Below are 57671 nucleotides of genomic sequence, written 5' to 3'. Positions count from 1 at the left end.
TCTCGAAGGCAAGGCCCACATGGCCACCCTCGCCGCGCCGCTGATCGACAAGGTCCCGGGCGCGAACCTGCGCATCCTGATGCGCCAACGCCTGACCGAAATTACCGGGCTTAGCGGCGAAGCCGTGAGCCATCTGGTGCAAAGCGCTCCTCAGGATGCGCCACCCGCCTACGACCCGGGCATCGATTACGACGCCATGCCGGATTACAGCGACTACCATCAGCCGCAGGCACAAGAGATGTATGTGCCGCAGCAGGAATGGACGCCGAAGAAACCCGGGGCCGGCGGCAAGAAATGGGACAAGAAGCCGTGGGACAAGAACGGCAAACGCGGTGGTGATCGCGACCAAAATAGCGCACCACGCACACCGATCGCTGTCGAAGCGCCAACGCTGATAGCTCTGCGCACTCTCATTCATCACCCGGAACTGGCGGGCAAGGTAGAAACCGCCGATCACTTCGCGAATGAGAGCAACACGTACGCGCAACTGCTGGTAGCCCTCATCGGGGCAGTGCAGAAAAATCCTAAGCTAAACTCTATTCAGTTGATGGCACGCTGGCACGGGACTGAACAGGGCCGATTGCTCAGGGCTTTGGCGGAAAAGGAATGGCTGATTGACGGCGACAACCTTGAACAACAGTTTTTAGACACCATTACTAGGTTATCGGCAAGTCAACACACGGATAGCCTGGAAGTACTTATCAGGAAAGCAAGGCAGCCAGGATTGACTGCGGAGGAAGCAAATCAGATCGCAAATCAGATGCGCGACCTATTAAAACGCAATATGGCTGTATCAACCCCGACCTCAACTGGCGCGTGAGGTCATAGCTCAGGTATAATCCTCGGCTTGTTTTTTGCCCGCCAAGACCTTCAGTGGATAGGGTGTTATGTCCGGAAAAGCGCAACAGCAGTCTCGTATCAAAGAGTTGATCACACTTGGTCGTGAGCAGGGTTACCTGACTTACGCGGAGGTCAACGACCACCTGCCGGAGGATATTTCAGATCCGGAACAGGTGGAAGACATCATCCGCATGATCAATGACATGGGGATCAACGTATTCGAGGTTGCGCCAGATAAGGATTCCCTTATGCTGGCCGACGCCGATACCGACGAAGCCGCGGCCGAAGAGGCAGCAGCAGCGTTGGCAGCGGTCGAGACCGACATTGGTCGCACCACCGACCCAGTGCGCATGTACATGCGTGAAATGGGTACGGTAGAGCTCCTCACGCGTGAAGGCGAAATCGAAATCGCCAAACGTATTGAAGAGGGTATCCGTGAAGTGATGGGCGCAATCGCGCACTTCCCTGGCACGGTTGACCACATTCTGTCCGAGTACACTCGCGTCACCACCGAAGGTGGCCGCCTGTCCGACGTCCTGAGCGGTTATATCGACCCGGACGACGGCATTGCGCCGCCTGCTGCAGAAGTGCCACCGCCTGTCGATCCGAAAGCCGTGAAAGCGGACGACGATACGGACGACGATGACGCCGAAGCGACGACTGATGACGAAGAAGAAGCCGAAAGCGGTCCGGATCCGGTCATCGCAGCTCAGCGCTTTGGCGCTGTCTCCGATCAGATGGAAATCACCCGCAAGGCGCTGAAAAAGCACGGTCGTGGCAACAAGCTGGCAATTGCCGAGCTGGTGCTTCTGGCTGAGCTGTTCATGCCGATCAAACTGGTTCCGAAGCAATTCGAAGGTCTGGTCGAGCGTGTTCGAAGTGCCTTGGATCGTCTGCGTCAGCAAGAGCGCGCGATCATGCAACTGTGCGTTCGTGATGCGCGTATGCCGCGTGCCGACTTCCTTCGCCAGTTCCCGGGCCATGAAGTCGACGAAAGCTGGACCGATGCACTGGCCAAAGGCAAAAGCAAATACGCTGAAGCCATTGGTCGCCTGCAACCGGACATCGTTCGTTGCCAGCAGAAGCTGACCGCACTGCAAACCGAAACCGGTTTGACGATCGCCGAGATCAAGGACATCAACCGTCGCATGTCGATCGGTGAGGCCAAGGCCCGCCGCGCGAAGAAAGAGATGGTAGAAGCGAACTTGCGTCTGGTGATCTCCATCGCCAAGAAGTACACCAACCGTGGTCTGCAATTCCTCGATCTGATCCAGGAAGGCAACATCGGTTTGATGAAAGCGGTAGACAAGTTCGAATACCGCCGCGGCTACAAATTCTCGACTTATGCCACCTGGTGGATCCGTCAGGCGATCACTCGCTCGATCGCCGACCAGGCCCGCACCATCCGTATTCCGGTGCACATGATCGAGACGATCAACAAGCTCAACCGCATTTCCCGCCAGATGCTGCAGGAAATGGGTCGCGAACCGACCCCGGAAGAGCTGGGCGAACGCATGGAAATGCCTGAGGACAAAATCCGCAAGGTATTGAAGATCGCTAAAGAGCCGATCTCCATGGAAACCCCGATCGGTGATGACGAAGACTCCCACCTGGGTGACTTCATCGAAGACTCGACCATGCAGTCGCCAATCGATGTCGCTACCGTTGAGAGCCTTAAAGAAGCGACTCGCGAAGTTCTGTCCGGCCTCACTGCCCGTGAAGCCAAGGTTCTGCGCATGCGCTTCGGTATCGACATGAATACCGACCACACCCTCGAGGAGGTTGGTAAGCAGTTCGACGTGACCCGTGAACGGATTCGTCAGATCGAAGCCAAGGCGTTGCGCAAGCTGCGCCACCCGACGAGAAGCGAGCATTTGCGCTCCTTCCTCGACGAGTAACAACTAAACCCCCGGCCCAGGCCGGGGGTTTTGCTTTATGCAGATAATATCCCCCCCCGCACTTCGCTCCCGCCGAATTGCCCGTCTACACTCGAAACATTCCCCGAGCCATAACGAGACCGTTATGCCCAGACTGCCGACCGTGCTTTTTTTGCTGTCGCTGATGACCTGGACCGCAACGGCTGGCGCGCTGACTCTGACCGACGAAGAACGTAGCTGGCTGGCGACTCACCCGGACTTGCGTCTGGGTGTCGACGCTTCCTGGCCGCCGTTTGAATTTCGTGATGATCAGGGTCGTTATCAGGGCCTGGCGGCGGACTATATCAACGTGATCCGTCAACGACTGGGCACCAAGCTGACGCCTATCGAACCGGTCAGTTGGACCGAAGTCCTGCAGCAGGCCAAGCAAGGCAAACTGGACATCCTGCCGGGCATCATGTCGACCCCGGAGCGCCAGTCGTACCTGTCGTTCACTCGTCCCTACCTGGACTTTCCGATTGTCATCCTCGCCCATGTCGGAGGCCCCCAGCCGCACAAAATCGAAGACCTCTACGGGCTGAAGATCGCCGTGGTGGAAAACTATGCGCCCCACGAACTGCTGCGCACGCACCACCCTGATCTGAATCTGGTGGCGATGCCCAATGTCAGCTCGGCCTTGCAGGCACTGGCCACCGATGAAGTGGACGCGGTCGTGGGCGATCTCGCCTCCAGCGTCTGGAGCCTGCGCCAGCTCAAGCTCGACGGCCTGTATGTCAGCGGTGAAACGCCCTACCGCTATCAATTGGCGATGGCAGTGCCCCCCAACAATAAGATGCTGGTCGGTATCCTGGACAAAGTCCTGGCGGACATGACCACAAGTGAGATCAACGCCATTCAGGAACACTGGGTCGGTAATGTCCTGGATCATCGAACCTTCTGGTCGGATTTGCTGTTTTACGGTCTGCCCGGTCTGCTGTTTCTGATGATCATGCTGGCGGTGGTCATCCGGATTAACCGCCGTTTGAGTTCGGAAATTGCCCGGCGAGTCGATCTGGAACAAGAGCTACGCAGCAGCGAATACCATTACCGCGGGCTGGTGGAGAGCCTTTCCGCGATTGCCTGGGAAGCGCGGATCAGCGATTTCACCTACAGCTATGTGTCACCGCATGCCGAAGAACTCCTTGGCTATCCCCTGTCCCACTGGCTGATTCCGGGCTTCTGGCGCAACATCATCCACCCTGCGGACCTGACCCGGGCACAGACTTTCTGCGACCACGAAGTACTGGCCGGGCGCGATCACAGCGTCGATTACCGGGTGATCACCGCCGATGGCCGCTGTCTGTGGGTGCGCGATATCGTCAGCCTGATTGAGCATGGTCATGAGCCGGTGATGCGCGGATTGATGATCGACATCAGCGATGCCAAGCGTACTGAAGAGGCGCTGAGCCTCTCCGAGCAGAAATTCGCCTCCGTGTTTCAGCAATGCCCGGACATCCTGGTGATCGCGCGGCTTTCCGACGGCTGCCTGATGGAAGTCAACAAGGCGTTCGAAGAACAAATTGGTCTCAAGGCCGAAGACGTCATTGGCCAGACCGCCACCGACCTGAACATCTGGGGTATCCCGGGCGTGGGGCCGGGTTTGCTGCAGCGCCTGCAGGCCGGCAGCATCCGCAACCTGGAGATGCCCTTTCGCCGCAACAATGGCCAAGTGTTTACCGGCCTGATTTCCGCCGAGCCCTTCGACCTCGATAAGACCCCTGCCCTGGTCGTCGTCGTGCGCGATATCAGCCAGCTCAAGGAAACCCAGCAACAACTGCAAACCTCCGAAGAAAAATTCGCCAAGGCCTTTCACGCCTCCCCGGACGGCTTGTTGCTGTCCCGGCAGAGCGACGGGTTGCTGCTGGAGGTCAACGAGGGTTTCAGCCGAATCACGGGCTTCAACAGCGCGATGTCCGTGGATCGTTCAGCCCTGGAACTGGGGATATGGGTCAATCTCAACGAACGTAAGCAAATGCTCGATTTGCTGCGCCGGGACGGGTTCGTTCGCGACTTCAGCTGCCACATCCGCCGCAGTGACGGGCAGATCCGTCTCTGCGAGGTTTCAAGCCGTCCGCTGCCCATCGGCGATGAGGACTGCATGCTGACCATTGCCCGGGACATTACTGAGCGGCACCTGATGCAGGAGAAACTGCAACAGGCCGCCACGGTGTTCGAGAGTACCGCCGAGGGGGTGTTGATCACCGACACCCAACAGCACATCAGCGCGGTCAACCGTGCGTTCACCGAGATCACCGGCTACAGCGAAAGCGAAGCACTGGGCCACACCCCTCGCCTACTCGCCTCGGGCCTCCACGACAGCGCGTTCTATGCGGCGATGTGGCATCAGCTGACGGACGAAGGTCACTGGCAAGGCGAGATTTCCAACCGACGCAAGAATGGCGAGCTCTACCCGAGTTGGCTGACCATCAGCGCCGTGCGTAACCGGGAGAAGTTCATCACACACTTCGTGGCGGTGTTCGCGGACATTTCCAGCCTCAAGCACGCGCAGGCCAAACTTGACTACCAGGCGCACCACGATCCGCTGACCGGCCTGCCAAACCGCACGCTGTTCGAGAGCCGACTGCAGACCGCGCTCAACACGCAACAGGAAAACGGTGGCCAGGGCGCGGTGCTGTTCCTCGACCTGGACCGCTTCAAACACATCAATGACAGCCTTGGCCACCCGGTGGGCGACCTGCTGCTCAAAGGCATCGCCGTGCGCCTCAAGGAGCAGTTGCGCGATATCGATACCGTTGCGCGCCTGGGCGGCGACGAATTCATCATCCTGCTGCCCGGCCTGCAACAATCCAGCGACGCGGACAACATTGCCACCAAGCTGCTCAATTGCTTCGCCGCACCCTTCCAGGCCGGCGAGCACGAGTTTTTCATCAGCGCCAGCATCGGCACCAGCCTGTATCCCAAGGACGGCTGCGACGTCGCCACGCTGGTCAAGAACGCCGATGCCGCGATGTATCGCTCCAAGGCCAAGGGCCGCAACCGGGTGGAAAGCTACACCCGCGACCTCACCGCTCAGGCCAGCGAGCGGGTTGCGCTGGAACATGAATTGCGGCGCGCCATCGAGCGCAATGAGTTGTTTCTCTACTACCAACCGAAAATCAGCCTCGCCGACCACCGACTGGTCGGCGCCGAAGCGCTCATTCGCTGGCATCACCCGACCTTCGGTGCGGTACCGCCGGAACACTTCATTCCCCTGGCAGAAGAAAACGGCATGATCCTGCAAATCGGCGACTGGGTGCTCGAGACCGCCTGCCGGCAGATGTACGAGTGGAATCAGGTCTACGAGTGCCTCGGCCCACTGTCGGTCAACCTCGCGGGCGCTCAACTGCGGCAGCCGAACCTGCTCGGACGGATCGAACAACTGCTCAAGGACAACGGCCTGGAACCCGGTTTTCTGCAACTGGAAATTACCGAAAACTTCATCATGAGCCAGGCGGAAGAAGCGTTGGCGGTGCTGCACCAACTCAAACACCTGGGCGTGCAATTGGCGATTGACGACTTCGGTACCGGCTACTCGTCCCTGAGTTACCTCAAGCGTCTGCCGCTGGATATCCTCAAGATCGACCAGTCTTTCGTCCGCGGCCTGCCTGACGATCCCCACGATGTGGCCATTGTTCGCGCCATCATCGCGTTGGGGAGCAGCATGCAATTCACCATTATTGCAGAGGGCGTCGAGACCCTGGCACAGCAGCAATTCCTTGCCGAAGAGGGCTGTGAACAGATCCAGGGCTACATCGTCAGCCTGCCTCTTCCCCCCGACGAATTCGCTGCGACGTTTCTTCGTATAGCCGTATCGGATTTTTCGGATAGCACAGCCGAGAAACCATCGCTATAATCCGCGGCCTACTGAGGGCCTATAGCTCAGTTGGTTAGAGCAGAGGACTCATAATCCTTTGGTCCACGGTTCAAATCCGTGTGGGCCCACCAAACAAGAAAGCCGCGCTGATGCGCGGCTTTCTTTAGATTTAACGATTGACGTAAATAGTGCTATCGAAGCCACTGACCGGATGAGATTGAGCGCTTCCCAGGGGCGAAAGCCGTAACCGCGCAAGGCGGTTCGCAAGTGGTGTCCGGATCTGCTTTACCAAATCGAAGAAGACGCCTATGGCGTCTTTTTTCCTTTCTGGCCTAGCAATACAGCCCTGCTCATAATCCTTTGGTCCACGATTCCTCCGTGTGGACCCACCAAACACGAAAGCCGCGCAAATGCGCGGCTTTTTTTCTGCGACTACCGTTTGGCCTAAGAGATCAGACCAGCCGAACCACCAAGGCAACAGCAACAATAGTCACGAGCGCCAGCGCGGCACCGAGTCCAAACGGCAGTAGGATTGCTCGGGTCGCGATGGGGGATGGGCTACGCATGTCTTCGGCCAAGGCGGCCATGTCACGGTGTAACTGTTCAATGCTGGCTTGAATCGTAGGAGGTGTCGACATACTGCGTCTTCCTGCAGGGATCACGGGTCACGCCTAATGCGCTAACCCTTGTTAGATAAGGTGGGCTGCTATGCGGTAAAACTCAAGCACCTCCGATCATTGGTCGCTTCCGTGTGTTAGGGATCTTAAAGCTTGGACCACAGTCCGACGGCGGCGACAACAGCAGTCACCAGACCGGCGCCCACCGCAAACGGATACCAAAAAGCCTCCTGTCTAAGCTTGCTTTCTTCGGCCATAAACTTGCGGGTTTCGGCAATGAATCTCCGGATTTCGACTTGAAGCTTGTCGAGTTCCAGATTATCGCGGTCATTTTGCAGCATTAGTCATCCTGTCGGGGCTCGGGGCGCGTCCTGTGCGCTGCTCCGCGGCGGGACATGCGTTTTTTTCCTGTCTGCTGTCTAGGTTATATTTTGCGCTGACGTCCGGTTATCGGATGACGTCCGTCAAGGTTGTAGGCAAACTCCGAGAATTACGTAATGGGTGCGTTTGGGCACTTTGCCGCCTTGTTGGCGTTCTCTTCGACGGGATACTCTCCGGACGTCGCTGCAAATGCAGCGATCGGGTGTGGTAACCCGGTGAAACCAGCGCAACAGTGCACTCATTCCGAAGATAGGCAGTTTTTTATGCCTGTAATCTCGATATGGCGGCTGTGCGTGGGACGCCTTCGGGCGTGCCGGTTTCCTTGGTTCCCGGTTTACCACCCTGCGTACAGCTGCCACCCTTTCGTGTGGTAACGAAAGTGGCAGCTCCTCGAACCCAGGAGTTTTATCTTGAACAAAACAAATCCATCCGCATTCTCAGACCTGAAAACCATCGGTTTCACCCCACTCATCTACTGCTCGGATCAGGCGTTGTTCAACGTCCGTGCCGGCGTTCCCATCGTTGATGCATTGTCACAAGCCTCCGATCTGCTGTTCCTCACCAAATCATTTGCCGAGGACGCAGCCTACGCAAGAGACACCGACCGACACGCCTGGGCCGCGCACTATCTGACGGCGATGGGTAAGGCGGTGATTGATGATGTGGTGAAGGTGTTGACGCCGAGACCGGTCGAACCGCAACGGAATCCGAAGAATAGCTCCGTACCATCCCTGATAGGCGCCTCGAGTTTTTGGAGCCTGCAAATCACGACTGGGATACCCACTAGAAAGCAAAAAGCCCCGATGCTTTCGTATCAGGGCTTTTTGTAAATCTGTGTGTTGGCGTTTCTACAAAAGCAAAACACAGCAGAGCCCGCAGCTCTCTCTCACCAGGCGGCTTATCGAATTAGTGTTTTTTGTCTTTCGTTGACGACGGATCATTGCCATAGCTATCGCTATCTCGGATTGTTCCGTCTTTTTTGTGAATAACGACTTCAACGTGATCGCGTTTTGCTTGTTCTCGGGCACGATTGATCGCTTGCTGCTGGGTGTCGGTAACAACTCCTGCGCGACCCGCACCCTCCTTCTTCGTAGCCCAGCCGTCTGGATGCGGAACAACATGAATATCTTTCTTGTCGCCCATTTAAATTTTGCTCCATAAAGGTTTTCAGTTACGTATCGATAATGTCGCAGATGAAATGTAGTCAAGATCTCGGAAACCGTTTTCTCGATCACCCTCTCCACTATCGCTGGCTGCGTGTTATGTCCTGTACTGAAGCATCACTACAACTGCCAGCCCAGACACTCAACGCCGGAATCGCCCGCACCAACCCCATCCGCTCAAGCACTTCCCTCGTCAACACCCCCTCATACGTATCCGCCGCGCTGCCCCATTGCTCGACGATACCCATGCCATCTACCAACGCCTCGCCCAATCCGGTAATCGTATCGGCCAATGCCTCCACGATTGTTTGGGTCCGGCCCCACAGGCAATCCGTAATCTCTTTCAGCTCGGCCGTTATGCGATCAAGCGAAGCCGGATCCGTATCGGGGTAGGTGATGTTGCGCAGCAAGTGCCGTAATTCCCTTATTTTTGCGTAGTCCTGTTCCGCCCCAAGCTCTCCCCTCAGGATGGCAGCCGCTTTCGGCTTATCGACGCGTTTGCCGGACGAACGCTTTGAAGCCAATGACTGCGCCATGGCGCCCGCAAAGAGGACCATCATTCGGGCTTGCAGATGCTCCTTCATTGCCTCAATCGTCGTAATTGAACGCGCCAAGGTAATGGAAGCGCCCGCTTGATGCCTCAAGTCCATGGTCACTGTCAGGCTCACATCACCCGTTTCAAACCCCAGGGCTCGGGCAACGACGTAGTGCCCCATTTCGTGATTGGCAATCTGCACTGCGTGATCCCGTACAGCGGGCGGCATCTTCTGCGTCATTTTTATCACCTCGCATCCCTCGATTTCTCATTCGACTACGACTGACTGCTGGTGTCCATCCTGTCTTCCGCGCGCCATCTGACGTTCTGAAAACAGATCAGACATCCGCGGTGCCAGCCGTGCTGTAACATGCCAAGCCACTGATTTGTGTTGCCGGAGACGACCCTTGCCTGACACCCGCCCACCCGTTCTTGACGAAATCGACCGCCAATTGATCGCGGCCTTGCAGATCAACGCCCGTGAAAGCGTGGCCATGCTTGCTCGGCAATTGGGGATCGCACGGACCACGGTGACTTCACGTCTGGCGCGACTGGAAAAAGCAAAAGTCATCACCGGTTACGGCGTGCGTTTGGGTCAACGGGTGGTGGACGGTGGATTGCAGGCGTATGTCGGGATCACGGTGCAACCACGATCGGGCAAGGAAGTGCTGCGTCGGCTCAGCGCCATGGCCCAGGTGCAGCAGTTGTGTGCGGTGAGTGGCGAATTTGATTATGTGGCGTGGTTGCGTACGGAATCGCCGGAGCAGCTGGATCAGTTGCTGGATCAGATTGGCAGTGTGGATGGGGTGGAGAAGACCACGACGTCGATCATCTTGAGTAGCAAGATTGATCGGGGGCAGCCGGTTTGATTGGCAGTGTTCTTGAGGGCCTCTTCGCGGGCAAGCCTCGCTCCTACACTGACGGTATGTAGCGCTAGCTCGTCATATTGATTGGTTAATTGGCAAAACGACGACACATTGCGTCTTATTAACGTGTTCTACGCTCTCTAGAATGGCTGCCATCTTTTCCTATACTCAGATGCGCATTCCGCGTCGGGTCGCCAGTAAGGTCAGCCATGAACAAGAACAATCGCCATCCTGCAGACGGTAAAAAACCAGTCACCATTTTCGGCCCGGACTTTCCTTTCGCTTTTGACGACTGGATCGAACACCCGGTCGGCCTGGGCAGCATTCCTGCGCACAATCATGGTGCCGAAGTGGCGATTGTCGGCGCGGGTATCGCCGGTCTGGTGGCGGCTTACGAGTTGATGAAACTGGGCCTCAAACCCGTCGTCTATGAAGCCTCGAAAATGGGTGGCCGTCTGCGCTCCCAGGCGTTCAACGGGACCGATGGCATCGTCGCCGAGCTGGGCGGCATGCGCTTCCCGGTGTCGTCCACAGCGTTTTACCACTATGTCGACAAGCTCGGTCTCGAGACCAAACCTTTTCCCAATCCGCTGACGCCGGCCTCTGGCAGCACCGTGATCGACCTGGAAGGCAAAACCCACTACGCACAAAAACTGGCGGATCTTCCTGCACTGTTCCAGGAAGTGGCTGACGCGTGGGCGGATGCGCTGGAGGCAGGCTCGCAGTTCTCCGATATCCAGCAAGCGATCCGCGACCGTGACGTGCCGCGTCTCAAAGAGCTCTGGAACACTCTGGTTCCGCTGTGGGACGACCGCACCTTCTACGACTTTGTCGCCACCTCCAAAGCATTCGCCAAGCTCTCGTTCCATCACCGCGAAGTGTTCGGCCAGGTCGGTTTCGGCACGGGCGGCTGGGACTCGGACTTCCCGAACTCGATGCTGGAAATCTTCCGCGTCGTGATGACCAACTGCGACGATCACCAACATCTGGTCGTCGGCGGCGTCGAACAAGTGCCGCAAGGCATCTGGCGCCATGTGCCGGAACGTTGCGTGCACTGGCCCGAAGGCACCAGCCTCAAGTCGCTGCACAGAGGCGCGCCACGCTCTGGGGTTAAAAAAATCGCTCACGCCCCTGACGGCCGTTTTGCGGTAACCGATAACAACGGCGATACCCGCGAGTACGCAGCAGTACTGACCACCTGCCAGAGCTGGCTGCTTACTACCCAGATCGAATGCGACGAAACCCTGTTCTCGCAAAAGATGTGGATGGCCCTGGACCGCACCCGCTACATGCAATCATCGAAAACCTTCGTGATGGTCGACCGGCCATTCTGGAAGGACAAGGACCCGGAAACCGGCCGCGACCTGATGAGCATGACCCTCACCGATCGCCTGACCCGTGGCACCTATCTGTTCGACAACGGCGACGACAAGCCGGGCGTGATTTGCCTGTCGTACTCGTGGATGAGCGATGCGTTGAAAATGCTTCCGCACCCTGTGGAAAAACGCGTAGAACTAGCGTTGAACGCGTTGAAAAAGATCTACCCGAAAGTCGACATCGCCGCGCGGATCATCGGCGATCCGATCACCGTATCGTGGGAAGCCGACCCGCATTTCCTCGGTGCTTTCAAAGGCGCCCTGCCCGGTCACTATCGCTACAACCAGCGCATGTATGCGCACTTCATGCAGGACGACATGCCGGCCGAGCAACGAGGGATCTTCATCGCCGGCGACGACGTTTCGTGGACGCCGGCGTGGGTTGAAGGCGCGGTACAGACCTCGCTCAACGCGGTGTGGGGCATCATGAAACACTTCGGCGGTGAAACTCACGCCGAGAACCCGGGTCCAGGTGATGTGTTCAACGAGATCGGTCCGATCGCCCTGCCCGAGTAAGAGGAATCCTAAATGCGCGTAGCCCTTTACCAATGTCCGCCGCTGCCCCTGGACGTCGCAGGTAACCTGCAACGCCTGCATCAATTGGCGCTGGAGGCCAAGGGCGCAGACTTGCTGGTGCTGCCTGAGATGTTCCTGACCGGCTACAACATCGGCATCGATGCCGTCAGCGTGCTGGCAGAGGTGCACAACGGTGAATCGGCGCAGCAGATCGCACGCATTGCCAAGACGGCGGGGATCGCCATTTTGTATGGCTACCCCGAGCGTACCGAGGACGGGCAGATCTACAACGCCGTGCAATTGATCGACGCCAACGGTGAGCGCCTGTGCAACTACCGCAAGACTCACCTGTTCGGCGACCTGGATCACTCGATGTTCAGCGCCGGGCAGGGTGAGTTTCCGTTGGTGGAACTCAATGGCTGGAAACTCGGCTTTTTGATCTGCTACGACTTGGAGTTCCCGGAAAACGCCCGGCGCCTGGCCCTGGCCGGTGCCGAGTTGATCCTGGTGCCGACGGCGAACATGATTCCCTTCGACTTCGTCGCCGACGTCACCGTCCGCGCCCGGGCCTTCGAAAACCAGTGTTACGTGGCTTACGCCAACTACTGCGGGCATGAAGGCGAGATCAATTACTGCGGCCAGAGCAGCATCGCCGCACCGGATGGCAGCCGCATCGCCCAGGCGGGCCTGGATGAAGCGCTGATTGTCGGCGAGCTGGATCGCCAGTTGATGGTCGATTCCCGCGCCGCCAACCGCTACTTGATTGATCGCCGCCCGGAGCTTTACGGCGACCTTAACAAGCGCTGATCCACCGTTATCCGCTAGCATTGGCGCTTCTCTGTTCTGGAAGTGCTCATGCCTGCGCTGAATCACCCTCGACCCCACACTGAAACCCTGGCCAACGGTCTGCGGGTGACGCTGCGTCATGCTCCCGGTTTGAAGCGCTGCGCTGCTGCGTTGCGGGTTTTCGCGGGCAGTCACGACGTGCCGCTGGCGTGGCCCGGCCTCGCGCATTTTCTTGAGCATTTGCTGTTCCTGGACACGGAGCGCTTTCCCGCAGGGCAAGGGCTGATGGCCTACGTGCAAGGTCACGGCGGCCAGGTCAATGCGCGCACCAGTGAACGCACGACCGACTTCTTTTTTGAACTGCCGCCCCAAGCATTCACCGATGGGTTGGCGCGTCTGTCAGACATGCTCGCTCATCCACGTATGAATCCGAACGATCAGCGGCGGGAACGGGAAGTGCTACACGCTGAATTTGTCACTTGGTCCCGGGATGCCAAGGCCCAGCAGCAGTTCGCGTTGTTCGATGGGCTTTCGGCCGCTCACCCGCTTCGGGCGTTTCATGCTGGCAACCGGTACAGCCTGCCGGTGCCGCAGCCGGAGTTTCAGCAAGCGTTGCAGGATTTCCATCAGCAGTTTTATCAGACCGGGCAGATGACCTTGAGCCTGGCCGGCCCGCAAAGTCTCGATGAGTTGAGGGCAATGGCCCAGCGTTTCGACGCTGCTATTAGCGTCGGGAAAAAGGTCCAGCAAGAAGCGCCTGCACCGCTGATGGATTCTTCCGACAAAAGTTATCAACAGGTTGGCGAGCGTCGGCTCGATCTTCTATTCGCGTTCGAAGCGTTACCCGACTCATCGCGCGAAGCATTAGCGTTTCTGTGCCATTGGCTGAACGCCGCGAAACCTGGCGGTCTGCTGGCTGAATTGCGCACACGCGGGCTGGCAGAAAGCCTGAAAGCTGCACCGTTGTATCAGTTCGCCGGGCAAGCCTTGCTACACATTGAATTCACCACGGCCCAACCGGCGCACGCGATCCGCGAGCGACTGGTGGATTGGCTGGGCTTTTTTGCTTCTCACCAAAACTGGACCGAGTTGCGCAAAGAATACGCCGCCCTGCTCGACCGTCAGGAACAAGTCAGCGGCGCCCTGCAACGGGCCCGCCAGGACAGCGAGCAGCTTGAAGCCGGCTTATCCGAACAGGGCGTCGTAGCGCTCATGGACATCCTCAAGAAAATCGGTGCTGTGGATAACTTCACCGGTGAATGGCAATTGCCGACGCCCAACCCGTTTTTACGTGCTGAAACACCTGCGGCCAATGCCGGGCTGATTCGCGGCCAGACCAGCAAACACCGGGGCCTGCGGACGTTTGCCCAGGATCGCTCGCGCAGCCGTCGCGAAAACTCCCCGATGCAGTTCAGCCAGGCGTTGCCGGACAACACGGATGAAGGTGCGATTTATCTGCGCTGGCGACTGTTATCCAAACCTCACCGCCGTCTTCAGTCGAGCCTGGAAAATCGCCTGCAGCTTCTGCGTGAAGACGCCCGTCAGGCGGGCGTCGACTTTTCCTTCAGCGCATCAGGCAATGAGTGGCTGCTGAAGATGACTGGACTGCAGGAGCCGATGCCGACCGTCCTCGAACATGCGCTGAAAGAACTGACAAAACCTGATGCAGGTTTCCCACAGGAAGAAACGACCAGCTTGCCGTTGATGCCGATAAAACAGCTGCTGAAGACGCTGCCCGAGCAATGTCTCGAGCGCACCGCTGACACCGATGACGTGCAGCAGTTGTGGGCGAGCGCGCGCTGGCAAGGTCTGGCGACGGGCTTGTCGGCGCAGACTCAAGCAGCGATGGGCCTGGCACTGAGCCGCGTGCCCGGAGTTGCGGACGATCAGCCGCCGCCGCCCACCTCGATAAACTCGCTGCATCTGTGGAGCGCTCTCGACACCGGCTCAAGCGAACACGCGCTGTTGCTGTTTTGTCCGACGGCCACGCGGGACATCACGGACGACGCCGCCTGGCGCTTGCTCGCCCACCTGGGCCAGACGCCGTTTTATCAGCGCCTGCGGGTTGAGTTGCAATTGGGTTATGCCGTGTTCAGCGGCCTGCGGCAGATCCATGGGCAGACCGGGCTGCTGTTCGGCGTTCAATCACCGAGCGTCGCCCCGCAGGATCTGCTGGAACACATAGAACGCTTCTTGAGCGAAATGCCTGCAATGATTGAAGGCATCGATGACGCGACCTTCATCGCCCAGCGCGAGGCCCTGGCCGATCAATTCCACAGCAACGCTCTGCCCCACGCACAGGCAGCGGAACTGCTTTGGCAGGGCAAAATGGCCGGCCACTTGTCGGATTATCTGGAGCGTCTGCCGCCAGCGATTCTGATGATCGACCGCAAAGCCTTGCTTGCCGCCGCCCACAGACTGAATCAAGCCGAAGGTGGCTGGCGCTGTCTGGCCAGCAGTGCTTGCACAAAGGCGCCTTGGCAAGTGGCAAAATGATCATTACCGACGCTGCAATTAGCTTTCTCAAAGATTCGCGGCCAATCGCTCGGAAATTTTGAGTAACATAGCCACCTAACTATCTGAACATCTCCGGCTGGAGGTGGACTATATGTATAGATCTCTACTGTCTCATCACCTGAAGGAGCGCTCCCATGTCCTGGTCCAAACCTGCTTACACCGACCTGCGTATCGGCTTTGAAGTCACCATGTACTTCGCAAGCCGCTAAGGTCTGCCGTTGTAATGATGTGCAACGCCTCGGTTTACCGGGGCGTTTTTATTTTCAGCGTTGAAATGATGGAGCGCCCATGTTTGTCCAGATTCTAGGTTCCGCCGCCGGCGGCGGTTTCCCCCAGTGGAACTGCAACTGCGTGAACTGCGCAGGTTTTCGCAACGGCAGCCTGAACGCCAAGGCGCGGACCCAGTCGTCCATCGCAATTTCCGATGATGGCGTGAACTGGATTCTGTGCAACGCGTCGCCGGACATCCGAACCCAACTCCAGAGCTACACCCCGATGCAACCGGGCCGCGCCCTGCGCGATACCGGCATCAGCGCGATCATCCTGATGGACAGCCAGATCGATCACACCACCGGCCTGCTCAGCCTGCGCGAAGGTTGCCCGCATCAGGTCTGGTGCACCGACATGGTCCACGAAGACCTGAGCACCGGTTTTCCGCTGTTCAAAATGCTGACCCACTGGAACGGCGGGCTGACCTGGAACCGCATTGAACTCGACCGCAGCTTCACCATCCCGGCCTGCCCGAGTCTGCGCTTCACCCCGCTGCCCCTGCGCAGCGCCGCGCCACCATACTCGCCGCACCGCTTCGACCCGCACCCGGGCGACAACATCGGCCTGATCGTCGAAGACCTGAACACGGGCGGCAAACTGTTCTACGCACCGGGCCTGGGCAAGGTCGACGCACCGCTGCTGGAGATCATGGCCGGCAGCGATTGCCTGCTGGTGGACGGCACGATGTGGGACGACGACGAAATGCAGCGCCGTGGCGTCGGCACCCGCACCGGTCGGGAAATGGGCCATCTGGCGCAAAACGGCCCCGGCGGCATGCTCGAAGTGCTGGAACAGTTGCCCAAGCAGCGCAAGGTGCTTATCCACATCAACAACACCAACCCGATTCTTGATGAGGATTCGCCGGAGCGTGCTGAGTTGGCTCGGCGCAATGTTGAAGTGGCTTATGACGGCATGAGTCTTGTGCTGTAGCGGATGGCCCCTTCGCGGGCAAGCCTCGCTCCTACAGGTTCGGCGCGTGCCCCTGTAGGAGCGAGGCTTGCCCGCGAAGGCGTCGGACCAGACACAACAGAATCCACCGGTCGTACCCGGAGAACCGCATGACTGACACCCCAATGTCCCCCGCCGAATTCGAAGCCGCCCTGCGCGCCAAGGGCGCCTATTACCACATCTACCACCCGTATCACGTGGCGATGTATGAAGGGAGGGCAACCCGTGAGCAGATCCAGGGTTGGGTCGCCAACCGTTTCTACTATCAGGTGAACATCCCCCTGAAAGACGCCGCCATCCTCGCCAATTGCCCGGACCGCGAGATCCGTCGCGAGTGGATTCAGCGCCTGCTGGATCACGACGGCGCCCCCGGCGAAGACGGCGGCATTGAAGCCTGGCTACGTCTGGGCCAGGCCGTCGGCCTCGACCCGGATCAGCTGCGCTCGCAGGAATTGGTACTGCCCGGCGTGCGTTTTGCCGTGGACGCCTACGTCAACTTCGCCCGTCGGGCCAGTTGGCAGGAAGCCGCCAGCAGCTCGCTGACCGAGTTGTTCGCGCCGCAGATCCACCAATCGCGCCTGGACAGCTGGCCGCAGCATTACCCGTGGATCGACCCCACCGGTTACGAGTATTTCCGCACGCGCCTCGGCCAGGCACGCCGGGATGTGGAGCACGGTCTGGCGATCACGTTGCAGCATTACACGACGCGTGAAGGCCAGGAGCGCATGCTGGAAATTCTCCAGTTCAAACTGGACATCCTTTGGAGCATGCTCGATGCCATGAGCATGGCCTACGAACTGAAACGCCCGCCCTATCACAGCGTGACCGAGCAGCGGGTCTGGCATAAAGGAATCACCTTATGAGTTTTGATCGCAGCAAGACCCCGACCTGGCGTCAGGGCTACCGCTACCAGTACGAACCGGCGCAGAAAGGCCATGTGCTGCTCTACCCGGAAGGCATGATCAAACTCAATGAAAGCGCCGCGCTGATCGGCGGTTTGATCGACGGAGAACGCGATGTCGCGGCGATCATCGCCGAACTGGACGCGCAGTTCCCCGGCGTGCCCGAGCTCGGTGAAGACATCGAGCAATTCATGGAGGTCGCCCGTGCTCAGCACTGGATCGAACTTGCCTGATTTCGCGTCAGACAAGTTACCGCCAAAACCGGAAATCGGCCTGCCCTTGTGGCTGCTGGCCGAGCTGACGTATCGCTGCCCGCTGCAATGCCCGTACTGCTCCAACCCGCTGGACTTTGCCGAGCAAGGTAAAGAACTGAGCACCGAACAGTGGATCAAGGTGTTCCGCGAAGCGCGGGAGATGGGCGCCGCCCAGCTGGGCTTTTCCGGTGGTGAACCGCTGGTGCGCCAGGACCTCGCCGAGCTGATCGCCGAGGCGCGCAAGCTGGGTTTCTACACCAACCTGATCACCTCGGGCATCGGCCTGACCGAGCAGAAAATCAGCGACTTCAAGAAGGCCGGCCTGGACCACATCCAAATCAGTTTTCAGGCCAGCGACGAGCAAGTGAATAACTTGCTGGCCGGCTCGAAAAAAGCCTTCGCGCAGAAGCTGGAAATGGCTCGTGCAGTGAAAGCCCACGGCTATCCGATGGTGCTGAATTTCGTGACCCATCGGCACAACATCGACAAGATCGACCGGATCATTGAGTTGTGCATCGCCCTTGAGGCGGACTTTGTGGAACTCGCCACTTGCCAGTTTTACGGTTGGGCGCAGCTCAATCGGGTCGGTCTGTTGCCGACCCAGGAACAACTGGTCCGCGCCGAACGCATCACCAACGAATACCGCGCCAAACTCGAAGCCGAAGGGCACCCGTGCAAACTGATTTTCGTCACCCCGGACTATTACGAAGAACGCCCGAAAGCCTGTATGAACGGCTGGGGCAGCATCTTTCTGACAGTGACGCCGGACGGAACCGCCCTGCCGTGTCACGGTGCCCGACAGATGCCGGTGCAGTTTCCCAACGTGCGCGACCACAGCATGCAGCACATCTGGTACGACTCGTTTGGCTTCAACCGTTTTCGCGGTTACGACTGGATGCCCGAGCCGTGCCGTTCCTGCGATGAGAAAGAAAAAGACTTCGGCGGCTGCCGTTGCCAGGCGTTCATGCTCACGGGTGACGCGAGCAATGCCGACCCGGTGTGCAGCAAGTCGGAACATCACGGCGTGATTCTCAAGGCCCGCGAAGAAGCCGAGCACGCGACCCAGACCATCGAACAACTGGCCTTTCGCAATGAACGAAATTCACGACTCATCGCTAAACGCTGAACCCTTCAGCGCCTCCCGGGCCGTCGCGGCCGGTATCGACTTCGCCGAATTGCTGGTCGGCAAGCATGGCCTGTTCTGGAACGAATACCGACCCGAGGATGCTGCCTGCAGGATCTGGCATTGGCGCGACGGCCAGACCCGCTGTCTGACGCCAACAGGCTTCAGCGTGCGCAGTCGAGTGTACGAATATGGCGGTGGCGCGTTTTGTCTGACCGATGACGGGATTGTTTTCGTCAACGAAGCAGATCAACAACTCTATCGGCAATCGCTGGCGGGCGAGACGCCTGAGGTGATGACTTCAGGGGAATGCCGCTACGGCGATCTGCAGTTTTCCAATGGCCAGGTACTCGCCGTTGAAGAGAACCGTGACCGGCATCGTCTGGTCGCGATCGATGTGGCTGATGGCAGGCGTCATCTGCTGGCCGAAGGCGCCGATTTCTATGCCGCGCCGACGTTGAGTCCTGACTCGCAACGACTGGCGTGGATCGAATGGAGCCGCCCGGATCAGCCATGGACCGCGACTCGCCTGATGGTTGCCGAACACCAGAACGGTGGAGGCTTTGCTCGGCCGCGTTGTGTGGCTGGCGAGGGGATTCAGGAGTCGCTGCAGCAACCTCGTTTCGATGGCGGCGGCCAACTGTTTTGCCTGACGGATCGCGGCGGCTACTGGCAGCCTTGGGTGGAATCCGCAGAGGGCCTGAGCCCATTGACGGGTGCCGCCGCTGATCATGGGCCAGCGCCGTGGCAGTTGGGTGGCTGCACGTGGTTGCCGCTTGGTAAAGGCAGCTACCTGGCCAGTTGGACCGAAGGCGGGTTTGGCAAATTGGCACTTTGCGGTGACGACGCTGAAGATTTCACCGGCGATTACAGCCGCTTTCGCCATCTCGCGCTCGATGAACAATACATTTACTGCATCGCGGCATCGCCGGTCAGTTCTTCGGCGGTCATTGCCATCGACCGCGATACCCGGCAGGTCAAGGTATTGGCTGGCGGGATTGCACCGTTACCCGCCGGGCAGATCAGCGTTCCGCAAACCCTGCGTTATCCCAGTGGTACGGCCGAGGCCCATGGCTTCTTCTATCCGGCTATGACCGGCAATGCGAAACCACCGCTGGTGGTGTTCATCCACGGCGGCCCGACCTCCGCCTGCTACCCGATGCTTGATCCGCGTATTCAGTACTGGGCGCAACGCGGCTTCGCCGTGGCCGATCTCAACTACCGCGGCAGCAGTGGTTATGGCCGGGCTTATCGCCAGGCGCTGCATTTAAGTTGGGGCGAGTTCGACGTGGAGGACGCCTGCGCCGTAGTCGCGCATCTCACAGAACGAGGCTTGATCGACGGCGACAAGGCGTTTATTCGCGGCGGCAGTGCCGGTGGTTACACCACCCTTTGTGCGTTGGCCTTTCACCAAGTCTTCCGCGCCGGCGCCAGCCTTTACGGTGTCAGCGATCCCGTTGCACTGGGCCGGGCGACCCATAAGTTCGAAGGCGATTATCTGGATTGGCTGATTGGCGATCCGCTACAGGACGCCGATCGCTACGCCGCGCGCACACCGTTGCTGCATGCGAGCAACATTAGCGTTCCGGTGATTTTCTTTCAGGGCGAGCTGGATGCCGTGGTGGTGCCGCAACAGACTCGCGACATGGTCAAGGCGCTACAGGACAACGGCATACTGGTTGACGCGCATTACTACGCGGACGAACGTCATGGCTTTCGCAAGGCCGGGAATCAGGCCCATGCGCTGGAGCAGGAGTGGTTGTTTTATCGGCGGGTGATCGAGCTAGCAAGCTGAAACCGCATCGCGCCCTTCGCGGGCAAGCCTCGCTCCTACAGGGTACGGGGTTATTTCTGTAGGAGCGAGGCTTGCCCGCGAAGGCGATCTATCTGACGCCGTAGAATTCAGCGCTTGGCAATGATGTACACCGCATGCACGATCCCCGGAATGTACCCGCACAGTGTCAGCAGAATATTCAGCCAGAACGCGCCGGCGAAACCGACCTGCAGAAACACACCCAGTGGCGGCAACAGAATGGCAATGATGATGCGAATTAAATCCATGGGGCAGCTCCTGATTTGAAGTGGACTCGTGTGAGCCCTACAGCTAATCGACCCGCGCCGTTCGTCAGGGTTCATTTGGAAACCTGACCTCACTCCGGAACCCAATGAATTCGCAGACAAAAAAACGCCCCACGCGAAAAGAATCAAACGTGGGGCGATGCGTTATTACCGCGAGACGGTTCGGAAATTCGTGCGGGAAAGGTCTGATCAGACCGCAATCCCTTTGCGGCACTGCATTTGTGCGGTGCGTACGCGGGAAAAGGCGCGGGACAGGCGCAGGAGCATTTCGTCGATGTTGGCGTTGCTGACGGTGAGGGCCGGGGTAAAGCGCAGGCAATCGGGTTGCGGGGCGTTAAGTAACAAGCCTTCGTACAACGCTGACTTGACCACGGCATCAGCCGAATCGTCGGACAGGGTCAGTCCCCAGAGCAGCCCTTGACCGCGCAACTCGCCGTGCCCATAGCGATGGGCCAAACGACTCAGGCCTTCGCGCAGGTGCTGGCCGGTTTCGCCCACATGGTCGAGAAAACCCTTGTCCTGAATAGTGTTGAGCACAGCAAGACCGGCAGCCGTCATCAGCGCATTGCCATGATGAGTGCCCGTCAGTTCGCCCACCTCGAAACAGCAGGCCTTGCCTCGCGCCAGCAACGCGGCCAATGGCACGCCACCGCCAAGCCCTTCGCCGAGGACGACGATATCTGCTCGAACGCCACAGGACTGTTCGGCAAGCAAGGTGCCGCAGCGACCGATACCGGTTTGCACTTCGTCAAGGATCAACAGAATCCCCAGTTCCCGGCACAGGCGTTCGACACCCTTGAGGTAGGACTCGGTGGCCGGAATCACCCCGGCTTCGCTCTGGATCGGTTCGAGCATGATTGCCACAGTCCGGGCATCGACCGCTGCGTGCATCGCTGCAAGATCATTGAAGGGAACGTGGTGGAAGTCCGACACGGAAATCGTCCCGGGACTACGGCCATGGCAGCCGTTACTCGCAACGATGATCCGCGAAGCCCCGCTGCGATGCAATTGACCCCATTTACGTGCCAGTTTGACCGCTGCTTCACAGGCTTCGGTGCCGCTGTTGAGCAGGTACGCCTGATCACTGCCGGTGCTGGTGCCGAGCCGCCCGGCAAGGTTGAGCATGCCGCGGTTATGCAGACCAAAACCGGGGTTGATCACCGATTGAGCCTGTTCCGAGATCGCGTTGACCAGCACCGAAGGGCTGTGGCCCAGGCTATTGGCGCCGCCACCCTGCGAGAAATCCAGATAAGCGCGGTCATCGCTGTCCCACAACCATGAGCCTTGGCCACGGACGAAAATCTGTTTCGGCCGCTCGACACTGGGCATCAGGCACTCGCTGAACAGGTTGTCGCTTCTGGACGACTGGAAAGTATCTGCGACCAAGTCATCGAGGCTCGGTGGATTGCGACGCAAGTTGAACAGATTCATCGGGACAAACCTCGTTTGAGGTTTTTTGCCTTACCTATGTAAACACCATCGACGTAAACGGTATTCATCGTGCGCTCTGGCCCTGTAAGCCTTGTGAATGCGGTTAGACTAGGCTCAGGCAAGGCGTCGAGCCATTTCGATTTCCCAGCATTTTCGATAAGCGCACCTTATGGATTTCAAGCAACTGCGTTATTTCGTCGCGGTCTACGAAGAGGGCCACGTAGGCCGGGCGGCCGAGCGACTTTCAATCTCCCAACCGGCACTGTCCCAGCAGATCCGCCAGCTCGAACAAAACCTCGATGTGAGCCTGTTCGAACGCAGCAGCAAGCGTCTGCTGCCCACCCTGGCCGCCCACACTTTGTACAACCACGCCCTGCCCTTGCTCGATGGCCTGCAACGGGCACGTGAAGCGCTGGGCAACTTCAAGGGCCAGGCATTACGCACCTTGGCCATCGGCGTGTTGCAGACGGTTCACACCAGTCTGGTGCCGCAGATGCTCGAACGCGTGCGCAAGGCGCAGCCGCATCTGGTGGTGCAGATCTATGAACTGACGGGCCTGGAAATCGAGCGACGGCTGCTCAATGGCTCCCTCGACATCGGCATCAGCTACCTGCCGCCCCGTCAGCCGGGTTTGCATGGCGTCCTGCTGTACGAAGATGAACTGACCCTTGTAATCCCGGCGGACCACCCGCTGCGCGAATTCAAGAAAGTCTCGATGAGTCAGGCGGCCGAGTTGCCCATGCTGTTGCTGGGAGAGGAATTCCAGGTGCGGCAGATCTGGCAGACGCAACTGGCCAATCTGGGACGACGCCCGCAGGTGCAGGCGGAACTGAACAACATGGCGGGCATTCTCGACAGCCTGCCCCACACCCGGCTGGCCACCGTCCTGCCCGGGCGCTCACAAAAGGCGCTCGGCAATAACGAACTACTCTGGAAACCGCTGACCGAGCCGCGAGTACCGCTGAAAGTCGGATTGGTGTGTCGGGATGTGCAACGGCAACAAGCCTCGCTGGCCTTATTGCGCACGCTGTTGGAGGAAGTGATGAACGGGCCGGACGAGCGCTTGAACAGCTCGACTACGCTCGACGGGCTGAGCTGACGACTTTTCTGCAGGCGAAAGAAAACCCCGCCGAAGCGGGGCTTTGCAGACTGTTTCCCTGACATCCATTTCACTCCGCCGTCCTGGCAGAATCCTACGTGTCCGTGTTGTTGCTTTGCGCTTCCTGCGCGACGTCCATGTGAAGTAGATTAGCTCTGGATCCAATCGACGCCTATGGGAGAACAGCAGCACGTCATGTAAGAGAATGCTTACATGACGCGACTTCGTCAGAACTGTGCAGCGTCCAGCAGAAACAGTGACTCGCTACCCGCCTTCACCGACGCACTCAACGAGTGAATACGCGGCAGCAGACGTGCGAAATAGAACCGCGCCGTGCCCAACTTGCTCGCGTAGAAATCGTCCTGCGCTTCTTTGCCGAACGCTGCCTTGGCCATCAGTGCCCACATGTAGGCGTACGCCACGTAACCGAATGCTTGCAGATACTCGACCGAGGCAGCGCCGATTTCGTTCGGGTTGTTTTTTGCCCGGTCCAGCAGCCACGAGGTCAGTTCGTCGAGGGTGGTGACGGCATCGTTCAGCGGCTTGGTGAACTCAGCCAGATCATCGCTGGCGGTCGCGGTGAAATGACGGATCTCGTCAGCAAACAGGTTATAGAACGCCCCGCCGGTGCCGACGATCTTGCGTCCTACAAGGTCCAGCGCCTGAATGCCGTTGGTGCCTTCGTAGATCTGGGTGATGCGCACGTCGCGAACCAGTTGCTCTTGGCCCCACTCACGAATGTAACCGTGGCCGCCGAAAACCTGCTGGCCGTGAACGGTGGTTTCCAGACCGAGGTCGGTCAGGAACGCCTTGGCCACTGGCGTCAGCAGTGCAACCAGATCTTCCGCACGTTTGCGGGTGGTCGCGTCTTCGCTGAACTTGGCGGTGTCCAGTTGCATCGCCACGTAAGTGGAGAACGCACGGCCGCCTTCGTTCGAGGCCTTCATGGTCAGCAGCATGCGACGCACGTCCGGGTGAACGATGATCGGGTCGGCGACCTTGTCCTTGTTCTGCGCGCCAGTTGGCGAACGGCTTTGCAGACGATCACGGGCGTATTCGACGGCGTTCTGGTACGAGCGCTCGCCGGTGGCCAGGCCTTGGATACCGACGCCCAGACGCTCGTAGTTCATCATGGTGAACATCGCCGCCAGGCCTTTGTTCGGCTCGCCGACCAGATAACCCACGGCCTCATCGAAGTTCATCACACAGGTCGCAGACGCCTGGATACCCATTTTGTGCTCGATCGAACCACAGTTCGCCGGGTTGCGCGCGCCCAGGCTGCCATCGGCATTGACCATGAACTTCGGCACCAGGAACAACGAAATGCCTTTGGGCCCCGCCGGCGCATCTGGCAGTTTGGCCAGTACCAAATGAATGATGTTCTCGGTCAGGTCGTGCTCACCGCCGGTGATGAAAATCTTGGTGCCGCTGACTTTGTAGGACCCGTCGGCCTGAGGGTCGGCCTTGGTGCGGATGATCCCCAGGTCAGTCCCGGCGTGTGGCTCGGTCAGGCACATGGAGCCAGCCCAGACGCCGGCGTACATGTTCGGCAGGTATGCGGCTTTCAGCGCTTCGCTGGCGTGGGCGTTGATCGACAGGCAGGCGCCGGCGGTCAGCATCGGGTACAGACCGAATGACAGGCTGGCGGAGTTGACCATTTCTTCGACTTGCGCCGAAACAGCCTTGGGCATGCCCATGCCGCCGTAAGTCGGATCGCCACCGACACCGACCCAACCGCCTTCGGCATAAGTCTGATAAGCCTGTGGGAAACCTGCCGGCGTGGTGACGGCACCGTCCGCCCAATGGCAACCTTCTTCGTCAGCCGCACGGCTCAGGGGCGCGATGCTTTTGCTGGTGACTTTGCCGGCCTCTTCGAGAATGGCTTCTACCGTTTCCGCATCGACGGTCTCAGCCAGCGCTGGCAGCTCGGCCCAGAGTTTGGCGACCTCGAACACTTCATTGAGGACGAAGCGCATATCGCGCAGGGGCGCTTTGTAGTCAGCCATGGCAAACCTCGCAGATCTAAACAGGTGATTCGTAGGAATGGTGTTTTCGTTGGGTCCGAGTGTAACCCAACAACTTTTACGACACATAGGGTCAGCTCATGACCATTTTGTAATTTTTAGTCATCAGAATTTCAGCTGAGATAGTTCTCGCCTGCCAGAACGCATTCGCGGGCAAGCCTCGCTCCTACAGGTCGGGGTCACTCATATCCGTGAACGACTCCAACCTGGAGCGAGGCTTGCCCGCGAAGCTTTTAACAATTGTCAGAGCGCAAACAGCTCCGCCGGCAGCTGCATCAAGCAATCACTCCCCGCTTCAATAGCCGACCGATGAGCGGCAGTGCGCGGCAGCAACCGCTTGAAGTAAAACTCGCTTGTTGCCAGTTTGCCCCGGCAGTAATCAGCATCGCCGCTGCCCGCGTCGAGTTGCGCCTGGGCCACGAGCGCCATGCGCAGCCACAGATAGCCGAGGATGATGTAGCCGCTGTACATCAAGTAATCCACCGACGCAGCACCGACTTCGTCTGGATTTTTCATCGCGGCCATGCCGACCTTGGCGGTCAACTCGCTCCACTGCTGATTCAGGCCATTAAGTTGCGCCACATAGCTGGCAAGTTGTGGGTGCTCGGCATTCGCCGCGCAGAACTTGTGGACGATTTTGGTGAAGCCACGCAGCAGTTTGCCCTGACTGCCAAGCACTTTGCGCCCGAGCAAATCCAGCGCCTGAATGCCATTGGTGCCTTCGTAGATCGGCGCGATCCGGCAGTCGCGAACCAGCTGCTCCATGCCCCATTCACGGATGAATCCGTGACCGCCAAACACCTGCATCCCGTGGTTGGTGACTTCCAGACCGGTGTCGGTCATGAAGGCTTTGCAGATCGGCGTCAGGAACGCCAGCAGGTCTTCGGCGTCCTGGCGCGCCGTTTCATCCGGGCTCAGATGCGCCACGTCCAGCAGCTGCGCGGTGAAATACGTCAGCGCACGGTTGCCTTCGTTGAAGGCTTTCATGGTCAGCAACATCCGGCGCACATCAGGATGCACGATGATCGGGTCGGCGGCTTTTTCCGGCGCTTTCGGGCCGGTGAGCGAGCGCATTTGCAGGCGATCGTTGGCGTATTTGATCGCCCCCTGGAAACTCGCCTCACCCAGACACAAACCCTGCATGCCGGTACCGAGCCGTGCGTGGTTCATCATGGTGAACATGCAGTTCAAGCCCTTGTTCGCCTCGCCGATCAAAAATCCCTTGGCCGCATCGAAGTTCAACACGCAGGTGGCCGAGGCCTTGATGCCCATTTTGTGTTCGATCGAGCCGCAGGAAACGCCGTTGCGCTCGCCGGCTTCACCCTGGGTATCGGGCAGGAACTTGGGAACGATGAACAGGGAAATGCCCCGGGTGCCTGCCGGAGCGTCCGGCAGTTTCGCCAACACCAAATGAATGATGTTGTCGCTCATGTCGTGTTCGCCGGCCGAGATGAAGATCTTGCTACCGGAAATCGCGTAGCTGCCATCGGCTGAAGGCACAGCGCGGGTTTTGATGATGCCCAGGTCAGTGCCGCAATGAGCCTCGGTCAGGCACATGGTGCCGGTCCATTGGCCCACCGTCAGTTTGCTCAGGTAGGTGTTCTTCTGCGCTTCGGTGCCGTGGGCGTGGATGGCCGACATCGCGCCGTGGGTCAGGCCGGGGTACATGCCCCACGAGGTATTGCTGGAGCCGACCATTTCACCGATGACCAAGCCCAGGGAACTTGGCAACCCCTGGCCGCCGTAAGCCGGATCAGCGGCCAGACCATGCCAGCCGCCTTCCACGTATTGTGCGAAGGCCTGCTTGAAACCTGTAGGCGTTGTCACCACGCCATTGTCGAAATGGCAGCCTTCTTCGTCGCCGCTGCGATTCAACGGCGCCAGAACGTTCTCACAGAACTTCGCGCCCTCTTCGAGGATCGCATTGACCATGTCCGGGCTGGTATCGGTGGCGCCCAGCGCGGCATAGCTGGCGTGGAAGTCGAAGACGTGGTCGATCAGAAAGCGCATGTCGCGCAGGGGGGCTTTGTACTCAGGCATGGTCGTTTCTCCGTCAGCAGATCGATCAAACCTACTGCCGCCCACCCTGCCTCACAATCACAGTCCAGACGCTGAATGCGCCATCATCACTCAACCCGCAGCGCCGTCCATGCGCACTGCGCCACGGCGAGTCTGACCGAAGGCCACCACACAATTTCGCCCGGCGCCCTTGGCGCTGTAGAGCGCTTCGTCAGCGGACTTGAGCACTTTTTCCGGGGTTCGCTGCTCCACACGTTCGGCCACGCCGATGCTCACGGTGACCGACACACTTGAAGCGCCGGAGCCCGCGCGACGCTGACGCCCCTGTTGGTCGTCCTGCGGGCGGGCGTCTTGGTTGCGCAGTTGAATACTGTAAGTGGCAATGGATTCGCGGATGACTTCCAGGTGCGGCATGCACTCTTCGAGGGTTTTGCCCGCGAACACCAGCGCAAATTCCTCACCGCCGTAGCGATATGCCCTACCGCCTCCGCCGATTTTCGACAGCTTACTGGCGACCAGTCGCAGCACCTGATCACCTACATCGTGACCGTGGGTGTCGTTGAATTTCTTGAAGTGATCGACGTCGCTCATGGCCAGCACGTAATTGCGCCCCAGACGTTGCATCCGCTCGTTCAAGGCGCGGCGACCCGGCAGACCGGTGAGCTCGTCGCGGAAGGCCATTTGATAGGCCTCGTGGGCGACCGCTGCGGCAATCATCAACATCACCTGGCTGCACATGATGTTCAGCGTGAACGGCAGGATGAAAGTTTTCGGCAACGCCCAGAACAACCCGAGCAAACCCACCAGTTGTGCGGCGTGCAAAGGTCTCGGGTTACGCCAGTATTGCCAGCTCAGCAGCAGGAACGACGCGATGAACACCGGATAGGACAACTGGATAAGGCTCATCCAGGCGCCATGCAGCGCCGGCCAACGGATCTCCGACAGCCACATCAGCAAGGCCTGGGGATAACTTTGCTCCAGCCCCAACGCGACACTGCCGACGGCCAGCAACACCGCGAAGCGCGCCACCATGTCCTGAAACAAATGCGTGCGCTCCGGCCAGGCCGCAAACACGCCGAACAACAGCGGCAGCAACAAACAACACAAGTGAAAAACCACGGCTGCGTCATCACGGACCTTGCCGTTGTCGCGGTAGTAGTCGGTCTGGGTATCGAGCAAAAAGTAGGCGATATACACCGTCACCATCAGAAACAACTCGCGCTGACGTCGGTAAACCGCGCAGTACGCGCCGCCGAGCAACAGCACCAGGGTTGGCAGCACGTTGAACAGCGAGGTGAAGAAGACGTTGAGATCCTTGATGTAGGCGGCCGCAAGCCCCGCAAGTAAAAGCAGTAACGACGGTAGGAAATGGCTGAAACGTACAGCGGAAGAACGCGGCAAGGGTAAAGCTCCGACCGTCATGACAATAGATGGCATTGTGCCCACCTACTGTAACGGCAGAAATGCCGACTTACTGAGCGATTTGTCAGGTTTTTTTAAATGCTGCGTCACTGGCCACAACTCGCGCGACCAGTGACTTGATCCCCTCAAAAATCGTTGTAGAACGGCAGCAACGGCCCCTCTTCAACTCTGCGCCTTCTGCATCGACGGGTGTAAGCGTAATCAACGCGTCTGCTGCTTGCCGGGTGGTTATTTTTGGACTGACGGGTTTTAACGTCACGGCGTTTTGGTCACCCACGTGGTCTTGATTGTTCAAAACAAAAAAACCGCTACCCCCGAAGGTGTAGCGGCTTTATGAAGAGCTGCGTTAAAGCTTAGTAGCCCAGCGCGAAGTTCTCTTCTTTCATGTCCATCAAGTTGTTGGCACCCGACAGCATGGTTGCAACGTGAGTGCGGGTACGCGGCAGGATGCGCTGGAAGTAGAAGCGCGCAGTCTGCAACTTGGCGGTGTAGAACGCCTCTTCGGAAGTGCCGGCAGCCAGTTTCTCGGCAGCCAGACGCGCCATGTCAGCCCAGAAGTAGGCCAGGCAGGCGTAACCGGAGTACATCAGGTAGTCCACGGACGCCGCGCCGACTTCTTCGCGATCCTTCATGGCAGCCATACCGACCTTCATGGTCAGTTCGCCCCATTCTTTGTTCAGCGCAGCCAATGGCTCGACGAACTCTTTGACCGCTTCGTTGCCTTCGTTGGTCTGGCAGAACTTGTGGACGATCTTGGTGAAGCCTTTCAGGGCTTCGCCTTGAGTCATCAGCACTTTACGGCCCAGCAGGTCGAGTGCCTGGATACCGGTGGTGCCTTCGTACAGCATCGAAATGCGGCTGTCGCGAACGTTCTGCTCCATGCCCCACTCGGCGATGAAACCGTGACCGCCGTAGATTTGCACGCCGTGGTTAGCAGATTCGAAGCCGACTTCAGTCATGAAGGCTTTGGCGATTGGGGTCATGAAGGCCAGCAGTGCGTCGGCTTTCTTCTTCTCTTCTTCGTCCACGCCATATTTGACGACGTCTACTTGCTTGGCGGTGAAGTAAACCATCGCGCGGTTGCCTTCGGCGAACGCCTTCATGGTCAACAGCATGCGACGTACGTCAGGGTGAACGATGATCGGGTCAGCGGCTTTTTCCGGCGCTTTCGGGCCAGTCAGCGAACGCATTTGCAGACGATCACGAGCGTATTTCAGGCCACCCTGGAAACCGATCTCAGCGTGGGCCAGACCTTGCAGCGCGGTACCCAGACGTGCGGTGTTCATAAAGGTGAACATGCAGTTCAGGCCTTTGTTCGCCGGGCCGATCAGGAAACCGGTGGCCGCGTCGAAGTTCATCACGCAGGTGGCGTTACCGTGGATGCCCATTTTGTGTTCCAGGGAGCCACAGGTCACGGCGTTGCGAGGGCCGATCGAACCGTCAGCGTTCGGCATGAACTTGGGAACGATGAACAGCGAAATGCCTTTGGTGCCAGCCGGTGCATCCGGCAGACGTGCCAACACGATGTGGACGATGTTGTCGGCCATGTCGTGTTCACCGGCCGAGATGAAGATCTTGGTGCCGGAGACTTTGTAGGAACCGTCGGCCTGAGGTTCGGCCTTGGTGCGCAGCATGCCCAGGTCGGTGCCGCAGTGCGGTTCGGTCAGGCACATGGTGCCGGTCCATTCGCCGGAAACCAGTTTGGTCAGGTAAGCCTCTTGCTGCTCAGGCGTGCCGTGCTCAGATATGGTGTTCATCGCGCCATGCGACAGGCCTGGGTACATGCCCCACGACCAGTTGGCTTCGCCAACCATTTCGCTGACCGCCAGACCCAGAGACTCCGGCAGGCCTTGGCCGCCGTGCTCTACGTCGTGGGCCAGGCTTGGCCAGCCGCCTTCAACGAATTGCTTGTAGGCTTCTTTGAAGCCAGTCGGGGTTTTAACGCCGGACTCGCTCCAGGTGCAGCCTTCGGTGTCACCCACGCGGTTCAGCGGAGCCAGCACCTGCTCACAAAACTTGGCGCCTTCTTCGAGAATGGCGTCAACCATGTCTGGAGTTGCGTCTGCACAAGCCGGAAGGCTCTGATAGTGCGCTTCGTAGCCGAGCAGTTCGTCACGTACGAAGCGAATATCACGCAAGGGGGCCTTGTAGTCAGGCATAGCGATAAACCTCTGCTGATGTAACCGGGAATGAACGACCGTGTTGATTTGTTGTGACGGTCAAACAGTTGTTTGAAACATACGTTTACGACCAAATCTTGTCAAGCGCCGATCTTTTGCCGTTCGTCATCACGCTGCGCAAATACCGAACACGCAGTCGCACAGCCGCCGTTGACAACGCAACAGGCCATGCAGGAAAGATTAGTTGAGGGAGAAGGACTTACGCACAAAAACGCCGCGAATAGTCGCGGCGTTGGCAGGGCGGATTCAGCGAAGGATCAAGCGAAAGTATCGATCAACGTGCCAAGCATTTCATCGGAAGCCTTGGCGACTTTGACGCCAGCCTCAACCTGAAACTTGCCCTGCGCCATCTCGACCATGTTGCTGGACAGGTCCGATTGCTGACTACGGTCAACCGAACGCAAGCGGTCCACCTGAAATTCGGAAGACTGGCTGGTTACCGAACGCTCGATAGTGCTGCTGGCTATCTGGCTTGAAGATTGATCGACACGGTTCTGCCCGGTCTGAATAGTGCTCAGACCGGCATAGAAAGCGGTGTTTCCTGAGATTTCCATAGGGGGAACTCGTCCTACAAGGGATCAATGGCAGCCATTGAACCAGACCTGATGGCAAAACGCCCGACAAAAACACTAATGGCACAGTGCCTTGTCATAGGCAAAATCTCAATCCAGCAAATCCAGTTGCAAATGTTCCGCCACCGCTTCTGCGCTCACCAACTTCAGTTTCGGCACTCGCCCAAGACAAGGCGCGGGAATCCGCTCGGCGAGGGTCGCGAGGTTCTCTTCCAGACGCGAGGTCTTCGGATCGATGATATTGGCCACCCACCCCGCTAGCTGCAAACCGTCCTGAGCAATCGCTTCGGCGGTCAGCAACGCATGATTGATGCAACCCAACCGCACACCAACCACCAGAATCACTGGCAGATCCAAAGCCATCGCCAAATCTGACAGATTGTCCTGATCCGCCAACGGTACGCGCCAGCCGCCGGCGCCTTCGATCAAGGTGAAGTCCGCCTGCATGTCGAGAATATCGCGCATCGGCGCCAACAGTGATTGCACCGTCAGCACCACGCCGGCTTCACGCGCGGCCAGATGCGGAGCGATTGGCGGTTCGAACGCCACCGGGTTGACCTGTGCATAAGTCAAAGGCACCGAGCATTCGGCCAGCAGCGCCAGCGCATCGGAATTGCGCAAGCCCTTGGGCGTCACATCACAGCCGGAAGCGACCGGCTTGCCCGCCGCCGTACTCATGCCCGCCGACCGCGCGGCATGCAACAAGCCCGCGGCAATGGTGGTCTTGCCGACATCAGTGTCCGTGCCGGTGATGAAATAGGCTGCGCTCATACGGGTTTCTCCAACACGGCGTAGACCACCTGATAAGTCGCCGGCAATCCTTCGGCCTGACGAAACTGCTCATAAGCCTCGATCAAGCCGAGGATCCGCGCCCGACCGGTCAAACCACCTGGCCGACCAGGGTTCAAGTTGTGCGCGCCCAACGCTTTGAGTTCATGCGTCAGGCTGCGCACGTCCGGGTAATGCAACACATGCGGACGAGTTTGCAGGCTGACAACCTTCAAGCCGCTGGATGCGCACAGCTGTTGATAAACACCCAACTCGCGGAAGCGATTGACGTGCACCATGCCATCCACCTGACGCCAGCTGTCACGCAACTCAAACAACGTCCCTACACAAAGACTAGCAAACGCGAAAATCCCGCCCGGTTTCAGTGCCCGAAACGCCTCACTGAGCACCGATTCGAAATCCGCGCACCACTGCACCGCCAGACTGGAAAAGATCAGATCACAGGTCGAATCCTGCAGCGGCAAACGCTCCGCGTCCCCGGCAATGAAATGGCTGGCGCCGCCCAATGGCCTAGCGTGATTGAGCATGCCTTCGGCGATGTCCATTGCCAGACCGTTACTCGCAGAAAATCGCTCACCCAATGCCCGACTGAAATGCCCGGTGCCGCACCCCAGGTCCAGCCAGACACCCGGCACAAAGTCACCCGGCAAATGGCTCAACAACTGACTGCCAACATCGCGCTGCAACTCAGCCACGCTGTCGTAGCTCGCCGCCGCGCGGGAAAAGGAGGCCGCCACCTGGCGCTTGTCTGGCAAACCGCCGGGTAAATCGGGAAGGGATAAATCAGTCATCACCGAACTCGTGCAAAAAGGCCTGAATCGCCCCCGCCACACCGTGGGGGTCTTCCAGAAGAAACGCATGGCTGGCCTGTTCAATCAGGCCGATTTCGACATCCGGCAGCAAGGTCAGCAACTCGCCCGCCGCTTCAGCCGGGACCAGCCCGTCAAGGCCGGCGAACAAATGTAGCTGTGGGCCCTGAAAATCCAGCAAAGCCTGGCGTGTGCTCAACCCACCCAACAGCTCCAGGCCACTGAGCAACACTGGGGCCGACGTTTTGGGGGCGCCCGCCAATAAGAGCCGCGCCAAGGACCGTGGGTCGGCAGAGCCCTGCGAGCAAAGCAGACTGAAGCGCTTCAAGGTCGCGCCTTGATCAACACGACAGCCGTTGAGGAAGGCATTGAAATCCTCTTCGTGCATGGCATTGGCCCAACCAGCCCAAGCCACGAAACTGGGATTACTCGCCAGAGTCAGCAAGCCGCAACAACGATCACCACGACGCGCCGCCAGCTTAGACGCCAGCATGCCGCCGAGGGACCAGCCACCGAGCCAGGCGTCTTGCGGGATCGTCGAATCCAGCTCATCGAGCCATTCTTCAAGATCGCTTGATTCCAGTTCCGGCAACGGCTCGATCTCGACCCGCAGATGCTCATCCAGCCCCTGCAAGGCGGCCGCCAAAGGCTCCAGCGGTGAAATTCCGAGGCCCCACCCGGGTAGCAGAATCAGTCGATCACGCATGGCTTGGCTCCGGTCCAAGTTGTTGGAAACAATCGGCCAGTCCATTCAACAATAGCTGCACCTGCGCCTCGCTGTGGGCGGCGGTCAGGGTTACGCGCAGACGGGCGCTGCCCGCGGGCACGGTCGGCGGACGAATCGCCGTGACCATCAGCCCGCGCTCGCGCAGCATCTGCGACAGTCGAACGGCACGCCCGGCATCGCCGATCATGATCGGCTGGATCGGCGTGAAGCTGTCCATCAACTCAATCCCGAGCTGTTCGGCGCCATGACGGAACTGGCGGATCAGCGTCTTCAAATGATCCCTTCGCCAATGTTCAGTGCGCAGCAGCTCGAGGCTTTTCAGCGTCGCGCAGGCCAGGGCCGGTGGCTGGCTGGTGGTGTAGATGTAGGGGCGGGCAAACTGGATCAGGCTTTCGATCAGCTCTTCGCTGCCGGCCACAAAGGCGCCTGCGGTGCCAAACGCTTTGCCCAGGGTGCCGACCAGTACCGGCACGTCTTCCTGGCTCAGGCCGAAATGCTCGACGATCCCGCCGCCATTCGCGCCCAGCGGACCGAAGCCATGGGCGTCATCGACCATCAACCACGCGCCTTTGGCTTTGGCTTCCCTGGCCAGCGCCGGCAAGTCGGCGATATCGCCGTCCATGCTGAACACGCCGTCGGTGACCACCAGCGTATTGCCGGTGGCCTTCTCCAGACGCTTGGCCAGACTTGCCGCGTCGTTGTGCAGATAGCGATTGAAACGCGCGCCGGACAGCAACCCTGCATCCAGCAACGAGGCATGATTGAGGCGGTCTTCCAGCACCGTATCGCCCTGCCCGATCAACGCGGTGACCGCGCCGAGGTTGGCCATGTAACCGGTGGTGAACAGCAGCGCACGCGGGCGACCGGTCAGGTCGGCCAAGGCTTCTTCCAGTGCGTGATGCGGCGTGCTGTGGCCGATGACCAAGTGCGACGCACCGCCACCGACACCCCAACGGGCAGCGCCGGCGCGCCAGGCCTCGATCACTTGCGGGTGATTGGCCAGGCCCAGGTAGTCGTTGTTGCAGAACGCCAGCAACGGCTGGCCGTCGACCACCACTTCCGGGCCTTGAGGGCTTTCGAGCAGAGGGCGCTGGCGGTAGAGGTTTTCGGCACGACGGGCAGCAAGGCGTGCGGCGAGATCGAAAGACATGCAGGCCTCGACTTTCAAATGACACATGTCCCCTGTGGGAGTGAGCCTGCTCGCGATGGCATTGTGTCAGTCGGCATCGTTATTGGATGTCATACCGCTATCGCCGGCAAGTCGGTCTCACTCCTACAGTGGTTTTGCATTTCAATCAGCGGGAACGGTGAAACGCTCAAACAGCAGCGTTATAGAACTGCTCGCTGCTCTTCTGCTCAACCAGCGCTTGTTCGATCGCGGCCTGATGCACCTCGTCCGCGTGCTCTTCGCGCGCTTCCGGCAGGATCCCCAGGCGCGAGAACAGTTGCATGTCCTTGTCGGCCTGCGGGTTGGCGGTGGTCAGCAGTTTGTCGCCGTAGAAAATCGAGTTTGCACCGGCGAAGAACGCCAGGGCTTGCATCTGCTCGTTCATCGCTTCGCGGCCGGCGGACAGGCGCACGTGGGATTGCGGCATCAGGATGCGCGCGACGGCGAGCATGCGGATGAAGTCGAACGGGTCGATGTCTTCGGCATTTTCCAGCGGTGTACCGGCGACTTTCACCAGCATGTTGATCGGCACCGACTCCGGATGCTCCGGCAGGTTGGCCAGCTGGATCAGCAGATTGGCGCGGTCATCGAGGGACTCGCCCATGCCGAGGATGCCACCGGAGCATATCTTCATCCCCGAATCACGCACGTAGGCCAGGGTTTGCAGGCGCTCACTGTACGTGCGGGTGGTGATGATGCTGCCGTAGAACTCCGGCGAGGTGTCGAGGTTGTGGTTGTAGTAATCGAGACCAGCCTGGGCAAGCGCTTCGGTCTGGTCCTGATCGAGGCGACCCAGGGTCATGCAGGTTTCCAGGCCCATGGCTTTCACGCCTTTGACCATCTGCAGCACGTACGGCATGTCTTTGGCCGACGGGTGTTTCCACGCCGCGCCCATACAGAAACGGGTCGAACCGATGGCCTTGGCGCGAGCGGCCTCTTCGAGGACCTTCTGCACTTCCATCAGCTTTTCTTTTTCCAGGCCGGTGTTGTAGTGACCGGACTGCGGACAATATTTGCAATCTTCCGGGCACGCGCCGGTTTTGATCGACAGCAGGGTGGAAACCTGGACGCGGTTGGCGTCGAAATGCGCGCGGTGCACCGTCTGCGCCTGGAACAACAGGTCGTTGAATGGCTGTACGAAGAGTGCTTTGACTTCGGCCAAAGACCAGTCATGACGCAGGGTTGCAGAGGTGCTGGCGCTCATGGGTGTTTCCTTTGTTTTATGCTTTGCATGCGGCTGGGGAATGGAATACCCACAGACGCGACACGGATGTTCGGCATATTTAAGGAAGAGCGATGCGCTGTCAACCTCGATACGTAGGACTGGTTTACAACTGGTTAAACAACAACCAACACTGCTTACTCTGCAGCGAAGTTACCGAAGAAGTCAGGCCCCTCTGCATGGCCTGCGAAACCGACCTGCCCTGGCTGAGCGATCAGTGCCAGACCTGCGCCCTGCCCTTGCCTGCGGCGGGCCTGACGTGTGGCCAATGTTTGAAGCTCCCTCCGGCCTTCGAACGGGTCGCCGTACCCTGGACTTACAGCTTCCCCGTGGACACGTTGATCACGCGCTTCAAGCACAGCGCCAAGTGGCCGTTTGGCCGCCTGCTCGCCGAACTTCTCGCGCAGTTCCTGCAACATCGCTTCGATGAGGACCTTGATCGACCTGACGCTCTGGTCCCTGTTCCGCTGGCCGCCAAACGCCTGCGCCGACGGGGTTTCAACCAGGCCGCGATGCTTGCCCGCTGGCTCGGTAGCAGCCTCGACATTCCTTGCGATGAAAAACTCCTGCTGAGGATTCAGGACACCAACGCGCAACAGGACCTGAATGCCGACGCGCGCAAAAAGAACCTGCGCAATGCCTTTGCCCTGGTGCCTGATGCGTCCATCAAGGGCCGGCACCTGGCGATCGTGGACGATGTGCTGACCACCGGTGCCACAGCTCAGGCCCTGGCCCGGCTGTTAATGGACGCCGGCGCGGCGCGGGTCGACGTCTACTGCCTGGCCCGCACGCCCAAACCCGGCGACACGGTCTGACTCAAGAACACAAAACCTGTGGGAGTGAGCCTGCTCGCGATGAGGTCATTACAGGCAACATTGATGTGACCGATGCATCGCCATCGAGCAGGCTCACTCCCACAAGGACGTGGCCTGACTTGACTCACAGGCTTCCAGCCGCCAACGTCCTCCCATCGCCACAGCCCAAAGCCTCTTGCCATGTCCCTGCCTACTTTGTTGTCCCAGCACATTGCCCGTCGTCCACAGCGCATCGCGTTGCTGCAGCACATCGCCGAACAAGGCTCGATCACCCGTGCCGCGAAAAGTGCGGGGCTGAGTTACAAGGCGGCGTGGGACGCCATCGATGAGCTGAACAACCTCGCGCAGAAACCGCTGGTGGAGCGCAGCGTCGGCGGCAAGGGCGGCGGTGGCGCCAAGCTCTCCGAAGAAGGCTTGCGCGTGCTGCGCCTGTATCAAAAGCTGCAAGCCTTGCAGGCCCAGGTGCTGGAAGCCGCTGAGGATGCCAGCGATTTGGATCTGCTCGGCCGGCTGATGCTCAGAACCAGCGCGCGCAATCAATTGCACGGCAAGGTCGTGGCGATCGACAACCAGGGGCACAACGACCGAGTCCGTCTTCAGCTGGCCGAAGGCTTGACCCTCGATGCGCAAATCACTCACGACAGCACCCTGCGCCTGGAACTGGACACCGGCACCGAAGTCGTGGCGCTGATCAAGGCCGGTTGGCTGGAGTTGCTGGGCATCGACCAACAAGCAATACCCGGCAACAACTGCCTGAAGGGCATCATCGAAGCCATTCTCGACGCCGAAGACGGCCCCAGCGAAGTGCGCATCGGCCTTCCCAACGGCCAGACCCTCTGCGCGCTGGCCGAGTCGCTGCACTTGCGAACCCTGGGTCTTGCCGCTGACAAACCGGTGCTGGTGCAGTTCGCGCCGTCCAACGTTTTGCTCGGTACTCCGCTCTGAAACAAAAGCTTCATCAACGCTCTTTAAGGTGGCTGCAAAACCAGCAGGGAGCCTGATGTGAGCCTATTAGAAGAAAACCAGTCCACCGACCTCGAAAAAATGGTCGGCCTCAGTCGTCGTGGCTTCATCAGCGCCGGCGCCCTCTGCGGTGCGGCAATGTTCCTCGGCGGTAACCTGCTGAGCCGCAGCGTGCTGGCCGCGAGTGTCAGCGCAGGCTCCAGCAAACTGTTGGGTTTTGACAGCATCCCCGCCGCCACCAGCGACGCTATTACCTTACCGCCGGGTTACAAGTCCTCGGTGCTGATCAGCTGGGGCCAGCCGCTGCAGAAAAACGGCCCGGCGTTCGACCCGAGTGGCAACGGCACCGCCGCGCAGCAGGAAGTCCAGTTCGGCGACAACAATGACGGCATGAGCCTGTTCGAGTTTCCGAATGAAAACGACCGGGCGCTGATGGCGATCAACAACGAATACACCAACTATCGCTACCTCTATCCCCACGGTGGCATGCCGCAATCGGCCGATGACGTGCACAAAGCCTTGGCTTGCGAAGGCGTGTCGGTGATCGAAGTGCAACGCAAGAATGGGCAGTGGCAATTCGTCCAGGGTTCGCGCTACAACCGTCGCATTCACGGCAACGCGCCGATCAGCCTCAGCGGCCCGGCCGCCGGTCACGCCCTGGTGAAAACCAGCGCCGACCCCCACGGCAAAAATGTCCTCGGCACCTTTCAGAACTGCGCCAACGGCAAGACGCCGTGGGGCACTTACCTGACCTGCGAAGAGAACTTCACCGATTGCTTCGGCAGCAGCAATGCCGAGCAGAAGTTCGACGCCGCGCAGAAGCGCTACGGCGCAGTGGCGACCAGCAAAGAGATCAACTGGCATCAACACGATGAGCGGTTCGACCTGGCGAAGAATCCGAATGAGCTCAACCGTCACGGCTGGGTCGTGGAAATCGACCCGTTCGATCCGCAATCGACGCCCGTCAAACGCACCGCGCTGGGTCGTTTCAAACATGAAAACGCTGCCCTGGCCGAAACCAAAGACGGTCACGCCGTGGTGTACATGGGCGACGATGAACGCGGCGAATTCATCTACAAGTTCGTCAGCCGCGACAAGATCAATCACAAAAACTCCAAGGCCAACCGCGACTTGCTGGACCATGGCACCTTGTATGTGGCGCGCTTCGATGCGGGCGACAGCAACGCCGATCACCCAAAAGGCCAGGGCGAGTGGATCGAGCTGACCCACGGTAAAAACGGCATCGACGCCAGCAGCGGTTTTGCCGATCAGGCCGAAGTACTGATCCACGCGCGCCTCGCGGCCAGTGTGGTGAAGGCCACTCGCATGGACCGGCCGGAATGGATCGTCGTCAGCCCAATGGACGGCCAGGTTTATTGCACGCTGACCAACAACGCCAAGCGCGGTGAAGACGGCCAACCCGTAGGCGGGCCGAACCCGCGCGAGAAGAACCTCTACGGGCAAATTCTGCGCTGGCGCACCGACCGTGACGATCACGGCTCGAAAAGCTTTGCCTGGGATCTGTTTGTGGTCGCCGGCAACCCGGGCGTCCACGCCGGCACGCCGAAGGGCGGCTCGTCGAACATCACGCCGCAGAACATGTTTAACAGCCCGGATGGCTTGGGCTTCGACAACGCTGGGCGGTTGTGGATTCTCACCGATGGCGATTCGAGCAACGCCGGTGATTTTGCCGGCATGGGTAATAACCAGATGCTGTGTGCCGATCCGGTGAGCGGAGAGATTCGCCGATTCATGGTTGGGCCAGTGGGCTGCGAGGTGACGGGGATCAGCTTTTCGCCGGATCAGAAGACCTTGTTTGTCGGGATTCAGCATCCGGGGGAAAACGGTGGATCGACGTTCCCTGAGCATCTGTTGAATGGCAAGCCGCGGTCTTCGGTGATGGCGATTTCCCGAGAAGACGGCGGGATCGTCGGCGCCTGATCGGGCCCCATCGCTAGCAGGCTAGCTCCCACACTGGATCTGGGACACACCGCAAATCCCCTGTGGGAGCTAGCCTGCTAGCGATGGCAACACCACTCATCTCAAGCCTTAACACTAAAGATGCCCCGTCTGCGCTACCATGCTTGGCCGGACGCGGCAGCCTGCTGCGCGCAGGAGTCAGCATGGCCCACCCGTTTGCAACCCTCACCCCAGACCTCGTACTCGATGCCGTCGAAAGCATCGGCTTTCTCAGCGACGCGCGCATTCTGGCGCTCAACAGCTACGAGAACCGTGTCTATCAGGTCGGCATCGAAGACTCCGAGCCGCTGATCGCCAAGTTCTACCGTCCGCAGCGCTGGACCAACGAAGCGATTCTCGAAGAACACCAGTTCACCTTCGAGCTCGCCGAGTGCGACGTCCCCGTGGTCGCGCCGATGATTCACAACGGCGCCAGCCTGCACGAACACGCCGGTTTCCGTTTCACCCTGTTTCCTCGCCGTGGCGGCCGTGCGCCGGAGCCAGGCAATCTCGACCAGTTGTATCGACTGGGCCAATTGCTCGGCCGCCTGCACGCGGTCGGCGCAACCAAGCCGTTCGAACACCGTGAAGCACTGGGCGTGAAGAATTTCGGTCATGACTCGCTGACCACCTTGCTTGAAGGCAATTTCGTGCCCAAAAGCCTGCTGCCAGCCTACGAATCCGTGGCCCGCGACCTGCTCAAACGGGTGGAAGAGGTCTACAAGGCCACGCCGCACCAGAACATCCGCATGCACGGCGATTGCCACCCCGGCAACATGATGTGTCGCGATGAGATGTTCCACATCGTCGACCTCGACGACTGCCGCATGGGCCCGGCAGTGCAGGACATCTGGATGATGCTGGCAGGCGATCGTCAGGAATGTCTCGGTCAGTTGTCGGAATTGATGGACGGCTACAACGAATTCCACGACTTCGACCCGCGGGAATTGGCCCTGATCGAACCGCTGCGTGCCTTGCGCCTGATGCACTACAGCGCCTGGCTCGCCCGCCGCTGGGACGATCCGGCGTTCCCGCACAGTTTTCCGTGGTTTGGCAGTGAACGGTATTGGGGTGATCAGGTGTTGGCGTTGCGCGAGCAATTGGCTGCGCTCAACGAAGAACCCCTCAAACTTTTTTGATTTACACAGACCTGTAGGAGCGAGCGATGCGGCGATCCGACTTGCCCGCGAAGAACGAAAACGCAGTTTGTCTGTAGTACCGAGTAATCGTTCTTCGCGGGCAAGCCTCGCTCCTACAGGGAGCAACACAACCTGCAAAATCTCCTTACAATCCCCTCTTTGTTAGCTGCCTAAGCAAGGATTCTGCATGCAAGCTGCCAACCCGCGTCGCGGGTACATTCTGGGCCTGAGTGCCTACATCATCTGGGGACTTTTCCCGCTCTACTTCAAAGCCATCGCCAGCGTGCCCGCCGTGGAGATCATCATCCACCGTGTGCTCTGGTCGGCGCTGTTCGGTGCCTTGCTGCTGATGGTGTGGAAGCATCCGGGCTGGTGGCGCGAGCTGCGGGAGAACCCGCGCCGGCTGGCGATTCTGGCCCTGAGCGGCACGCTGATTGCGGCCAACTGGCTGACCTACGTCTGGTCGGTGAACAACGGGCGCATGCTCGAGGCTAGCCTCGGTTACTACATCAACCCATTGGTGAACGTGCTGCTGGGCATGCTGATCCTCGGCGAACGGCTACGGCGCATGCAGTGGCTGGCGGTGGTTCTGGCAGCGGTCGGTGTGGCGCAGCAGGTTTGGCAGGTCGGCAGTCTGCCGTGGGTATCGCTGGTGCTGGCGCTGACGTTCGGTTTCTACGGCCTGATCCGCAAGCAAGCGCCCGTCAAAGCGCTGCCCGGCCTGGTGGTGGAAACCTGGATGCTAGTGCCGATTGCCATTGCATGGCTGCTTTTCAATCAGACGGCCACAAGCGCTCAGCCAGAGTTCTGGACCACATCCGAAGCCTGGTGGCTGGTGGCGGCCGGGCCGGTGACGCTGGTGCCGCTGGTGTGTTTCAACGCCGCCGCACGGCATTTGCCCTACACGACACTGGGATTCCTCCAATACCTGGCGCCGACGCTGGTGCTGTTGCAAGCCGTTCTGCTGTTTGGCGAGCATCTGTCTTCCAGCACGCTGGTCGCGTTTATCTTTATCTGGGCAGGTTTGGCGGTTTACAGCGTTGATGCGTGGATAAGCCTGCGCCGCCGCAGCTGATCAAAAAACGCACAAAACTCTATAGGCCACGTCGCTCGTGGCCTGCATTGATCCTTCCCAAGGTTATCCACAGCGTGATCCCCGCCGTTTGTGCGCAACTTGTTGAAACTGCTGGTTTTTTGATCAGATCCTGAAGAAGCCCGGCCGGCGTGGGCTGGCGGGCTGTCTCTACAGGTTATCCACAGGCAGGTGCACGTATAACTTGGATAACCCTGTCAGGGTTCGCTGCGCAGTACCAATTCCACCATCAAATCGTCGGCCAGGGTTTCCAGCCGTGACTGCAGCACGTCCAGAGACAAGGTGAGCGGCACCGCCAGAATCGCCTCGGCATGGAACAGCGGTTCACTGCTCATCGGCGCCGGACGCACTTCGGTCACGAGTCGCTCCAGATTCACCCCTTGCTCACTCAGCAACCGAGTGATGTCCCGAACGATCCCCGGGCGGTCGTTACCCACCAATTCCATGGCAATCGGTTTCCAGGTGCAGGATTGCTCGATGCCGCTTTCAGCGATCAGCACACGAATACCGTGGGCGGACAGCGCTTTCAGGGCATCGACCAGCTCATCGTAGGCCTCGGCCGGCACGCCCACCCGAAGAATCCCGGCGAACTGGCCAGCCATCCGCGACATGCGGCTCTCCAGCCAGTTGCCGCCGTGCTCGGCAATGCATTGGGCAATGCGCTCAACCTGCCCTGGCTTGTCCGGAGCGAAAACAGTGAGTACGAGGTGGTCCATGGCGCAGCCCTCTTTTGTTGTAGAAAGAGAAGTATAGGCAAGGGGCGATCCTGTGTTGAATGGACCAGCGCTTCGCGGGCAAGCCTCGCTCCTACAGGTCGTACGCAGCCCTGTAGGAGAGAGGCTTGCCCGCGAACGGGACGACACCAATCAGCCGGTAAAAATACAAATCGTGTACAACTTCCTATATTTAACTGGAACAATCTCATACTTTTTTGAGAACATCCCCATCCCCGACGTGTCCGCAATGCGACATGGGGTCGCAGAACGACGTATTTAGTCTGATTTTCACAAGCGCAATTCATCATGTAGTATGCCGCAGCGCGCACTACATAACGTTGGATCGATGTCTGCCACCGGCACAGTCGCAGCCCTGAAAGCCCTATCAGCAAGGCCTCAACGCCGTTGATCGGTTCCATTCCAGCCGCCCGAAATGGCATGTACTGGTGGAAGGGGTTTGTGGTTTAAATAGCCAGAGGCTTCATTGTTAATTTGAAGAGCTGAAAAGCGAAATAGCTGAGCAGAGTGAGGCAAGCAATGACTGAACACGTTCAAGTCGGTGGCCTGCAGGTCGCCAAAGTCCTGTTCGACTTCGTGAACAACGAAGCCATTCCCGGTACCGGCCTCACCGCCGATAAGTTCTGGGCCGGTGCCGACAAGGTCATTCACGACCTGGCGCCGAAGAACAAAGCCCTACTCGCCAAACGCGATGATTTCCAGGCTCGTATCGATGGCTGGCACCAATCCCGTGCCGGCCAGACGCACGATGCCGTGGCTTATAAAGCCTTCTTGCAAGACATCGGTTATCTGCTGCCAGAAGCGGCCGATTTCCAGGCAACGACGCAAAACGTCGATGACGAAATCGCCCGCATGGCCGGTCCACAGCTCGTGGTGCCGGTGATGAATGCCCGCTTCGCGCTCAACGCCTCGAACGCCCGCTGGGGTTCGCTGTACGACGCGCTCTACGGCACCGACGCCATCAGCGAAGCCGACGGCGCGGAAAAAGGCAAAGGCTACAACAAGGTCCGTGGCGACAAGGTGATTGCCTTCGCCCGCGCCTTCCTCGACGAAGCCGCGCCCTTGGCGGCCGGCTCCCACGTCGACTCCACCGGCTACAAGATCGCTGACGGCAAACTGGTGGTCGCCCTGAAAGGCGGCAGCAGCTCGGATCTGAAGAGCACGGGCCTGCGCAACGACGCTCAGCTGATCGGTTTCCACGGCGATGCCGCTGCACCGACCGCGATCCTGCTGAAAAACAACGGCCTGCACTTCGAAATCCAGGTCGACGCCAGCACCCCGGTCGGTCAGACCGACGCTGCCGGTATCAAAGACATTCTGATGGAAGCCGCGCTGACCACCATCATGGACTGCGAAGACTCCGTCGCCGCCGTCGATGCCGATGACAAAGTGGTGATCTACCGCAACTGGCTCGGTCTGATGAAGGGCGACTTGTCGGAAGAAGTCTCCAAGGGCGGTCAGACTTTTACTCGCACCATGAACGCCGACCGCACTTACACCGGTGTCGATGGTAAAAAACTGAGCCTGCACGGTCGTTCGTTGTTGTTCGTGCGTAACGTTGGTCACCTGATGACCATCGATGCAATCCTCGACAAAGATGGCAACGAAGTGCCGGAAGGCATTCTCGACGGTCTTGTGACCAGCCTCGCGGCGATCCACAGCCTCAACGGCACCAGCTCGCGCAAGAACAGCCGCACCGGTTCGGTCTACATCGTGAAGCCGAAAATGCACGGCCCGGAAGAAGCCGCGTTCACCAACGAGCTGTTCGGTCGCATCGAAGAAGTACTCGGTCTGCCGCGCAACACGCTGAAAGTCGGGATCATGGACGAGGAACGCCGTACCACGGTCAACCTCAAGGGCTGCATCAAGGCGGCCAGCGAGCGCGTGGTGTTCATCAACACCGGTTTCCTCGACCGCACGGGCGATGAAATCCACACCTCCATGGAAGCCGGCCCGATGGTGCGCAAGGCCGATATGAAGGCCGAGAAGTGGATTGGCGCCTACGAAAACTGGAACGTCGATATCGGCTTGAGCACCGGCCTGCAAGGTCGCGCCCAGATCGGTAAAGGCATGTGGGCAATGCCCGACCTGATGGCGGCGATGCTCGAACAGAAAATCGCTCACCCGCTGGCCGGCGCCAACACCGCCTGGGTTCCATCGCCGACCGCCGCCGCGTTGCACGCGCTGCATTACCACAAGGTCGACGTGTTCGCCCGTCAGGCCGAGCTGGCCAAACGTGCCCGCGCTTCGGTGGACGACATCCTGACCATCCCGTTGGCAGTAAACCCGAGCTGGACTGCCGAACAGATCAAGAACGAACTGGACAACAACGCCCAGGGCATTCTCGGTTACGTGGTGCGCTGGATCGACCAGGGCGTGGGTTGCTCGAAGGTGCCGGACATCAATGACGTGGGCCTGATGGAAGACCGTGCGACGCTGCGGATTTCCAGCCAGCACATCGCCAACTGGCTGCGTCACGGCATCGTCACCGAAGATCAGGTCATGGAAAGCCTCAAGCGCATGGCACCGGTGGTTGACCGTCAGAACGCCAACGACGCGCTGTACCGTCCACTGGCTCCCAACTTCGACAGCAACATCGCCTTTCAGGCGGCGGTCGAACTGGTGGTCGAAGGCACCAAGCAGCCAAACGGCTACACCGAGCCGGTCCTGCACCGTCGTCGCCGCGAGTTCAAGGCTGCCAATAGCTTGTAACTGAGCGCTGACGCCGGATAAAAAAAAGCCCTGATCGAGAGATCAGGGCTTTTTTGTTTCAATTCGATTACTGCACATCCATTCCCAACTCATGCTTGACCAGCGCCAACAGCTTGCCGGTATCGACAGGCTTGAGCAGGAAGTCGACCACGCTCAAATGCATCGCAGCGATTGCATCTTTCACATCGGCGTCACCGGAAACAATGATGATCGGCATTGCCGCCCGAACCGACTCACGCACCTGGCGAATCAGCTCCAGACCATCGACAGTTCCCATCCGCAGATCGGTAATCACCAGGCCAATCGATGGCTTCTCGTCCAACATCTTGAGTGCAGTTTCACCACTGGCGGCGGTCATGCAACGAATACCGTCCAACGCAAGAATCGCCGACAGCAGCTCACGCGCGTCTTTATCGTCATCGACGATCAGCACCCGCTGCGGCGGCAGGTCAGGTTCCTGCATGACCGCAATCAGCGCCTCGCGCTCGGCGTCACTCAAAATATCGTGGTCGGACATGGCTTTCTCTACGTTTTCATTTCAGTTCCCTAGCACATCCGTCAGACATCGCTAAGCAGACCTACAATGTGCCCTTCGTCGGAAAGTTTTCCTATAGCCAATGTAGGGGGGGTTTCCCGCATTTGCGTCAGACATTTCCTAACTTCCGACGCCTGCAACGCCCGACCTAGACTTACGTCCAATGGGCACCCTGCCCGCAGGGGCCGACCATGGCTAAGTCATCCGACAACAACAATTCAAAAAAGACTGCGGTCATGGTTATGAGTAAAGCGGACGCCTTCACACAGGCAGGGAAAACCGCGGTGTTGCAGAACATCCAGGGCACTTTGCAATTCCTCCAGCGCTTCCCGCCCTTCAATCAAATGGAACACGCTCACCTGGCGTACCTGGTCGAACAATGTCAGATGCGTTTCTACGCCCCTGGCGAGAGCATCATCAAACCTGCCGATGGGCCGGTTGAACATTTCTACATCGTCAAACAAGGCCGGGTCGTGGGTGAACGTCCCCACACGGCCAAGGGCGGTACCGAAACCACCTTCGAAATCACCACCGGCGAGTGTTTCCCCCTCGCCGCGCTGCTGGGCGAGCGCGCGACCCGCACCGAACACCTGGCCGCCGAAGACACCTTTTGCCTACAGCTGAACAAGCTGGCGTTCATCAAACTGTTCGCACTTTCCACAACGTTTCGCGACTTTGCCCTACGCGGTGTCAGCAGCCTGCTGGATCAGGTCAATCAGCACGTCCAGCAAAAAGCCGTGGAAACCCTCGGCACTCAATACTCGCTGAATACGCGACTGGGCGAATTGGCCATGCGCCATCCGGTGACGTGCAGCCCCGCCACGCCGTTGCGTGAGGCCGTGACCCAGATGCACGAGCAGCAGGTCGGCAGCATCGTGATTGTCGACGAGCAGAAAGCCCCGCTGGGCATTTTCACCCTGCGCGACCTGCGCCATGTGGTGGCCGAGGGCACTAACGACTTCAACGAAGCGATTGAGCGTCACATGACCCAGGCGCCGTTTTTCCTGTCGCCGGACCACAGCGCCTTCGATGCGGCAATCGCCATGACCGAGCGACACATCGCCCACGTCTGCCTGGTGAAAGACCATCGTCTGTGTGGCGTGGTGTCCGAGCGGGATCTGTTTTCCCTGCAGCGGGTCGACCTGGTGCATCTGGCGCGGACCATTCGCAGCGCGCAGAAACTGGAAAATCTGGTGGCGATGCGCGGCGAAATCGGCCAACTGGTGGAGCGCATGCTGGCCCACGGCGCCTCTTCAACCCAGATCACTCACATCATCACCCTGCTCAACGATCACACCGTGTGCAGGGTGATCGAACTGACCCTCGCCGAGAAAGGTGACCCCGGCATTCCATTCAGCTGGCTGTGCTTTGGTAGCGAAGGCCGCCGCGAACAGACGCTGCACACCGATCAGGACAACGGCATTCTGTTCGAAGCCCGGGACGCGGCGCATGCCGCTGAAATTCGCGGCAAATTACTGCCCATTGCCCAGCAGATCAACCAGAGCCTGGCGCTCTGCGGCTTCACGCTGTGCAAGGGCAACATCATGGCCGGCAACCCCGAATTGTGTTTGTCCCGGGCCGAATGGGCGCGGCGCTTTGCGGCGTTTATTCGTGAGGCGACGCCGGAAAACCTGCTGGGTTCGAGCATCTATTTCGACTTGCGCGTGGTCTGGGGCGACGAGCAAGGCTGCGAGCAGCTGCGTCAGGGAATTCTCGATCAGGTGAATGACAATCGGCTGTTCCAGCGGATGATGGCCGAGAACGCCCTGCGCAATCGTCCGCCCGTAGGACGTTTCCGTGAGTTCGTACTGGCGCGCAAGAATGGCGAGAAAGCCACGCTGGATCTGAAGGTTCAGGGGTTGACGCCGTTCGTCGACGGCGCGCGCTTGCTGGCCTTGGCCCACGGCATAGACACCAACAATACCCTGGAGCGCTTCCGTGAATTGGTGGCCAAAGAGGTCATTGAACGGCTGGACGGCGCCGCGTATGAAGAGGCCTACCACTTCATCCAGCAAACCCGCATGCAGCAGCATCAGCTACAGACCCGAGAGAATTTGCCCTACTCAAACCGGGTCGATCCGGACAGCCTCAATCATCTTGACCGACGGATCCTGCGTGAATCCCTGCGCCAGGCTCAACGCCTGCAAAGCAGCCTGGCCCTGCGGTATCAGCTATGAGCCTGTTTTCCTGGCTGCGCCCGGCCATTCCAATCCTGCCCGGCGAACTGCAACAACGCCTGGAACGCTTGCCTGTAGTAGCCGAGTTGAGCGAATGCAGCCTGCGCGAGCAGCGCTGGGTGGTGCTCGACCTGGAAACCACCGGGCTGAACCTGAACAAGGACCGGGTGTTGTCCATCGGTGCGGTGGTGATCGAGGACGGCGCGATTGATTTCAGCCAGCAGTTCGAACGTACGCTGCAATGCGTCGATATGAAGGTGGGGCCCAGCGTGTTGATTCATGGTCTGGGACCGAGTGCGATTGCCGCCGGCAGCGATCCGGGGCTGGCGCTGCTCGAGCTTATGGAGTTCGTAGGAGACAGTCCGGTGCTGGCGTTTCATGCGCCATTCGATCAACACATGCTTGGGCGCTCGCTGAAAGACCATTTGGGCTACAAATTGCAGCATCCGTTTCTTGATGTAGCGGACATCGCACCGCTGCTTTGTCCTCAGGCGCACATTCGCGATGCCGGGCTGGATGAGTGGATCGACTGGTTCAAGCTGGAAGTCTTTGAACGCCACAATGCCAGCGCGGATGCGTTGGCTACGGCGGAACTGGCGTTGATTCTGTTCAGCCGGGCGCGGCAGCAGCAGATTCATAGCCCGTTGAATCTGCAACAGCGGTTGAGTCAGTGGAAACGGCGGCAGCGGGCGCCGTCCTTCTAAATCTCCGGCGACTGTTCCGGCCCCTTCGCGGGCAAGCCTCGCTCCTACGGGTCATCGTCAATTCTGGAATTGCGCATAACCTGTGGAGCGAGCGGGCGGCGTTCCGACTTGCCCGCGAAGAACGATGGCACGGTCTCGCTAAAACCACCTGACCAGTGGCCAATTGCTTACCTCTCCCGCCTCTGCCACAATCGCGAACAATTCTCGTTAGTTAACACTTCCCAATCGGTGATGTTGCGTGTCGTCAGTCCAAAGCCCTCAAAGTGAGCTCGTTGGTGCGTTGTATCGCGACCATCGCGGTTGGCTATTGGCTTGGCTGCGACGCAATGTGGCCTGTCCGCAACGGGCCGAAGACCTCAGTCAGGACACCTTCGTGCGGCTGCTGGGCCGTGATGAGCTGAAGGAGCCTCGCGAACCGCGGGCGTTTCTGGTGGCGATCGCCAAGGGCTTGCTGTTCGACTATTTCCGTCGCGCAGCGCTGGAACAGGCCTACCTCACCGAGCTGATGCTGATCCCCGAAGGCGAACAACCGTCGGTGGAAGAACAGCAGCTGATCCTCGAAGACCTGAAAAACATCGACCGCCTGCTCGGCAAGCTTTCAAACAAGGCCCGGGCAGCGTTTCTCTATAACCGTCTCGACGGCCTCGGCCACGCGGAAATTGCCGAGCGTCTGGGCGTGTCGGTGCCTCGGGTTCGCCAATACCTGGCCCAAGGCATTCGTCAGTGCTACATCGCGCTGTACGGTGAGCCGGTATGAGCTCGGTCAGCTCCAAACCGGTTTCAGCTCAAGTGCTGGATGCCGCGATTGCCTGGCAATTGTCCCTGGATTCCGGCACCCCGGTGGAGCGCGAAGAGTTCGCCAAATGGCACGCCGCCCACGAAGAACACGCCCGGGCCTGGCGCCAGCTGGGCATGCTCGACCAACGTTTCAGCGTCGCCAGCGGCCCGGCTCGCACGGCGTTACTGCAATCGCGTGAAAGCATCCGCCGACGGGTACGCAAGCTCGGCAGTGGCCTGGCAAGCATCGTCGCGGTGATCGGGTTGGCGCTGTTCGCCGGTGATCGTTATCTGCCCATCGACTATTGGCTGGCCGATCAGCGCACCGCCACTGGCGAGCAGCGCACCCTGCGCCTGACTGACGGCACGCTGATCAACCTCAACACCCACAGCGCCGTGGACGTGCGCTTCGATGAGAAGCAGCGGCTGATCATCCTTCAGGAAGGGGAAATTCTCGTCGAAACCGGTCACGGCGATGCCCGGCCGTTTATCGTCGAAACCCGTGAAGGCAGCCTGCGCGCGCTGGGCACGCGGTTTCTGGTCAAGCGCGAGGATGACGGCACGCGACTGAGCGTGTTGCAGTCCGCGGTGGCCGCCCATCCGGAGTCGAGTCCTGAAGAGCAGATCCTGCGTGAAGGCCAACAAGTGCTGATGCGCAGCAATGGCCTGGGTCCCATCGTCGCGCCGAACCTCGGCGCCGATGCCTGGACCCGCGGCATGCTGGTGGTGGACAACGCACGACTGGAAGATCTGGTGCACGAACTCGGCCGTTATCGGCGCGGGCACTTGGGTGTTGCACCGGAGGTTGCTGACCTGCGGATCACCGGCAGCTTCCCGCTGCACGACACCGACAAGGCCCTGAGCGCGTTGCTGCCGACCCTGCCGGTGCAGATCGAACAGCACACGCCGTGGTGGGTGACGGTGGCGAAGGCTGAGACCAAGCCCTGAGATGTTTGTTGTCTGAGCGGGCGCCTTCGCGGGCAAGTCGGAACGCCGCCCGCTCGCTCCTACAAGTTTTGTGTCGATCTGTGGAACGGCGACATCCTGTAGGAGCGAGGCTTGCCCGCGAAGAGGCCCTCAACATCAGCACATCTCTCGAATCAGCCCACTCACTTACTGAATCTAAATTATTTTCATCCAGCCCTATCACTTTTGGATTCTCGTTCGGCACCTAGGCAATTGAGAAATATTTCCATTCAGGAGCCGCTGTATGTCCCGTTCGCTAGACACCTTGTTGCGCCCCAGCTTGCTGGCAGTCGCCATTGCCCTTTGCGCCCCGCTGGCCAGCAGTCAGCTGATGGCCGCCGAACAGGCGTCCAGCGTTCGCGCCTACAACCTGCCGGCCGCGCCATTGGCCAGCACCTTGAACCAAATCGCCAGCCAGGCGGGCCTGGCACTGTCGTTGAATCCATCGCTGGCAGCAGGCAAGACCTCCGCTCCGGTCAAGGGTCAGTTCGACGCGACCGGCGCCCTGCGGGAAGCCCTGCGCGGCACCGGTCTGCAACTGGAACAAAGCAGCGCCGGCACCTATAGCCTGGTCGCCATTCCCGAGGGCACGCTGGCCCTGCCGGAAACCGCCGTCATCGGTGTCGAAAATACTGAAAGCGCCTGGGGCCCGGTGGAAGGCTACGTCGCCACGCGCACCGCCGCCGGCACCAAGACCGATACCGCACTGGTCGAAGCGCCGCGCTCGATTTCGGTCGCCACTCGCCAGCAAATGGAAGATCGCAATGTGCAGAACCTCGATGACGCCGTGCGCTACATGCCCGGCATCGTCGCCAGCAGCTACGGCAGCGACACCCGCGCCGACTGGCTGCGCGTACGGGGTTTCGAACCGACCCAGTTCCTCGATGGCCTGCCTCTGCCAAAAGGCACGTACGCCAACCCGAAACAGGAAACCTGGAACCTCGATCGCCTCGCCCTGCTGCGCGGCCCGGCGTCGTCGGTCTACGGCCAGACGCCGCCGGGCGGCCTGCTCGACATGGTCAGCCGCCGTCCCACCGCCGAAGACAGCCATGAGATTCAGCTGCAATACGGCAGCGACAATCAGCGCCAGATCAACTTCGCCAGCACCGGCAAGATCGATGACAAAGGCCAGTTCCTCTACAGCCTCAGCGGCGTGGTACGCGACAGTGGCACGCAGATCGACCACGTCGACAACAAGCGCTACAACATCGCGCCGAGCCTGACCTGGAACATCGACGAAGACACCAGGTTCACCTTGCTCACGCAATTCACCCGTGACGATACGGGCATCACCAGCCAGTTCCTGCCGGTGCAAGGCACCAAGATCGACATGCCGTTCGGCAAGGTTTCTCATCACAAGAACCTCGGCGACCCGGATTGGGAATACTACGACCGCACCTACTACGCGCTGGGCTACGCGTTCGAACATCGCTTGAACGACGTCTGGCAGTTCAAGCAGAACCTGCGTTACACCAAATCGGATCTGTCGTTCCAGGGACTCACTGTCGGCTCGTATCCGTTCACCCAAGTGGATAACGAAGGCAACGTCGGTCGCACCAGCACCACAGTCGATGAGGACATCAGCCAGTTCGCCGTGGATAACAATTTCCAGGCCGACTTCGCCACCGGCGATATCCGCCACACCCTGTTGCTGGGCCTGGACCACCAGCGCAGCAACACCAACTACACCTCGATTTTCGGCGACGGGTTGACCACCAACATCAACAACCCGATTTATGGCCAGCCAATCGTTCGTCCACCGCGCTCCACCGCGTTCTACGACTACAACCAGAAGACCTACCAGACCGGCCTTTACGTGCAGGATCAAATGGCCCTCGACCAATGGCGTCTGACCGTCGGCGGACGTGAGGACTGGGTCCACACCAGCACCGAGTTCTTCAACAAGGGCGATGCCACCAACACCGAACGCGACAAGGCTTTCAGCGGCAACGCGGCGATCAGCTATGTGTTTGACTCAGGCTTCGTGCCGTACCTGTCGTACGCCGAATCCTTCCAGCCCACCACCGGCGCATCGGCTTCCAGCACCGAGTCGTTCAAGCCTACCGAAGGCAAACAGTGGGAATTGGGCATCAAGTACCAGCCACCGGGCAGCAACACCCTGCTCAGCGCGGCGGTGTATGACCTGACCCAGAAAAACGTCTCGGTCACCACCACCGTTGGTGCCACGCCAATCACCAGCCAGACCGGCGAAGTGAAGGTCAAGGGCCTGGAGCTGGAAGCGGTGTCCGACGTCACCGAAAACTTGAAGATCATCGCTGCCTACACCTTGGCCAAGTCCGAAGTGCAGAAAGGCGACAACAAGGGCAACCGTCTGCAACTGATGCCTAACCAACAGGCTTCGCTGTGGGCCGATTACACCTGGCACAACGGCGTGCTGGACGGCTTCGGCATTGGTGCCGGCGCTCGCTATACCGGCAACACCTACGGCGACCAGGCCAATACCTTTTTGGGCAAGGCCGATGCCTATACCGTGTTCGACGCCGCCGTCCATTACGACCTCGGCCGGCTGGACAACAGCCTGAAAGGCGCGTCGTTGGCGCTTAACGCCACCAACCTGCTGGACAAGGATTACATTTCCACGTGTGACAGTTTCTACTGCTACTACGGCGACCAGCGCAGCGTCGTCGCCAGTGCAACGTACAAGTGGTAATTGCCTGAGCTGAAACGCTCCAAAACCCAAGCCGTCCTTCGAGGACGGCTTGGGTATTTCTAAAGGCCATGAAATGAAAAGTAAAACAATTCGCCGCTGGTCGTTCGTCCACACCTGGACCAGTCTGATCTGCACGGTGTTTCTGCTGATGCTGGCGCTGACCGGCCTACCGTTGATCTTTCACCACGAGATCGACCATCTGCTGGGCGATGCCGCCGAGTTGAAGCAAATGCCGGCGGACACCCCGCATCTGAATTTGCAGCAGTTGGTGCAGGCGGCTGAAAAACATCGCCCGGGCGAAGTCATGCAGTATTTCGGCTTTGACGAGGAAGAACCCAACGCGGCGATCGCCATCATGGCGGCCACCGCCGGCACCGAGCCGAACTCGTCGCACACTTTCATGCTCGATGCCCGCACCGGTGAAGCGCTGGAGATGCCGTCGGCCAACGGCGGTTTCATGATGGTGATGCTGCGTCTGCACGTGGACATGTTTGCCGGTCTGCCGGGTAAGTTACTGCTGGCGTTTATGGGGCTGATGTTTGTCGTGGCGATTGTTTCCGGGACGGTGATGTACCTGCCGTTCATGCGTCGCTTGAAATTCGCCACCGTGCGCCAGGACAAATCCACCCGCCTGCGCTGGCTGGATCTGCATAACCTGATCGGCGTGGTCACCCTGACCTGGGCGCTGGTGGTCGGCGTCACTGGCGTGATCAGTGCCTGCGCCGACCTGCTGATCGCCGCATGGCGCAATGACGCCCTGAGCGCGATGATCGCGCCGTACCGCGATGCACCACCGCTGACGCAATTGGCGCCCGCGACCCGTTTGCTCGACATCGCCAAAGAAGTCGCGCCGGGCATGCAAACCGATTTCATTGCCTTCCCCGGCACACGGTTTTCCAGCGAACACCATTACGCCGTGTTCATGAAGGGCAGCACCCACCTGACTTCGCACTTGCTGACCCCTGTGCTGATCGACGCCAGTACCCTGCACGTCACGGCGGTGGCCGAACGACCGTGGTACATGGACGCCATGGGCGTGTCACAACCCCTGCACTTTGGTGATTACGGCGGCATGCCGATGAAAATCCTCTGGGCGACCCTGGATGTGCTGACCATCATCGTGCTCGGTAGTGGGGTTTATCTGTGGGTGGTGCGGCGCAAGGCAGCGAAACCTGTACTCGAACAAGCTGAGGTTCAAGCATGAGGCCGCGACAGTCGAACTTCTGGAAAGTCTTCGCCACGCCTACCGTGATCGCCCTGCTCAGCGCCGCAGGGTTATTCGCCGCATTGCTGGGCGATGGCGTGTGGGACGCCTTGAGCTGGCTCGGCCTGGGCGTCCCTGCCGTGCTTGCCTTGCGCGGCCTGCTGCAACGCCGATGATCTGACGGGTTTTTTGTAGCAGCTGTCGAGACGACAGTCATATGGTGACGCCCTCCCCCGCCCGTCGCCTCAACCTGCGTTTCCGGCCAAGGAGCGTTCGGTCGCGATCGCTGAATGTAAGGACCTCATCGTCGGAACGCCGCCCGGAGCAAGCTCGCTCTCACAGGGGATATGCGTGCGTTGGTCATCTTGAGCTATTGCTTCAACGCGCTATGCTGCCCAGCACTGCCCAATACCGAGACGCTGCCATGTCCGCCCCCAGCATGACCCTGTTCCACAATTCGTTATCGCCCTTCGTTCGCAAAGTCATGGTGCTGCTGCACGAAACCGGTCAGACCGACCGCGTGGCGCTGCAAGACTGCGTGCTCACGCCGGTAAGCCCGGACCAGACCCTCAACGAAGACAACCCGCTGGGCAAGATCCCGGCCCTGCGCCTGGCCGACGGCAACGTCATCCATGACAGCCGGGTGATCCTCGATTACCTCGATCACCAACACGTCGGCAACCCGCTGATCCCTCGCGATGGCTCGGCACGCTGGCGGCGCCTTACCCTGGCCTCCCTGGCCGACGGCATCATGGATGCTTCGGTAATGGTTCGGTACGAAGTGGCCCTGCGCGCCCCGGAGAAACACTGGGACGCATGGCTCGATGGCCAGCGCGACAAGATTCGTCGCGCGCTGGCGCTGTTGGAGAAGGACGCGATTGCCGAGCTGACCAGCCATTTTGATGTGGCGGCGATCAGCGTGGCGTGTGCGTTGGGTTACCTCGACTTGCGCCATCCGGATCTGGGATGGCGCGAGGCGAATCCGCAGTTGGCGGCGTGGTATTTCGAGGTGAGTCAGCGGCCTTCGATGTTGGCGACGATGCCGAAGGTTTAGATCTTCGCTGGTTTTCAGGGCCTCTTCGCGAGCAAGCCCGCTCCCACATTTGATCTGCTGTGTTCGAAGACTTTGTGTCCACTGGAGATCTAGTGTGGGAGCGGGCTTGCTCGCGAATGCACCACACGGAATCTAACGGAAACAACCCATGAATCAGCGTCGCCAACACCTCCCCTTCCCGCTGATCCTCGCGCAACCCCAGCGACCGGCTCATTCCACCGCTCCAATATCAAACGCCAGCGGCTTGGCCGACTTCTGCCCGATCCCGTACCAATCCAGCTTGCGGGTCAGCACCATGAACACGCCGAGCAAGCCGAACAGCAACAACGAGCCCATCAACAACGCGTAATCCTCGGCACTCAACAAGCCGTAGAGCAAGCCATACAGCGCCGCCAACCCCGCCGAAAAGCTCAAGCCGTGGCGCACGCTGCGCAGCACATGGCAGACATAGAAGCCGATCAGCAATACACAGCCGCCCGCCGATAACAGATAGGCCAGGGCAAAACCGATGTGCTCCGACAGCGACAGCAGCAACAGGTAGAAGAACGCCAGCGCCACGCCTACCAATGCATATTGCACCGGGTGCACCGCGAGGCTTTTCAGCACTTCGAAGAGGAAGAAGCCAGCGAAGGTCAGGACGATGAACAGCAACGCGTATTTGATCGCCCGATCACTCTTCAGGTACTGGTCCACCGGGTCGATGAAACTCACGCCAAAGCTGCGACCGTTGTACGCCTCACAACCACCACCGGACACGCAACTGCTCAGCGCTTCTTGCAGGTTGGTGGAGAAAAACGAGGTCTGCCAGTTAGCGGTAAAACCCTGATCGGTGACTTCACGCTGGGCCGGCAGGTAGTTGCCTATGAAGCTTGGATGCGGCCAGTTGGCGCTCAACGACACTTTGCTGGTCTTGCCCACTGGAAGGATCTGCAACTGACCGGTGCCTTGCAGCCGCAGGTCGAAACCGAAGGTCAATTCCGTCGCTTGTCTGGCATCCAGCGCCGGCAGCGTCACGTGTACACCCTCACCTAACCAGCCCACCTGAGTGCCCGGTACAAAGTCCAGACGCTGGTCGTTGAGTTCGAGTTTCAGGGCGTTTTCGATACCGCGAATGTCGCTGATGCCGACGGCCAAAAACGGCTGATCGAACTGGTAATCGGCGAAGTCTTCCTTGATGCCCAGTTGTGCCGGGACCGAGAAATGCCCGCTGATGCGGTTGTCGGCGTGGAACAGTCGCGCCTCATAAATACCTCGGGATCGCAGTTCGGTCTGTACTAGGCCGTCGAGTTCGAAGCGTTCCGGGAGGAAATACAGGCGACCGCGTTCTTCACCGACTTCCTGGTAGCGCTCGTTGGTTTTCTCGTTGAGTTTCCAGGTGCGCACCACTTTGCGATACGGCACCACCATCAGCGGTCCGCTCAGTTGTTGGCTGTAGCTGGAACTGCGGGCAATGTCTTCGAGCACACCGTCGCGCAGTTGCTGGCGGTCCTGGATGACGCCGTTGATCATCAGCAACGGGATGAGCAATAACAGAATAAGAAGGGCAATGGCCCCGAGTTTTATGGTCAGGCTGCGGTTCATGGGACTCTCCCTGTTTGGATGGGCAGAGTCTGGAATGGGTGTGTGGGGGATTTATGGGGGGAATATGGAGATTATGTGGAGACTGGGCCGGCCCCATCACGCCCTGAGCCTTTCCGTCAACGCGGTTTTGCTGTGTCCAGCTCGCTGGTCAACGGTGAGCCGTGCCGGAGCAAGGCCTGTAAATAAACCTTTTCGTCGTACACGGTACTGGTCTTCCAGCAC

The 57671-nt window shown here is 59.5% G+C and carries 47 protein-coding genes, 1 tRNA gene and 1 pseudogene (1 of these 49 running past the window's edge); 30 read left to right on the top strand and 19 right to left on the bottom strand.

Features of this window, described 5'->3' with window-relative positions; all coding sequences use genetic code 11:
* The 4 genes from dnaG to EYC95_RS14585 all read left to right on the top strand — a co-directional run.
* Nucleotides 1–820, top strand: the end of a protein-coding gene (dnaG, locus tag EYC95_RS14600) for a DNA primase (RefSeq protein ID WP_131060984.1). The gene continues 1160 nt to the left of window position 1, outside the view; the window shows 820 of its 1980 coding nt (coding positions 1161–1980); its start codon lies off the left edge, out of view; the stop codon is at nucleotides 818–820.
* A gap of 67 nt (nucleotides 821–887) precedes the next feature.
* On the top strand, nucleotides 888–2738 hold the full coding sequence (gene rpoD, locus EYC95_RS14595) for an RNA polymerase sigma factor RpoD (protein WP_131060983.1): 1851 nt from the start codon (nucleotides 888–890) through the stop codon (nucleotides 2736–2738).
* Between the two features lie 124 nt (nucleotides 2739–2862).
* Nucleotides 2863–6609 (top strand): bifunctional diguanylate cyclase/phosphodiesterase, encoded by a 3747-nt coding sequence (locus tag EYC95_RS14590; RefSeq protein WP_131060982.1) that lies wholly within the window; start codon nucleotides 2863–2865, stop codon nucleotides 6607–6609.
* Between the two features lie 15 nt (nucleotides 6610–6624).
* Nucleotides 6625–6701 (top strand) — tRNA-Ile (locus EYC95_RS14585).
* Nucleotides 6702–7022: 321 nt separating this feature from the next.
* On the opposite strand, the gene EYC95_RS14580 is transcribed toward EYC95_RS14585, so the two are convergent.
* Both EYC95_RS14580 and EYC95_RS14575 read right to left on the bottom strand, forming a co-directional pair.
* A complete protein-coding gene (locus EYC95_RS14580) occupies nucleotides 7023–7208 on the bottom strand; it encodes a hypothetical protein (protein WP_131060981.1) in 186 nt (61 codons plus the stop codon).
* Between the two features lie 125 nt (nucleotides 7209–7333).
* The gene (locus EYC95_RS14575) at nucleotides 7334–7528 is read right to left on the bottom strand and encodes a hypothetical protein (RefSeq protein ID WP_131060980.1); all 195 of its coding nucleotides are present in this window, start codon (nucleotides 7526–7528) and stop codon (nucleotides 7334–7336) included.
* Between the two features lie 450 nt (nucleotides 7529–7978).
* On the opposite strand from EYC95_RS14575, the pseudogene EYC95_RS14570 reads away from it, so the two are divergent.
* A pseudogene (locus EYC95_RS14570) lies at nucleotides 7979–8286 on the top strand (DUF3077 domain-containing protein).
* Nucleotides 8287–8474: 188 nt separating this feature from the next.
* Here EYC95_RS14570 and EYC95_RS14565 read toward each other — a convergent pair.
* The gene (locus EYC95_RS14565) at nucleotides 8475–8711 is read right to left on the bottom strand and encodes a DUF2188 domain-containing protein (RefSeq protein WP_131060979.1); all 237 of its coding nucleotides are present in this window, start codon (nucleotides 8709–8711) and stop codon (nucleotides 8475–8477) included.
* A 100-nt stretch (nucleotides 8712–8811) separates the two neighbouring features.
* The gene (locus EYC95_RS14560; protein WP_131060978.1) at nucleotides 8812–9507 is read right to left on the bottom strand and encodes a peptidase M41; all 696 of its coding nucleotides are present in this window, start codon (nucleotides 9505–9507) and stop codon (nucleotides 8812–8814) included.
* A gap of 166 nt (nucleotides 9508–9673) precedes the next feature.
* On the opposite strand from EYC95_RS14560, the gene EYC95_RS14555 reads away from it, so the two are divergent.
* The 10 genes from EYC95_RS14555 to EYC95_RS14510 all read left to right on the top strand — a co-directional run bounded on the left by EYC95_RS14555 (nucleotide 9674) and on the right by EYC95_RS14510 (nucleotide 20619).
* A complete protein-coding gene (locus EYC95_RS14555) occupies nucleotides 9674–10135 on the top strand; it encodes an Lrp/AsnC family transcriptional regulator (RefSeq protein ID WP_109635345.1) in 462 nt (153 codons plus the stop codon).
* Between the two features lie 206 nt (nucleotides 10136–10341).
* A complete protein-coding gene (locus tag EYC95_RS14550) occupies nucleotides 10342–12024 on the top strand; it encodes an NAD(P)/FAD-dependent oxidoreductase (protein ID WP_131060977.1) in 1683 nt (560 codons plus the stop codon).
* A gap of 12 nt (nucleotides 12025–12036) precedes the next feature.
* Nucleotides 12037–12831 carry a carbon-nitrogen hydrolase family protein gene (locus EYC95_RS14545; RefSeq protein WP_131060976.1) on the top strand — a complete coding sequence of 265 codons (795 nt, stop codon included), beginning with the start codon at nucleotides 12037–12039 and terminating at the stop codon, nucleotides 12829–12831.
* 48 nt (nucleotides 12832–12879) lie between these two features.
* Complete coding sequence (pqqF, locus tag EYC95_RS14540) at nucleotides 12880–15306, top strand: pyrroloquinoline quinone biosynthesis protein PqqF (protein ID WP_131060975.1); 2427 nt, start codon at nucleotides 12880–12882, stop codon at nucleotides 15304–15306.
* A gap of 155 nt (nucleotides 15307–15461) precedes the next feature.
* Nucleotides 15462–15536: a pyrroloquinoline quinone precursor peptide PqqA gene (pqqA, locus tag EYC95_RS14535; protein WP_009045898.1), complete on the top strand. Its 75-nt coding sequence runs from the start codon at nucleotides 15462–15464 to the stop codon at nucleotides 15534–15536.
* Nucleotides 15537–15615: 79 nt separating this feature from the next.
* The gene (gene pqqB, locus EYC95_RS14530; RefSeq protein WP_131060974.1) at nucleotides 15616–16527 is read left to right on the top strand and encodes a pyrroloquinoline quinone biosynthesis protein PqqB; all 912 of its coding nucleotides are present in this window, start codon (nucleotides 15616–15618) and stop codon (nucleotides 16525–16527) included.
* A 128-nt stretch (nucleotides 16528–16655) separates the two neighbouring features.
* On the top strand, nucleotides 16656–17408 hold the full coding sequence (gene pqqC, locus EYC95_RS14525; protein ID WP_131060973.1) for a pyrroloquinoline-quinone synthase PqqC: 753 nt from the start codon (nucleotides 16656–16658) through the stop codon (nucleotides 17406–17408).
* Complete coding sequence (gene pqqD, locus EYC95_RS14520; RefSeq protein ID WP_131060972.1) at nucleotides 17405–17680, top strand: pyrroloquinoline quinone biosynthesis peptide chaperone PqqD; 276 nt, start codon at nucleotides 17405–17407, stop codon at nucleotides 17678–17680. Before pqqC ends, pqqD begins: the two co-directional genes overlap by 4 nt.
* Nucleotides 17673–18827, top strand: coding sequence for a pyrroloquinoline quinone biosynthesis protein PqqE (gene pqqE / locus EYC95_RS14515; protein ID WP_165557462.1), 1155 nt, complete (start codon nucleotides 17673–17675; stop codon nucleotides 18825–18827). The genes pqqD and pqqE overlap by 8 nt, the downstream gene beginning before the upstream one ends.
* On the top strand, nucleotides 18793–20619 hold the full coding sequence (locus EYC95_RS14510; protein WP_131060970.1) for a S9 family peptidase: 1827 nt from the start codon (nucleotides 18793–18795) through the stop codon (nucleotides 20617–20619). The genes pqqE and EYC95_RS14510 overlap by 35 nt, the downstream gene beginning before the upstream one ends.
* A gap of 107 nt (nucleotides 20620–20726) precedes the next feature.
* Here EYC95_RS14510 and EYC95_RS14505 read toward each other — a convergent pair whose 3' ends face one another.
* Both EYC95_RS14505 and EYC95_RS14500 read right to left on the bottom strand, forming a co-directional pair.
* Nucleotides 20727–20885, bottom strand: coding sequence for a YqaE/Pmp3 family membrane protein (locus tag EYC95_RS14505; RefSeq protein ID WP_131060969.1), 159 nt, complete (start codon nucleotides 20883–20885; stop codon nucleotides 20727–20729).
* Between the two features lie 207 nt (nucleotides 20886–21092).
* Nucleotides 21093–22334: an aspartate aminotransferase family protein gene (locus EYC95_RS14500; protein WP_131060968.1), complete on the bottom strand. Its 1242-nt coding sequence runs from the start codon at nucleotides 22332–22334 to the stop codon at nucleotides 21093–21095.
* A gap of 169 nt (nucleotides 22335–22503) precedes the next feature.
* On the opposite strand from EYC95_RS14500, the gene EYC95_RS14495 reads away from it, so the two are divergent.
* Nucleotides 22504–23433 (top strand): LysR family transcriptional regulator, encoded by a 930-nt coding sequence (locus EYC95_RS14495; protein WP_131060967.1) that lies wholly within the window; start codon nucleotides 22504–22506, stop codon nucleotides 23431–23433.
* A 227-nt stretch (nucleotides 23434–23660) separates the two neighbouring features.
* Here EYC95_RS14495 and EYC95_RS14490 read toward each other — a convergent pair whose 3' ends face one another.
* The 10 genes from EYC95_RS14490 to bioB all read right to left on the bottom strand — a co-directional run bounded on the left by EYC95_RS14490 (nucleotide 23661) and on the right by bioB (nucleotide 36347).
* Nucleotides 23661–25439: an acyl-CoA dehydrogenase C-terminal domain-containing protein gene (locus tag EYC95_RS14490; protein WP_131060966.1), complete on the bottom strand. Its 1779-nt coding sequence runs from the start codon at nucleotides 25437–25439 to the stop codon at nucleotides 23661–23663.
* 261 nt (nucleotides 25440–25700) lie between these two features.
* Nucleotides 25701–27497, bottom strand: a complete 1797-nt coding sequence (locus EYC95_RS14485) for an acyl-CoA dehydrogenase C-terminal domain-containing protein (RefSeq protein ID WP_131060965.1) — start codon at nucleotides 27495–27497, stop codon at nucleotides 25701–25703.
* 90 nt (nucleotides 27498–27587) lie between these two features.
* Complete coding sequence (locus EYC95_RS14480; protein ID WP_131060964.1) at nucleotides 27588–28877, bottom strand: GGDEF domain-containing protein; 1290 nt, start codon at nucleotides 28875–28877, stop codon at nucleotides 27588–27590.
* A gap of 374 nt (nucleotides 28878–29251) precedes the next feature.
* Nucleotides 29252–31057, bottom strand: a complete 1806-nt coding sequence (locus EYC95_RS14475; RefSeq protein ID WP_131060963.1) for a phenylacyl-CoA dehydrogenase — start codon at nucleotides 31055–31057, stop codon at nucleotides 29252–29254.
* Nucleotides 31058–31335: 278 nt separating this feature from the next.
* Nucleotides 31336–31632: a pyrroloquinoline quinone biosynthesis protein PqqE gene (locus EYC95_RS14470; RefSeq protein ID WP_131060962.1), complete on the bottom strand. Its 297-nt coding sequence runs from the start codon at nucleotides 31630–31632 to the stop codon at nucleotides 31336–31338.
* A gap of 108 nt (nucleotides 31633–31740) precedes the next feature.
* A complete protein-coding gene (gene bioD, locus EYC95_RS14465; RefSeq protein ID WP_131060961.1) occupies nucleotides 31741–32421 on the bottom strand; it encodes a dethiobiotin synthase in 681 nt (226 codons plus the stop codon).
* Nucleotides 32418–33230, bottom strand: coding sequence for a malonyl-ACP O-methyltransferase BioC (gene bioC / locus EYC95_RS14460; RefSeq protein WP_131060960.1), 813 nt, complete (start codon nucleotides 33228–33230; stop codon nucleotides 32418–32420). The genes bioD and bioC overlap by 4 nt, the downstream gene beginning before the upstream one ends.
* Complete coding sequence (locus EYC95_RS14455) at nucleotides 33223–33954, bottom strand: alpha/beta fold hydrolase (protein WP_131060959.1); 732 nt, start codon at nucleotides 33952–33954, stop codon at nucleotides 33223–33225. The genes bioC and EYC95_RS14455 overlap by 8 nt, the downstream gene beginning before the upstream one ends.
* Nucleotides 33947–35125: an 8-amino-7-oxononanoate synthase gene (bioF, locus tag EYC95_RS14450; RefSeq protein WP_131060958.1), complete on the bottom strand. Its 1179-nt coding sequence runs from the start codon at nucleotides 35123–35125 to the stop codon at nucleotides 33947–33949. The genes EYC95_RS14455 and bioF overlap by 8 nt, the downstream gene beginning before the upstream one ends.
* A gap of 166 nt (nucleotides 35126–35291) precedes the next feature.
* Nucleotides 35292–36347: a biotin synthase BioB gene (gene bioB, locus EYC95_RS14445; protein ID WP_131060957.1), complete on the bottom strand. Its 1056-nt coding sequence runs from the start codon at nucleotides 36345–36347 to the stop codon at nucleotides 35292–35294.
* Between the two features lie 92 nt (nucleotides 36348–36439).
* Here bioB and EYC95_RS14440 point away from each other — a divergent pair, with 92 nt between their 5' ends.
* From EYC95_RS14440 to rarD, 5 genes are all read left to right on the top strand, one after another.
* Nucleotides 36440–37180 (top strand): ComF family protein, encoded by a 741-nt coding sequence (locus EYC95_RS14440; protein ID WP_131060956.1) that lies wholly within the window; start codon nucleotides 36440–36442, stop codon nucleotides 37178–37180.
* Between the two features lie 180 nt (nucleotides 37181–37360).
* Nucleotides 37361–38125: a TOBE domain-containing protein gene (locus EYC95_RS14435; RefSeq protein WP_131060955.1), complete on the top strand. Its 765-nt coding sequence runs from the start codon at nucleotides 37361–37363 to the stop codon at nucleotides 38123–38125.
* 57 nt (nucleotides 38126–38182) lie between these two features.
* Nucleotides 38183–40084 (top strand): PhoX family phosphatase, encoded by a 1902-nt coding sequence (locus EYC95_RS14430; RefSeq protein WP_131060954.1) that lies wholly within the window; start codon nucleotides 38183–38185, stop codon nucleotides 40082–40084.
* A gap of 182 nt (nucleotides 40085–40266) precedes the next feature.
* Nucleotides 40267–41241 carry a serine/threonine protein kinase gene (locus EYC95_RS14425; protein ID WP_109635384.1) on the top strand — a complete coding sequence of 325 codons (975 nt, stop codon included), beginning with the start codon at nucleotides 40267–40269 and terminating at the stop codon, nucleotides 41239–41241.
* Nucleotides 41242–41428: 187 nt separating this feature from the next.
* Nucleotides 41429–42316 (top strand): EamA family transporter RarD, encoded by an 888-nt coding sequence (rarD, locus tag EYC95_RS14420; protein WP_131060953.1) that lies wholly within the window; start codon nucleotides 41429–41431, stop codon nucleotides 42314–42316.
* Between the two features lie 215 nt (nucleotides 42317–42531).
* Here rarD and EYC95_RS14415 read toward each other — a convergent pair whose 3' ends face one another.
* Nucleotides 42532–43050, bottom strand: coding sequence for a glycine cleavage system protein R (locus tag EYC95_RS14415; RefSeq protein WP_094470306.1), 519 nt, complete (start codon nucleotides 43048–43050; stop codon nucleotides 42532–42534).
* A 537-nt stretch (nucleotides 43051–43587) separates the two neighbouring features.
* On the opposite strand from EYC95_RS14415, the gene EYC95_RS14410 reads away from it, so the two are divergent.
* On the top strand, nucleotides 43588–45780 hold the full coding sequence (locus EYC95_RS14410) for a malate synthase G (RefSeq protein WP_131060952.1): 2193 nt from the start codon (nucleotides 43588–43590) through the stop codon (nucleotides 45778–45780).
* A 67-nt stretch (nucleotides 45781–45847) separates the two neighbouring features.
* Here EYC95_RS14410 and EYC95_RS14405 read toward each other — a convergent pair whose 3' ends face one another.
* Nucleotides 45848–46297, bottom strand: a complete 450-nt coding sequence (locus EYC95_RS14405) for a response regulator (RefSeq protein ID WP_131060951.1) — start codon at nucleotides 46295–46297, stop codon at nucleotides 45848–45850.
* A gap of 254 nt (nucleotides 46298–46551) precedes the next feature.
* Here EYC95_RS14405 and EYC95_RS14400 point away from each other — a divergent pair, with 254 nt between their 5' ends.
* From EYC95_RS14400 to EYC95_RS14365, 8 genes are all read left to right on the top strand, one after another.
* A complete protein-coding gene (locus EYC95_RS14400) occupies nucleotides 46552–48492 on the top strand; it encodes a putative nucleotidyltransferase substrate binding domain-containing protein (RefSeq protein WP_131061027.1) in 1941 nt (646 codons plus the stop codon).
* Complete coding sequence (locus tag EYC95_RS14395; RefSeq protein ID WP_131060950.1) at nucleotides 48489–49196, top strand: PolC-type DNA polymerase III; 708 nt, start codon at nucleotides 48489–48491, stop codon at nucleotides 49194–49196. Before EYC95_RS14400 ends, EYC95_RS14395 begins: the two co-directional genes overlap by 4 nt.
* A 238-nt stretch (nucleotides 49197–49434) precedes the next feature.
* Nucleotides 49435–49953, top strand: a complete 519-nt coding sequence (locus tag EYC95_RS14390) for an RNA polymerase sigma factor (RefSeq protein ID WP_131060949.1) — start codon at nucleotides 49435–49437, stop codon at nucleotides 49951–49953.
* Complete coding sequence (locus EYC95_RS14385) at nucleotides 49950–50921, top strand: FecR domain-containing protein (protein ID WP_131060948.1); 972 nt, start codon at nucleotides 49950–49952, stop codon at nucleotides 50919–50921. Before EYC95_RS14390 ends, EYC95_RS14385 begins: the two co-directional genes overlap by 4 nt.
* Nucleotides 50922–51183: 262 nt before the next feature.
* On the top strand, nucleotides 51184–53610 hold the full coding sequence (locus tag EYC95_RS14380) for a TonB-dependent siderophore receptor (RefSeq protein WP_131060947.1): 2427 nt from the start codon (nucleotides 51184–51186) through the stop codon (nucleotides 53608–53610).
* 73 nt (nucleotides 53611–53683) lie between these two features.
* Nucleotides 53684–54814, top strand: a complete 1131-nt coding sequence (locus EYC95_RS14375) for a PepSY domain-containing protein (RefSeq protein WP_131060946.1) — start codon at nucleotides 53684–53686, stop codon at nucleotides 54812–54814.
* Nucleotides 54811–54990 (top strand): hypothetical protein, encoded by a 180-nt coding sequence (locus tag EYC95_RS14370; protein ID WP_010467072.1) that lies wholly within the window; start codon nucleotides 54811–54813, stop codon nucleotides 54988–54990. Before EYC95_RS14375 ends, EYC95_RS14370 begins: the two co-directional genes overlap by 4 nt.
* Before the next feature lie 248 nt (nucleotides 54991–55238).
* Nucleotides 55239–55868, top strand: coding sequence for a glutathione S-transferase (locus EYC95_RS14365; RefSeq protein WP_131060945.1), 630 nt, complete (start codon nucleotides 55239–55241; stop codon nucleotides 55866–55868).
* Nucleotides 55869–56078: 210 nt separating this feature from the next.
* Here the strand turns inward: EYC95_RS14365 and creD are convergent, their stop codons facing one another.
* The gene (gene creD, locus EYC95_RS14360; protein WP_131060944.1) at nucleotides 56079–57449 is read right to left on the bottom strand and encodes a cell envelope integrity protein CreD; all 1371 of its coding nucleotides are present in this window, start codon (nucleotides 57447–57449) and stop codon (nucleotides 56079–56081) included.
* Nucleotides 57450–57671: the final 222 nt, after the last annotated feature.

The organism is Pseudomonas sp. BGI-2, from assembly GCF_004310295.1.
GTDB lineage: Bacteria > Pseudomonadota > Gammaproteobacteria > Pseudomonadales > Pseudomonadaceae > Aquipseudomonas.
Note: the sequence above shows the minus strand (reverse complement) of the source record. Positions and strands in the feature narration are given on the sequence as shown.

What these genes read in the sequence shown, in the direction of transcription:
- rpoD (WP_131060983.1), top strand. Translation starts at nt 888, where the DNA reads ATGTCCGGAAAAGCGCAACAGCAGTCTCGTATCAAAGAGTTGATCACA.
- EYC95_RS14590 (WP_131060982.1), top strand. Translation starts at nt 2,863, where the DNA reads ATGCCCAGACTGCCGACCGTGCTTTTTTTGCTGTCGCTGATGACCTGG.
- EYC95_RS14580 (WP_131060981.1), bottom strand. Translation starts at nt 7,208, where the DNA reads ATGTCGACACCTCCTACGATTCAAGCCAGCATTGAACAGTTACACCGT.
- EYC95_RS14575 (WP_131060980.1), bottom strand. Translation starts at nt 7,528, where the DNA reads ATGCTGCAAAATGACCGCGATAATCTGGAACTCGACAAGCTTCAAGTC.
- EYC95_RS14565 (WP_131060979.1), bottom strand. Translation starts at nt 8,711, where the DNA reads ATGGGCGACAAGAAAGATATTCATGTTGTTCCGCATCCAGACGGCTGG.
- EYC95_RS14560 (WP_131060978.1), bottom strand. Translation starts at nt 9,507, where the DNA reads ATGACGCAGAAGATGCCGCCCGCTGTACGGGATCACGCAGTGCAGATT.
- EYC95_RS14550 (WP_131060977.1), top strand. Translation starts at nt 10,342, where the DNA reads ATGAACAAGAACAATCGCCATCCTGCAGACGGTAAAAAACCAGTCACC.
- EYC95_RS14545 (WP_131060976.1), top strand. Translation starts at nt 12,037, where the DNA reads ATGCGCGTAGCCCTTTACCAATGTCCGCCGCTGCCCCTGGACGTCGCA.
- pqqF (WP_131060975.1), top strand. Translation starts at nt 12,880, where the DNA reads ATGCCTGCGCTGAATCACCCTCGACCCCACACTGAAACCCTGGCCAAC.
- pqqB (WP_131060974.1), top strand. Translation starts at nt 15,616, where the DNA reads ATGTTTGTCCAGATTCTAGGTTCCGCCGCCGGCGGCGGTTTCCCCCAG.
- pqqC (WP_131060973.1), top strand. Translation starts at nt 16,656, where the DNA reads ATGACTGACACCCCAATGTCCCCCGCCGAATTCGAAGCCGCCCTGCGC.
- pqqD (WP_131060972.1), top strand. Translation starts at nt 17,405, where the DNA reads ATGAGTTTTGATCGCAGCAAGACCCCGACCTGGCGTCAGGGCTACCGC.
- EYC95_RS14510 (WP_131060970.1), top strand. Translation starts at nt 18,793, where the DNA reads ATGAACGAAATTCACGACTCATCGCTAAACGCTGAACCCTTCAGCGCC.
- EYC95_RS14505 (WP_131060969.1), bottom strand. Translation starts at nt 20,885, where the DNA reads ATGGATTTAATTCGCATCATCATTGCCATTCTGTTGCCGCCACTGGGT.
- EYC95_RS14500 (WP_131060968.1), bottom strand. Translation starts at nt 22,334, where the DNA reads ATGAATCTGTTCAACTTGCGTCGCAATCCACCGAGCCTCGATGACTTG.
- EYC95_RS14495 (WP_131060967.1), top strand. Translation starts at nt 22,504, where the DNA reads ATGGATTTCAAGCAACTGCGTTATTTCGTCGCGGTCTACGAAGAGGGC.
- EYC95_RS14490 (WP_131060966.1), bottom strand. Translation starts at nt 25,439, where the DNA reads ATGGCTGACTACAAAGCGCCCCTGCGCGATATGCGCTTCGTCCTCAAT.
- EYC95_RS14485 (WP_131060965.1), bottom strand. Translation starts at nt 27,497, where the DNA reads ATGCCTGAGTACAAAGCCCCCCTGCGCGACATGCGCTTTCTGATCGAC.
- EYC95_RS14475 (WP_131060963.1), bottom strand. Translation starts at nt 31,057, where the DNA reads ATGCCTGACTACAAGGCCCCCTTGCGTGATATTCGCTTCGTACGTGAC.
- EYC95_RS14470 (WP_131060962.1), bottom strand. Translation starts at nt 31,632, where the DNA reads ATGGAAATCTCAGGAAACACCGCTTTCTATGCCGGTCTGAGCACTATT.
- bioD (WP_131060961.1), bottom strand. Translation starts at nt 32,421, where the DNA reads ATGAGCGCAGCCTATTTCATCACCGGCACGGACACTGATGTCGGCAAG.
- bioC (WP_131060960.1), bottom strand. Translation starts at nt 33,230, where the DNA reads ATGACTGATTTATCCCTTCCCGATTTACCCGGCGGTTTGCCAGACAAG.
- EYC95_RS14455 (WP_131060959.1), bottom strand. Translation starts at nt 33,954, where the DNA reads ATGCGTGATCGACTGATTCTGCTACCCGGGTGGGGCCTCGGAATTTCA.
- bioF (WP_131060958.1), bottom strand. Translation starts at nt 35,125, where the DNA reads ATGTCTTTCGATCTCGCCGCACGCCTTGCTGCCCGTCGTGCCGAAAAC.
- bioB (WP_131060957.1), bottom strand. Translation starts at nt 36,347, where the DNA reads ATGAGCGCCAGCACCTCTGCAACCCTGCGTCATGACTGGTCTTTGGCC.
- EYC95_RS14440 (WP_131060956.1), top strand. Translation starts at nt 36,440, where the DNA reads ATGCGCTGTCAACCTCGATACGTAGGACTGGTTTACAACTGGTTAAAC.
- EYC95_RS14435 (WP_131060955.1), top strand. Translation starts at nt 37,361, where the DNA reads ATGTCCCTGCCTACTTTGTTGTCCCAGCACATTGCCCGTCGTCCACAG.
- EYC95_RS14425 (WP_109635384.1), top strand. Translation starts at nt 40,267, where the DNA reads ATGGCCCACCCGTTTGCAACCCTCACCCCAGACCTCGTACTCGATGCC.
- rarD (WP_131060953.1), top strand. Translation starts at nt 41,429, where the DNA reads ATGCAAGCTGCCAACCCGCGTCGCGGGTACATTCTGGGCCTGAGTGCC.
- EYC95_RS14415 (WP_094470306.1), bottom strand. Translation starts at nt 43,050, where the DNA reads ATGGACCACCTCGTACTCACTGTTTTCGCTCCGGACAAGCCAGGGCAG.
- EYC95_RS14410 (WP_131060952.1), top strand. Translation starts at nt 43,588, where the DNA reads ATGACTGAACACGTTCAAGTCGGTGGCCTGCAGGTCGCCAAAGTCCTG.
- EYC95_RS14405 (WP_131060951.1), bottom strand. Translation starts at nt 46,297, where the DNA reads ATGTCCGACCACGATATTTTGAGTGACGCCGAGCGCGAGGCGCTGATT.
- EYC95_RS14400 (WP_131061027.1), top strand. Translation starts at nt 46,552, where the DNA reads ATGGTTATGAGTAAAGCGGACGCCTTCACACAGGCAGGGAAAACCGCG.
- EYC95_RS14395 (WP_131060950.1), top strand. Translation starts at nt 48,489, where the DNA reads ATGAGCCTGTTTTCCTGGCTGCGCCCGGCCATTCCAATCCTGCCCGGC.
- EYC95_RS14385 (WP_131060948.1), top strand. Translation starts at nt 49,950, where the DNA reads ATGAGCTCGGTCAGCTCCAAACCGGTTTCAGCTCAAGTGCTGGATGCC.
- EYC95_RS14380 (WP_131060947.1), top strand. Translation starts at nt 51,184, where the DNA reads ATGTCCCGTTCGCTAGACACCTTGTTGCGCCCCAGCTTGCTGGCAGTC.
- EYC95_RS14375 (WP_131060946.1), top strand. Translation starts at nt 53,684, where the DNA reads ATGAAAAGTAAAACAATTCGCCGCTGGTCGTTCGTCCACACCTGGACC.
- EYC95_RS14370 (WP_010467072.1), top strand. Translation starts at nt 54,811, where the DNA reads ATGAGGCCGCGACAGTCGAACTTCTGGAAAGTCTTCGCCACGCCTACC.
- EYC95_RS14365 (WP_131060945.1), top strand. Translation starts at nt 55,239, where the DNA reads ATGTCCGCCCCCAGCATGACCCTGTTCCACAATTCGTTATCGCCCTTC.
- creD (WP_131060944.1), bottom strand. Translation starts at nt 57,449, where the DNA reads ATGAACCGCAGCCTGACCATAAAACTCGGGGCCATTGCCCTTCTTATT.